This is a genomic window from Mycobacterium sp. 1423905.2, from assembly GCF_001673155.1.
Taxonomy (GTDB): domain Bacteria; phylum Actinomycetota; class Actinomycetes; order Mycobacteriales; family Mycobacteriaceae; genus Mycobacterium.
This window is the reverse complement of the sequence record NZ_LZLE01000244.1, coordinates 1-50,463: the sequence shown is the minus strand read 5'-3', so window position 1 is coordinate 50,463 and position 50,463 is coordinate 1. Positions and strand designations below refer to the sequence as shown.

Below are 50,463 nucleotides of genomic sequence, written 5' to 3'. Positions count from 1 at the left end.
CAGCAGTATCAAGAGCGTCAGCGCGACCACCGCCGAGCGGTTGCGCACGAAGCGCCGCAACACCAGCGTGCGGCGGGACGCGAAAGGCGTTGTCGCGCTGGTCATGTCACCCGCACCCGTGGATCCAGAGCGGCGTAGATGACATCGGAGAGGAGACCCGCCAGCAGGACCACAGCGCCGGAGAACACGGTGATGGCGGCGACGATGTTGGTGTCTTGGGTTGCGATGCCCCGCACCGCCCATTCGCCCATGCCGTGCCAGCCGAAAATCTTCTCGACGAACACCGCGCCCGTGACAAGGCCGGCCACGCTGTAGGCGAACAACGTGGCCATCGGTATCAGTGCGGTGCGTAAGCCGTGCTTGACCAGGGCGCGTCGGCGGGTCAGCCCTTTGGCGCGGGCGGTTCGGATGAAGTCTTGGCCCAAGACGTCGAGCATGGCGTTGCGCTGGTATCGGCTGAATCCGGCGGCGGCGGCCAGCGCCAAGGTGAGCGAGGGCAAGACCAGATGCTGCAGCCGGTCGCCGAGGTTGTCCCAGGTTCCGCCGGTCACGCCCGGCGAGGTCTCCCCGGTGTAGTCAAAGAGCTGTACTCCGAGCGCCCAGTTGACCCGCAGGGCACTCAGGATCAACAGGTTGGCGATGACGAACGTCGGGGTGCTGAGCAGAAGCAACGCCAACATGGTGACGACCCGGTCGCTGAGTCGGTATTGGCGGATGGCGCCCCAAGCTCCGAGCGCTACGCCCAGCAGCGTCCCCACCACCGAGCCGACCACCAGCAGGCGCAGGCTGACCCCGATGCGGCGGCCCAACTCGGTGCCTACCGGCTGGCCGGTGATCGTCTTACCGAAATCACCGCGCACCGCGTGCGACACCCAGTTGGCATACCGAGTCACCACGGGCTGGTCGAGGCCGAGGTCGTGTGCCTTGGCGTCGAGTACCGCCTGCGGCGGGCGGGGGCTGCGCTGCATCAAGGTTTCCAGCGGCGAGAAGGCCACCGACGTCAGCAGGTAAGTCAAAAACGAGGCCAGGGCCAGCAAGAAGAGATAATTGAGCAACCGGCGCGCCAGAAAGCGGGTCATGCCCGGCCACCACATCGCACGTGGACAGGGTAGCGAGGCGCAGCCAGCCGGCTACTCGACGGCCATTGCTATCCGGCTGATTTTCACCAGTGAATTCCGTTACCCCGATTGCTAGGATCCACCGCGACACCAGTCTGCCTGGCGAAATCCACACCCGAGGAGGCCTGCATGACGGTTACCGACGACTACCTGGCCAACAACGCCAAGTACGCCAGCGCCTTCACTGGCCCGCTGCCGCTGCCGCCCAGCAAGCACGTCGCAGTGGTGGCATGCATGGATGCTCGCATCGACGTTTATCGGGTGCTGGGCATCAACGAAGGGGAGGCCCACGTCATCCGCAACGCGGGCGGAGTGGTCACCGACGACGTCATCCGTTCGCTGGCCATCAGCCAGCGACTGCTCGGCACGCAGGAAGTCATCCTGATCCATCACACCGACTGCGGAATGCTCACCTTCACCGACGACGACTTCAAGCGCGACATTCAGCAGGAGACCGGCGTCAAGCCGCCCTGGGCGGCCGAAGCCTTTCCGGATCTCGAGGAAGACGTCCGACAATCGCTGCGGCGCATCGAGAACAGCCCGTTCGTCACCAAGCACGTGTCGTTGCGCGGCTTCGTCTTCGACGTCGCCAGCGGGAAATTGAACGAGGTCTCCGGCTAAGTCCGGCCCGCGGGGTCGCCTAGCTGCATCGAACGGCGCGAGCAGCGCCCCCGTTCGACCGCCCAATCAACATTGACAGCCCGCTTGGTGCCTGGTTTTATATTCGGTAATATTCATAAACCTGGTCAATCCTACCAACTTAACTAGGAAGCTGACTATGACGAGCGCAATCACCGCCGCTCCCGCCGCCGGCCAGTACGAATTGAGCCACCTCCGCTCGCTGGAGGCAGAGGCGATCCACATCATCCGCGAGGTCGCCGCCGAGTTCGAACGCCCGGTGCTGCTGTTCTCGGGCGGCAAGGACTCGATCGTGATGCTGCACTTGGCGCTGAAAGCGTTCCGCCCTGGACGGTTGCCGTTTCCGGTGATGCATGTGGACACCGGCCACAACTTCGAGGAGGTCATCGCGACTCGCGATCAGTTGGTCGCCGAGCACGGAGTGCGGTTGGTGGTGGCGTCGGTGCAAGATGATATCGACGCGGGCCGCGTGGTCGAGACCATCCCGTCGCGCAATCCCCTGCAGACGGTGACGCTGCTGCGCGCTATCCGGGAGAACAAATTCGACGCGGCATTCGGCGGAGCCCGACGGGACGAGGAAAAAGCGCGGGCCAAGGAACGCGTGTTCAGTTTCCGCGACGAGTTCGGCCAGTGGGATCCCAAGGCCCAGCGCCCCGAGCTGTGGAACCTGTACAACGGGCGACACCACAAGGGTGAACACATCCGGGTCTTCCCGCTTTCCAACTGGACCGAATTCGACATCTGGTCCTACATCGGCGCCGAGAAGATCACGTTGCCGTCCATCTACTTTGCGCACCGCCGCAAGGTCTTTCAGCGCGACGGCATGCTGCTCGCGGTGCACCGGTACCTGCAGCCGCGTCCCGAGGAGCGGGTGTTCGAGACCTCCGTGCGGTTCCGCACCGTCGGCGACGTCACCTGTACCGGCTGTGTCGAATCGCAAGCCGCCACCGTGTCGGAGGTCATCGCCGAAACCGCGGTATCCCGTCTGACCGAACGCGGCGCCACCCGCGCCGACGACCGCATCTCCGAAGCGGGCATGGAAGACCGCAAACGGCAGGGGTACTTCTGATGTCCACACCCACCACGCTGCTGCGCATAGCCACCGCCGGTTCCGTCGACGACGGCAAGTCCACCCTGATCGGGCGCCTGCTCTACGACTCCAAGGCAGTCATGGAAGACCAGTGGGCGTCGGTGGAGCGCACCTCCAAAGAACGCGGCCACGACTACACCGACCTGGCCTTGGTCACCGACGGCCTGCGCGCCGAACGCGAGCAGGGCATCACCATCGATGTCGCCTACCGCTATTTCGCCACGCCCAAACGGAAATTCATCATCGCCGACACGCCGGGCCACATCCAGTACACCCGCAACATGGTGACCGGGGCGTCCACCGCGCAACTGGTGATTGTGTTGGTCGACGCCCGGCACGGTCTACTCGAGCAGTCCCGTCGGCACGCCTTCCTCGCCTCTCTGCTGGGCATCCGCCATCTGGTGCTCGCGGTCAATAAGATGGACCTCATCGACTGGGATCAAGAGAAATTCGAATTGATCCGCGACGAGTTCCACGCCTTCGCCGCGCGTCTCGACGTGCAGGACGTGACGTCGATCCCGCTCTCGGCCTTACACGGCGACAACGTCGTCACCAAGTCCGACCAGGCGCCCTGGTACGAAGGGCCGGCGCTGTTGTCGCATCTGGAAGAGGTCTACATCGCCGGGGACCGCAACCTGGTCGACGTGCGCTTCCCGGTGCAGTACGTCATCAGGCCCCACACACTCGATCACCAAGACCACCGCTCTTATGCCGGCACCGTGGCCAGCGGCGTCATGCGCCCCGGTGACGAGGTGGTGGTGCTGCCGGTCGGCAAGACCACCCGCATTACCGCCATCGAAGGCCCGAATGGCCCTGTCGCAGAGGCTTTTCCGCCGATGGCGGTATCGGTCAGTCTGGCCGACCAAATCGACATCTCCCGCGGCGACATGATCGCCCGCGCCAACAACCAGCCCCGCATCGCGCAAGAATTCGACGCGACGGTGTGCTGGATGGCGGATGCCTCCGCCCTGGAGCCCGGGCGCGATTACGTCATCAAGCACACCACCAGGACCACCCGGGCCCGCGTCACCGCGCTGGATTACCGGCTCGACGTGAACACCCTGCACCGCGACAAGACGGCAACGGCGTTGAAGCTCAACGAGCTTGGCCGCATCTCGCTGCGAACCCAAGTGCCGCTGCTGCTCGACGAGTACACCCGCAACTCCAGCACCGGCTCCTTCATCCTGATCGATCCCAACACCAATGGCACGGTGGCCGCGGGCATGGTGTTACGTGACGTCTCCGCCCGGACGGCCAGTCCGAACACCGTGCGCCACAAGTCGTTGGTCACCGCGCAGGACAGGGCGTGCCGCGGGCGGACCGTGTGGCTGACCGGGCTTTCAGGCGCCGGCAAATCCTCGGTGGCCATGCTGGTCGAACAGAAGCTGCTGCAAAGCGGCACACCGGCTTACGTGCTGGACGGCGACAACTTGCGGCACGGCCTGAACGCCGACCTGGGTTTCAGCATGGCCGACCGCGCCGAGAATCTGCGCCGGCTGGCGCATGTGGCGACGCTGCTCGCCGACTCGGGGCAGATCGTGCTGGTGCCGGCAATCAGCCCGCTCGCCGAACACCGTGAGATGGCCCGAAAAGTTCATGCCGACGCGGGATTTGAGTTCTTCGAGGTGTTCTGCGATACCCCGCTCGTCGAGTGCGAACGGCGCGACCCCAAGGGGTTGTACGCCAAAGCGCGTGCCGGGGAGATCACCCACTTCACCGGAATCGACAGCCCGTATCAGCGGCCGAAGAACCCTGATCTGCGGCTCACGCCCGAGCGCACCCCGGACGAGCAGGCCCAGGCCATCATCGATCTGTTGGGCGAACGGCACTAGCGTCGAGCCCAGCGGGCCGGATCGGCGGAGGGGCGGGTGGCACAATCGGTGAACATGCGGATGTCGGCCAAGGCGGAGTATGCCGTGCGGGCCATGATCCAGCTCGCCGCTGTGGACAGCGGCACTTTGGTCAAGACCGACGACTTGGCCCAGGCTCAGGGGATACCGCCGCAGTTTCTGGTCGACATACTGAGTAACTTGCGCACCGATCGCCTGGTGCGCAGCCACCGCGGCCGCGACGGCGGATACGAATTGGCGCGTCCGGCCGACCAGATCAGCATCGCCGACGTCCTGCGCAGCATCGACGGGCCGCTGGCCAGCGTTCGCGACATCGGACTCGGCGACCTGCCCTACTCCGGGCCCACCGTGTCACTGACCGACGTGTGGCGGGCACTTCGGGCCAGTATGCGTTCGGTGTTAGAGGAAACCACCCTGGCGGATGTGGCCGCGGGCGCCCTGCCCGAGCACGTCGCGCGACTGGCGGACGACTATCGCGATCAAGAAAGCAAGCGGCACGGCGCCGCGCGCACTTAGCCGCCCGAACCGTAGGGCCGGGTCAAGATCTCCAGGTAATGGCCGGCCGGGTCTTGGAAGTACACGCCGCGCCCGCCGTCCCTGCGGTTGATCTCCCCGGGTCGCTGGCCGCTCGGGTCGGCCCAGTGCGGCAAAGCGCGCGACGAGATCTTGCCGTAGATGGCGTCGAAGTCGTCCTCGTCGACGAGGAACGCGTAGTGCTGGGGCCGGATCTCTTCACTCTCGGGCACTTCGGCGTAGTCCAGGGTGGCGCCGTGCTCGAGAGCGACGACCATGAACGGGCCGAACTCCGTCGGGCTGGGCAGACCGAGCAACTCGGTGACGAACTCGGCGGCCTGCCGCTTGTCGTGCGACGCAACGATGGTGTGGTTGAAGCTGATGGCCATGGCTTCCTTCAGTCAGGCTCTGGCCCCCCTACTTGGGAGCGGTGAGCTCCAGAGCGATGTTGTCGGGGTCGCGGAACTCCAGAATGTAAGACGGGCCAATGTCTTTCACCGGCTCGTGCCGAATCCCGAGTTCGTCGAGGTGGGCCGCGGCCTCGTCCAGCTCAGCCTTATTGCTCAAGCGGAACGCGATGTGATCAAGCCCGGTGCGGTTCTCATCGAATCTGTCGTTGGCGACCGGGCGTAAACCGAGTAACGCGCCGCCGAGGTCGTACACCACCCCGCCGTACAAGAAAGCCAATTGATTGCGCGTCGCCTCGTCGGCGTTCTCCGGGACTTCGAAGAGGACCGGCCAGCCGAACACGCTCTCGTAGAACTGTCGGGACCTCTCGATCTCGGTCACCGTCAACCGGACATGCGCAATGGACGTGTTGGTTAAGGCCACCTAGCCATGCTGCCAGAATCGCTGACGTGCAAATAGCGATGACGATGCCGGTGATGGAACCCGATCTGACCGCAGCGTTGCTGAAGGACTGGGCGCGGGGCATCGACGAAGGTCCGTTCAGTTCGCTGTGCTGGGGGGAACGGATCGCCTTCGACAACCCCGACAGCCTCACGCTGCTCGGGGCGCTGGCCGCGTGGACTGACCGGGTACGGCTGGTGACCACGGTGTTGGTGCCGCAATTGCACGATCCGGTCATGCTGGCAAAGGGCCTGGCTACCGGCGACGTGCTGTCTCATGGACGCCTCACGGTCGGTGTCGGGGTGGGCGGCAGGCACGAGGACTATCACGCCGTCGGCGCCGACCCCGCGACCCAGACGATCCGCGGCATGGCCGATCGGGTTGCGGTGATGAAGCGGGTTTGGGCGGGGGAGAACCTGACCGAATCGGTGCGGCCGGTCGGGCCGCCGCCGGTGCAGGACGGGGGACCGCCGCTGCTGGTCGGCACCATCGGTCCCAAAACGCTCCGCAACGCCGCCGGATGGGCCGACGGATTGGCCGGTACCACTCTGGACTTGGATGTGGCCAAGCAGAACGAGTTGTTCGACGTGGCGCGCGCGGCGTGGGCGCAGGCGGGCAAGCCCGCCCCCCGCCTGGTGACGTCGTTCTGGTTCGCGTTCGGGCCGCCGGAGGAGGCTCGGGCGCAAGTGCACCGACACCTGAGGCGCTATCTGAACTGGATTCCGGCCGAGTACGTCGACGCGATGGCACCGACGACCGGCTGGGCCGGCAGCGAAGAGGAGCTCGCGGCGGTGTTGCGGAAGTTCCAAGAAATCGGCGCCGACGAAGTACAGCTCATTCCCACGTCGTCGGATCTCGATCAGCTGCGTCGAGCCGCCGACGTCGCTGCCGACTTCTGAGTCGACTCCTCGCCGCTGGGCGGGACACGCTCGTCTCGGGAGGGTTGGCCCTTAGCGAGCGTCGCCAGCAGTTCGCGATAGGGGCCGACTAGGTAGACGGCGTCGCCGGCCTGTAGCCGCGCGTCTCGGCGCGGGTGTAGTTGGATCGGGGCGTCGGCCCTCGTGATGGCAATGACACGCGTTTGGGTGGACAGTTCTCGCATCGGCAGGCCGTCGAGTTCGCTGCCGGCCGCCACCTGCATGCTGCCGACCATGAAGGACCGTTGGCCGACCCAGAATGTGCCCAGCACCCGTAGACCCATCGCGGCGCCGATGAACCACGGCGCGGCCAACTCCACGGTCGATCGCACGTTGCGGAATCCGAACCGTTGGGCCACCGCGCTGCCCAGCGCGCGATCGTAGACACGCAAGACCAAGGGAACGTCGCGTCGATGTGCTCCGGGAGCCCCGCGCGTGCCCAACATCTCGCGCAGGACGATGCCGATCTCGATGTTGACCATGTCGTTTTGGGTCAGCACCGCCACCGCGCGGGCATGCTCGACGCGCGCCGATTCCAGCGTCTGACGCAGCGTCGCATCCCCGAAGATGACCGGCACGTCGAGTTCGGCCGCCGCGGACAGATACCGGTTGTTCTCGTCGCGCTCGATCACCGCGACGTCGTATCCGGCCGCGGTCAGATCGCTGATCACACGGATGCCGAATGATCCCAGCCCGACGACGATGACGTGGTTGCGCAGATGGCGAGCACGCCGGCGCCCGGCGGAGTAGGTGAAACGCCGCGACAGCAGCAGGTCCGCGACGAACGCGACCAGCACCGCAGTGGTGATCACCCCGGCGAACATCAACATCACGCTGAACAGTCGCAGCCAGGTGGGCTGGTGGACGAAGCTGAAGTCGCCGTAACCCACCGTCGCGATCGTCTCGGTGCTGAAGTACAGCGCGTCGAGCCACGTCATTCCCGGTGGCCGCCGGTAGCTGAAGCGCAGCAGGACCGTCGAGCCGATCAGCAGCACCACCGCGGCGGTGATCGCGCGCAGGAACATCGGGTTGAGGTCGTTGCGCAGGCTGCGGGCGACGTCGAGCGCGCGGCGCATCTTGGGCCGGCGGGTGCGGGTCGCGGTCGGGCGCGAGACCTTCAGCCCGCGCGCGACGAATTCCTCTGGAGTGCCGATCATTGCGGTCCAGTCACCGGCGTTGACCTTGAGATCCCTTCCCGGGCAGGCGATTACCTCACCGTCATCGGAGTGGATGACCGCCACTGGGGCCAGGTCGCCGTAGATCTCGCGCAGTGTGGCGGCTCGCGGCGCTGCAGTGCCCGAGACGACGAATTCGATGCCGGCCGCGGAAACGGGGTGCGCGGTGTGCGCGAGGCAAGCCTCCACGACCGAGGGAGCGGCCAGGTCGGCGACATCCAGGATGGCGCCCGGCCCGTTGCCCACGGCCATCGCTTCACGCAGTACGTCGTTGGCCAGCCGTGTGACAACACGCACTTCGGGGTCGGTTTTTCTTGCCAGCAGGGCGATTTCGAGGTTGCGGGCGTCGTCGTCACCGGCGCAGATGACGGCGGTGGCGCGAGTGAGGTCGGCGGTGGCGAGGTCGTCGGCCGAGAGCCCGATGACGCTGGCGCCGGCGCTGTTGAGCTCCTCGATGATCGTCGTCGCCAACGCGTTGTCGCCGCTGACGATGATGTGACGGCGCATGCTCACCTGTTTCTGCTTGGCCTTTGCTAGTTGCTATGACTATCGGGCACCGACCGGTTCCGTCAATGCCCGTGTGCAGCATGCGGTGTCGTCAATGCGTCGGTCTGGCGCCAGTGGGCTGTGCGGCCCCGGTGGGTCGGGGCGCACCGGTGGGTTGCGGAGCGCCGGTGGGGCGGGGTGCGGCGGTGGGTTGCGGCGCGCCGGTAGGTTGTGGAACGCCGGTCGGCCGCGGCGCGGCGGTCGGCTGTGGCGCCGCGGTGGGTTGCGGCACGCCAGTGGGTTCCGGATAGCCGGTGGGCTGTGGCACCCCGGTCGGTGCTGGTGCCCCGGTCGGTTCTGGCATGCCAGTCGGTTGCGGATAGCTGGTGGGCTGGGGAAGGCCGGTCGGTTCCGGAGTTCCGGTCGGCAGTGGCGTGCCGGTGGGTGCGGGTCTGCTGGGCCGCGTCCTACCGGTCGGCCACGGTTGATCCGTCGGTTGCGGCAACGCGGTCGGAGGTGGCGTTGCAGTCGGCAAGGGGCTGCCCGTCGGCAGCGACCGGCCAGTCGGTGGTGGGCTGCCCGTCGGTTGAAGCTGTGCCTTCGTCGGCAGCGGGCCGTTGGGCAGCGAACCGCTGGGCGGCGGGGGAGCCGTTCGGGTGGACTGAACGGGAACGGTCTGGCCGACGACGATGTCGGGCTGGAACGGGTCGGCCGCAGTTTGGCCCACCGGCACCACGGTCAACAGTTGCATTTGTTTGGCCGGTGTCGGTGCGGGTTGCACGGCGACCACCGATTCCTGCGAAAAGGTCTTCCACTTGTTGCCGGTGAACGTGGGGGCAACGTCGCGTTCCGGCTCGCTTAGCGGACTGCCGGACGTCCCCCGCACCCGGGGTACCCCTCGGTCGTCCACCAATACCGGCGTTCCGGCTTGCAGCACCGATTGGAACCTCGTCGCGGCGCCGTCCTGGTAATAGGAGTCGGTCACGCGGGTGTCGTGCAACAGCACCACCGGGGTCAGCGAGTGCACGTATCCGTTGACATCTGACGTCCCAGCGGCGCTGCGCCACGCCGCGGCCATCGGCGGGTCACTGTCGAGGTCGGATAGCAACCGGTCGCGATCCAGCACCTGGGTACCGGTCACACCGCCATAGAGATCCGGCTGGGTGCCGGTGACGTCGATCGGAGTCTCGTCGGCCGCAGCGGGAGTCACCGCACCGTTGGTCGCCTCTTCGATGGGCAGAGTGACCGATGTCAGGTCACTGGTCCACGGATGCTGCCCTGGCGCGTTCGCGGCCTGCAACACCACTTCGCGCTTCACCGCTTTCTTCTCGCTCGAGCAGCTAGCCGAACCGAACAGCAGCGCCGTTACTGCAAGCGCTAACAGCAGCGCTAGCGACGTTTGCTGAAAGTTTAGGCACGCGCGCCGTACAGTGTGCCGCGGTCGAGGCAGCCGGGCAGCCATCGGTATCAGGCGCGCAATTGTCATCGCCGCAGCCCGTTCCCCATGAGTTGCTCCCCGAGAGAAGTCGCGCGATTGCTGCGCAATAACCTAGCAAACTCAGATGTGCGCTGCCGGGTCAATGACTGGCGAAGAGACTGACCACGCGCCGCGGCCCGTCGGCGAAGCGGTCTACCACCCGTGCCGTCGGAAACCCGACCTCGCGGGCGCGCGCCGCCTCGGCGAGGCCGCCACAAGTCAGGACCGACCTACTGAAGAACAACGGGTCGCAGGTGACGATCAGGAACTCGGCCGTGGACGGCGGGGCGATCGATGCATGTTGCCGGCGGAGCGGGAATTCAATTGCGGCGCCTGACTTCTCGACACCAGTGACGGCTATCGAGTGAATGCCGGTGACGGAACGGATGCGCAGGGCCGTATCGACGGCTTGGGGCCAGCCTCCGTCTGCGGAGGCCAATGGCGGTAAGGAGGCCACGGTCAAGGCGACACAGCCGCCGACGAACGCGACACCGGTGGAACGGACCGCCAAAGCGGCTCTCATCGCCCAGAGACGTGCGCCGGCGACGCCCATGATCGCGAACAGCATCGGATCCAACCAGGTGTGGTACTGGTCGGTGGGCAGGCCGACGAACGGCGTGGCCAGGGTGGGCGCGATGACGCTCAACGCAACCACCGCCCACAGCGTCGTAACGATTGCCCACCAACCGAATTGCCGTGCGAGTCCGCGACCGACGGAGCACGTGACGGTCAGCGCCAGTAGCGCGAGAAGGGCTGCCGCCCAAGCGCGCACTGTTGCCTTCTCCGCGTATCCAGTCAGCGGCCACGCCAGCACGCGCACGCCAATGGTGCGCAGCCGAATGAGCATTGCCGGCCCGGCGGGGTGATCGGCGCTGAAAAAGTCGGTCACTTCGCTCAATTCGTACAGCAAGGTGGATAAGAACCCGGTCGCCGTGATCGCCGTCGCGGCCATGACCGGCACCAGCATCCGCAGCCGCTGGCTGCGGTCGCGCCGCACCACGTCGGTGATCATCAGCGCCGCGAACGGCCCAACCGCGACGGCCGCCAGCAGATGACCGCTGAGCATTACCACAGCTCCGAGCGCCGAGAGCAGCCACCAGCGGGCCCGCCGGGTCCGCCAGGCATGCCAGGCGGCGGCGGTTGCGAGCGCCGCTCCCGGCGCAACGATGTTGGCGTTCCACAGGAAGGTCGACGTGGTGATCGCCGATGGGCTGACCGCCATCAGCAGGGCTGCCAGGTGGCCGGCCAGCGGCCCGCCGACGGTTGCGCCGAGCCACCACACCGCGGCCACACCGGCGATGCCGAGGACCGTCATCGTGGCGACAGCGGCCACCGGGTGGGCGTCGGTGAGGAATGCCGCCGGGGCGAGCATCCAGTAGAAACCGGCGCCGTGATGCACGGTGAGCGTCGAGCTGATCGGCCCCAGCAGAGGTATTTGGCCGTCGCGAACCCACAACAGCATCGCCAACATCTCGGTGCCCTGATCGTCATCCCATTCGCCTCGTCCCGGGAGGTTGATCAGCCGCAGCGTTGCCGCGAGCGCCAGAAGGGCGGCCAGAACCAGCTTGTCGCGGCGGCCTGGCGTCATGCCCTAGTCCGCCGCCAGCACACAGAATTCGTTGCCTTCGGGGTCGGCCAGCACCACCCAGCTCTGCTCGCCCTGCCCGATGTCGACGTGGCGTGCGCCCAGCGCCAGCAGACGCTGTACCTCGGCGTCCTGGTCGTCGGGCCGGAAGTCGAAGTGGATGCGATTCTTGACTATTCGCTTGTCGTCGACCCCCAGGAACAGCCAGTTCGGGCCCGCGTTGACCGGGGTGGTCAGCCGGACGTCGCCGTCGGCGTCGACGTCCTGTGGCCAGCCCAACACCCGCGACCACCATTGGCCCAGGGCGGTCGGATCGGCGGCATCAATGCAGATCTCGTCGAACCTCAACGTCATGCCTGGCTCCTTTCTCAACCTCACGGTCACCTTGCGGGTCGCCACGTCAATACTGGCGGCGTGCCCTTCATCGAACCCGTCGCGTCCCGTGAGGTCTATCGAAACCCGTGGATGGTGCTCCGAGAAGACGACATCCGGCGTCCGGACGGCAGCCCCGGCATCTACGCCGTGGTGGACAAGCCGAACTATGCGCTGGTCATGCCCTATGACGGCGGGCGCTTCCGGCTGGTCGAGCAGTTCCGCTATCCCGTGGGCGCACGGCGATGGGAATTCCCGCAAGGCACCGCTCCCGACCTGGCGGACGCCGAACCGGTCGAGCTGGCCCGACGCGAGTTGCGCGAAGAAACCGGACTGCGAGCCACGACGTTCGAGGCGCTCGGTCAGCTCGATGTCGCGCCCGGCATGAGCAGCCAACGGGGATGGGTGTTCTTGGCCACCGGCATTTCCGAGGGCGACTCCGAGCACGAACACGAGGAGCAAGACATGCGCAGCAACTGGTTCTCCCGCGATGAGGTCGAGCAGATGATGCGCTCCGGTGTCATCGCCGACGCGCAGTCCATCGCCGCCTATGCGCTTTTCCTGCTGGGCGGGCGATGACTTTCGCGGCCGGGCACGGTCATTACTGGTATGCAACAGCGCAATCTCGATGGATATGGAGCTCCGCCGGTCGAGTGGGCCCGCGTCAAAGCCGTGCTGGATAGTCAGCTGACGCAAGCCCCCGGCACCGGCGGGCCGCACCGACACACCATGTGGCTCACCACAATCAACCCCGACGGCAGCCCGCACGTGACGCCGGTCGGGGTGATGTCGTCAGGTGGCAACTGGTATTTCACCTCCGGCCCGGCGACGCGCAAATCGCGAAACGTCGGCAGCGACCCCAGATGCGTGGTCAGCGTCGCGTCCGAAGACTTTGATCTGGTCGTCGAGGGGATGGCTGTTCGGGTTCACGACATAGACGAATTGCGAACGGTGGCAGCGGCTTACGCCAGTGGGGGCTGGCCTGCTGAGGTCGCGGGCGACGCGCTTACCGCGCCGTACAGCGCACCGTCGGCCGGGCCGCCGCCGTGGCATGTGTACCGGGTGGACCCGTCGGCGGTGTTTGCGTTCAGCACAACTGAACCCGGCGGAGCCGCCAAGTTCCAGTTGGCATGAGCGACTTTGTAATCGAGCCGAGACCGGTTCGCGTCATGAACCGCAGACCATGGAGGTGGTGCGACCGTATCCCGCCGTAGTCATAGCCGGGTTGGTCGTTGCTGCGGTATTCGCGGCGCCTGCGGCGAGCCACGCGGCGACGCCGGCGTGGAACGGGAAATACTCTCTGGTGAGGTACGCCGTCGACAAGGTGGGCACCAGTAAGGCCGCCAGCCAAGCCGAACCCACGTTCAGCGCCGACTACCTCTTCACCACGGCGTGCTCCGCGGGTCAATGCATCGCCACCGCCACCAACGGGCCGGCACCGAAGAACCCAACCCTGCCGCAGCCTTCCCACTATGTGTGGGACGGGTCAAAGTGGGTGGAGCATTTCGACTTCCAGTGGGACTGCTTTATGGGCGACGGGGTCCCGAAGGCGTGGGCGCCGGCCAAGTCTTGGGCGTTCTACATGCCACAGGCCGATGGGACGTTGCGCGGTACCTGGCACACCGACATCCTCAGCGGCCCGTGCCGCGGCAGCGTGGAGATGCCGGTGGCGGCGTTTGGTTCTATAACAACGGCAGCGTGAGCGGCAGGGTAATTCCCGGCAGCACCGCTAACAGCGGCGGAACTAGCGGTGGGGCGCCGATGGCCTGCGCCAACTGCTGCGGCAGGTAGAGCAGCAATCCCGGCAAGATCCCTCCGGTGGGCGTACCGCCGAGCGGAACAGCCATTAGCTGCGGGAAGACCTGCGCGCCGCCCAGGACCACGGGTCCGACATTGATGGTGGGCGTGGACAGCGGCGTGAGGATTCCACCGAACGGGACGTTGGCCGACAGCGGCACAGTGATGGACCCGACCCCGCCGACTACCGGCAAGGTGACCGGGGGCACGGACAATGCCAGCGTCACTTGCCCATTCAAGAAGCCGTTGGCGACGACGGCAGGCGCGGTGAGAGCTGCGACCGCCGCCCCGAACGCGTCCCCGTGCTGCACGGCGCTCATGAAGGCCGCCGCGCTGGAGGCCGCTGCGCTGGCAGTCGTGACCGGCGAGCCGAGCGCGTCGATGCCCACGCCGATCGGTAGGCCAAAGAATGCCGGCCCGATGCTCACCGCGTTGTTCACCGTACTGACGCCCACCGAGTAGGAGAAATCGGTCAGCGTCCGGAAGACATTCACCGCGTTCTGCCCGATCTGGGCGGGAATGGACAAGATGGGCAGAAGGTCGTTGACGGCGCCGGTCGCGGCGAAGTGGTTGAAGGACGAAGCGATCAACTGGCCGTAATTGCTCTGGTTGGTGATGAACTGATGCAAGAAGGGGAACGGATTGGCCGCCAAGCCGTTGCCCAGGCTCTGCAGGTTGGCGATCGTGTTGTTGAACAGCGCTTGATACGGTCCGGCGACCGCGGCGAAGAAGTCAGGCGGCGCGCCGGTGCCGAATATTCCGGGCAGCAAGCCCTGTAGCGCCGGCACCAGGTTGGTGCCCCCCAACAAGCCTTGCAAGCCCGCGCCGATCTGCCCGATTTGACTCGTCAGCCCGGACAGCGCACTGCCGTTTGTCAAGCCGCCCAGAACTCCGCCCAGGACGCCGGTGTCCAGCAATCCGCCGCCAGTGCCGCCTAACAGCGCGCCGGTGCCCAACGCGCCGCCACCCAATAGGCCGTCCACGACTGAGGCGGCGGGCGCGACACTGGCCGCCGGCGGCGCGATCGCGTTCGCGACGACCTGCCCGACATTCGCGATCTCGGTGCCCAGGTAAGCGCCCACGCTCGAGTTCAAGACTTTGACGAACTCCGCGTGGAAGGCCTGCGCTTGAGCGCTGAGCGCCTGGTACTCCTCGCCTAGCCCGCCGAACAGTGCGGCGATGGCGTGAGAGATCTCGTCGGCGGCCGCAGGCGCTACCGCTGTAGTAGACGCGGCGATGGACTCTGAGGCTTCGGCCAGAGTGGCTCGAAGTCCGGCTAATTGGCCCGCCGCAGCCCCGACCACATCCGGCGCAATGACAAGTGACATAGCCCATCTCCCTTTAACCGTGGCCAACGATCAAGCGGCATACGCCTCAAGGAAGATGGGCTAATTAGCCGAATATTAAACATGCGTGTAACGCGATATTTTCCGCGGTTCGGATACTGGACATTGCGTCCCCAAAACGACAAGTCACCGGGCCGGCTGGTTGCCCGAGCCGGCGTCGGCGACGACGCTCCCGCAGGCGGTCCTGCGGATGAGGTCGGCGGTGGCCCGTGGCTTTTCGACCATGACGAAATGGCCGACGGGAGCGATGGTCAGGTGCCGCGCATCGAGTGCTTCGGCCAGTCGGACCTGCTGCCTGAGCCAGCGTCGGCTGCGCCACCCGGTATGGGCGGTGGCCACCACGCGCGGCACCGGCGGAAGGGAGCGGTCGGCCCGCAGCGTGCACACCTCGGCCGCGAGCTCGTAATAGACGGCGTGCTCGGTGAGCAGTGCGGCTATGAAGCCGGGTTCGGCTGCGGCGCAGCGTATTTCGGCTAGGGTCCGGTCGTCGAGTCCACCGGGGCGCCTTCGCTGCACCAGCGCGAGGCCGGCACGGCTCAGCGGCGTCTGCAGGTGCAGCGTGGTCAGCAGCGTTGCGGTGATACCGGCACCGGCGAGCCTGGCCCGCACCGGCAGGGCGGGCAGCAGCCGGTGGTCGGACGCAATGCTGGAGTCGAGGAGCAACAACGCGCGGGTGCGCTCGGGATACCAGCGCGCGAACCCTTCGGCGTAGAAGCCGCCGACCGAATGGCCGACCACCACCGCCTTTTGGGCGCGGTGCACGGCATTGAGCGCGGCAGCGATCCGGTCGGCTTCTCCTCGAACCGTGCGACGCTCACCCGGCGTTGGCATGACCGGTGTGCCGGGCCGGTCGAAGCGCACGACGGTGTGGTCATCGGCGAGGTCAGCGACGGTGTCGTCCCAATGCAGCGCGCGGCCCCCGAGGCCGCTGCACAGCACCACGACCGGACCGGTGTTCCCGTCGACCAGGATCTGTACGCGGTATCCGCCGAAGTCGATGTCGAGGTGGTCAGTCATCGGCCCGGACGCGGGCGGTGCGCACGGCCACATAGATCAGCCAGCCGGCGAACGCGGTCAGCTCGGCCCGTTGCGCAATCCCGACCACGCCGATGTGGTCAGCGCTGTCGATGATGATCGCGATGCCGGTCGATATCGCTGTCACAGTCAGCGCCGCCAACATGAACACCCCGAGGCGACGCACCCGCGTTGAAGCACCCTCGCAGATATCGGCCTTGACGAAGGCGAACAGCGACAACATCGCGGCGGCCAGCACGATACCGCTGCTGAGCCAGTGCAGTTGGTGCCCGATGGGCACGGTGCCCGACGCTTCACGGGCTGCGCAGGGGGCCTCGGAACTGGGCGCACACACCAGCTTCCACACCGTGTTGTCCAGAACGGTCGCCCCGGTGAAGACAGCAACCGCCCACCAGCCCCGGATGCTCCACCGGCTGCCGCGCACGCCGATTAGGGCGGCGGCCGCCGCGACGAGCAAGACCGTCGCCGCCGCAAGATCACAGCCGCGAAACCACTCGCCGTACGGTTGATCCGCTGCGGCCAGTTCGCTGATGTACAAGTCCGGGTCGGGCAAGGTGCGGGTGAATGCCATCTCGAGCAGCCAGTTGGAATACAGGACGGCGCCCACGACGGCGCCGGTGATGGCGACCCGCCGCAGCGCCGGTGCCAGCGACCTGCGCTGTCGGATGGTTTCTGGTGCCAGGGCAGAGCCTTGCCGCACGGCCATTAACACATCATGCCGTGTGCATCGTCTCTCGTGAGGTCTTTGCCGCGCACTAAGCCAGGTCGCTGTCGACGGGCGCGTAGTCCGGGTATTGACGGACACCGGTCTGTAGGGCCTTGCGGACCACCTTCGGGTCCGACTCGTACGGTTGGGTCGAGTCGATGAATTCGTGGACGATTCGCACGAAGCGGTCCGGGTGATCGCCGTGCGGCATGTGGCCGGATTCCTCGAGGATCTCCAGGCGGGAACCGGGGATCTGCTTGTGAGCCAGCCGAGCGTGGCTCACCGGAATGATCAGGTCGTCTTCGCCCCAGATGATTTGCACCGGCAGTCCGTGCATCAGGTAGCTGCGGTCCAGCATCGTCACGTACTGGCCTTGCGTGTCGACCACTCCGCGCAACGTGCGTCCGAACGCCGCCGCGGCGCCCGGCTTGCTCAATCCGCCGACCAGACGCGGCAGGCTGGTCACGTCGCGAGTGAACCGGGTGGAACCGATGACGTTTCCGACGGCGCGGCTGAGCAGTCCCATGGCCGGCACCGCACCCGGCAGCCGCAGCATGGAGAGCGCCTCGGCGCCCAGCGGCATCGCCGCCAAGCGCAAGGCGATGCTCACGTCTTTGGTCACCCCGCCGGCGCTGACCAGCACGACACGCTCGACGAACTCCGGGTATTGGTAGGCGAACTGCGCGGCCACGCCGCCGCCCAGCGAGTGTCCGACCAAGGTGACGCGGTCGATCTCGAGCACGGTCAGCAGGTCGCGCAGGCCGTTGGCGAACGACGCCAGCGAGTAGTCGGCGCGAGGCTTGTCCGACTCGCCGTGGCCCAGCAGGTCGGGGGCGATGACGGTGAATCGCTGAGCGAGCTTGGCGTGCACCGGCTCCCACGTCGTCGAGCTGTCTCCGACGCCGTGCAGCAGCACGATGACCGGGCCGGAGCCGGCGATGCGGAACGCCCGGCGGTGGCCGTGGATGGTGCGGAACTGCAGCTTGGGTGCGGTGACGTCGCGCACGGGACGCAGGTGGCGGCGTGAGTGGTTCGTCATGGCGTTCCCTCCCTGGTGTGGGTCTCAACCCGCCGTAGCGGGGTGTTGCTGAGAAGCTTCCAGGGCGGCGCTTGGAGAATTCTTGAGAAATGCTCGACGGAATCTGCAGATCAGTTGGCGAACCGCCGCTGCAGTTCCTTGGTGATGTCGAGTTGATGTTGCACGGTGGCCAGGTCGGCCTCGAGAGCGGTCGTGTCCGGGCCGGTCGCGGCGGTCGCGTACCGCGCGACCGCGGCTTCGATGGCGTCGACCGTTGCCGTGATCGATCCGAGCAATTCGCCTTTGTGAACCGGCGATAGTTGGGAAACGGCGACCAGGTGGTCGTCGAGTTCCAGCGCGGTCTGTTCCAGATCGGCCCGAAGCACCACGGTCGAGCCCGTATCGAGGGCGTCGACGGCGTGCAGAGCGGTCAACGCATCCCGCAATCGGCGGTGCAAGCGGGCTTCCGGGTCATGCGATCGGGCCCACGAGCGCGGAGCGCGGGTCGGGCGGCCGGGGATCAGCTGATTGTCACGGGTGATGGCCCGCTGCTGATTGTGATGGACGAGCGAGACGACAGCGACCGTCAAGCCCACGATGAAGGCGAGCACGAGGATGATCCCGACGACGATGTCCACGGCTACTTCCGGTGAATGTTGCGGTGCGGCGATCTGGTCGAGTGATGGCCGTGGGAATGGAAGTAAAAGTAGATCGCGATGACAGCGATGACGACCAAGACCGCAACGACGATCGCGATTCCCAGCTTGACTTTGCTCCACGGCCGCTCGCCGGCCACTTCACCGGTGAGACCGTTGATGCACACCTGAAACGGCCGGTTGCTGTACATCACCGTCAGCAACCAGATGGGTAGCAGCAGGTGCTTGAAGCCCAAGTAGTTCCAGGTGGTCCGCAGGCTGTGCACCCGTTGCCGGTCCCCGCCGATGTCGGAGCGCACCGTTCGTTCGACGGCTTGCTCCATCTCCTGTTTCGCTTCTGGCAGCGCTTGTTCGGCGTCTTTGTCGTAGGTGCGACATAGGTGCCCGGCAACGAACTCCGGCGAGTACGAGCGGGCCTGCTCGATGGGCCACGGCTCGAGGGTTTTGATGCGCTTGCGGTTGAGGTTCTCGCCGTCATTGGCCAGCACCGGCAAGTCGGCGAAGACGTTGCTCACCTGGCCGCAGACGCGATACCAGCGCGTCTGAGTTTCGTAGATCGCGTTGCCGTCGCTGTCGGTACCGACCCTGACCCGGTGATCCTCACCGCGTTCCCCGTCGTACTGGGTGTGGGTGTTCGCGTCGTAGGTGAAGTAGGCCGTGTACAGGCTGGAGAAGGCGCCGATTTCTCGGTATTTCTTGAAGTCGGTCGGCGCGAACCAGCGCTTGGTGACCCACTTCTCGATGAGCTGACGAGCTTGTTTTTCGTCGACGCGGAAGGGCACCAGTCCGTCCACCGGCAGCCGCGCCGGAGCGTTGTGCACGTCGTCGCGTTGGATAGGGGTGGCGCAGTAGGGGCATTTGGTGGCGGTCAGGCTGCCGACGAATTCGGTTGTGCCCCCACAGTTTTGGCAAGCGACTTCACGCATGCCGGTGATGTTGGGGGCGTCCTGGCGTTGTTGTAGCGCTCTGAGTTGCTGCATGGCGCTGTGCAATTCGCGCGAGCGGACGGGGTTGTTAGGTGCGGTGATGTCGTAATAGTTGCCACAGCTTGGGCAGCGCAACTTCTGGCTGGCTATGTCGAAGTTGAGTTGTCCGCCGCATGCGGCGCACGGATAGGTACGGGTGCGCTCGGTCTGGTGAAACATCGCCGGCGCGGACGGTGGTTCGGCGAACGGACGCATCGGAGGTGGCGCGGTCGCCGGTGGGGCGCGGCGGCAACGGCGGTGGCTGCGGACGCGACGGGCCCCGTGGGAATTCGCCCGGCGGGTAGCTCATTGCTGCGGTGGAAGCGGCGGCGGCGTGCCGGGCAGCGGGGGCGGAGCGCTGAACAGTGACTGCAGCGCGGGCACGCTCGACGCGGGCGCCCAGTTGGGCATCCCTTCGGTCCAGACCACGGTGTCGCGGTTCAGCTGGCCGCTGGCCACGAATTGCCGCAGCGCGTTGACCGGGTAGGGGCCGGCGGGCTGACCAGCCTGCTCGAAATGGAACAGTTGCTGCGGCGGCAACGGCGGCGGCGCCCCTTGCATCGGCGGCTGTTGCGCTCCGTATTGCTGCGGTGGGGCGTAACCCCCTTGGGCCGCATTGGCCATCTGGCTGCCCAGTGCTACGCCGAGGCCGGCCTGGATGGCCGATCCGGCGGCGCCTCCGCCCTCGTTTTGCGCCGCCGCCAACATCGCGTCGGCTCGTCGCGCTTGGGTGTAGCGGTCGAGATCGCCGACGTTGTTGAGGAAGCTGCTCTCCTCCAGGCCGCGCGCCACGCCGCGGGTCATCGCCTGCTGGATCTCCTCGGGAAGCGAGATGGTCATGGTGACCGCGTCGATGCCAAGGCCGAAGGCCTGCACCCGCTGGGCGACGAATTCCCGCAGTCGGTCGGACAGCTCCACCTGCCGGCCCTGCAGGTCGATCGCGCCCAGCCCGCTGCCCATGACCATGTCGTTGAACGCAAGCGCGATGTTGCGCCGGATCAACTCGGTGATCTGATCCATGTCGACCACGCTCTGGGTGCCGAGCACCTGGCGCAGAAAGACGGTGGGATCGGTGACCCGGACCACCGTGGTGCCGTTGGCCCGTACCTGCACCATCTTGAAGTCGGGATCGCGAACGGTTACCGGTTGAGGTGTGCCCCAACGCAAGTCAGGATAGGGGCGGGTGTTGACGTAGTACACCTCCGACCGGAACGGGCTGTTGAAGCCGTACTTCCAACCCTGCAGGGTGCCCAGGATCGGCATGTTCTCACTGGTCAGCGTGTAGTGGCCGGGGTTGAACTGATCAGCCAACTGGCCGCGGTAGACGAACATGGCGCGTTGACCCTCGCGCACGATCAGTTGCGCGCCGTTCTTGATCTCGTTGTCGTAGCGCGGGAACCGCCACGCCAACGTCGTGTTGGTGTCGTCGAGCCACTCGATGATGTCGACGAACTCGCCCCGGATCATGTCCCGCATGCCCATGGTGTGCAGTCCCCTCCTCGGCGGTGCGGCGCAGTGCCACAGCGTCGTCGCTCAGCAAAGACCGATCTTGCCGATTTTCGGCGAATCTTACGCGGCATTTGCTGCTATTGAGAGGGTTCGTGCTGGCGAAGCCGGCAACTCTTTTCAACGCCGACGACCCCGCTCCGGGGTTGTCATGGCGCGTCGAAAGTGGCGTTGCTAGCCGATCCGGGAAAGCGTGAAGCTGTCATGCAGGTCGGCGATGCTGCACGGTGCTGAGCTCTGCAGATAGTTGACGTCCCCGGTGAGCGTCTGGGGACTCCACGATTGATCGATGGTGGCCGGATAGGTGCCGCCGCCCCATAGCGAGTCAGCGAACGCGTACAGCGGGCACTTCACGCCTTGAGGAACCGTTCGGGTGACCGTGTGACGGCCATTGACCAGGGGAGCGGAGAAACTCTGACCCGGCCCTGTCGTCACTTGGGCGACGCACTGGGGTGCACACGTCGTTCGGATGGTCCATGTCGCCTGCACGCCGTTGTCGTCTGTGTAGGTGAACACTCCGTCCGCGGGGCGGACTTCAGCGCTGGCCAGCGGCGCCGCAGCGAGAAAAGCTGCACAATATAGCGCAAAAATCGTGAAGAGTGCGTACGGCTTCATGGCTCCCCCTCAAGGGACGGAATTAGTTGCGTATCCGCAACAGCGCCTAGCCTAACTCGCGTATTCCCAGTTCAATGCCGTTTTCCAGCGCACTCATACTTAACTCTCAGAACCTGGGACACGAAGTCGCGGCGGTGGCCGTCGTTTCAACTCACATTGCGTCTAATTCACGGGCGACAGGGGCGTTGCGTTCAACGGGTCGGAGGAGACGTCAGCCACAGCACGATTCGCACCGGATGAGGTGCCGATTCATGCGGTGTAGACAAGTGAATGGAGGAGATAACGAGAGAAGTGAACAGTTACGTTCAAGAAAGTGCCCCCGGCAGGATTCGAACCTGCGGCCTTCTGCTCCGGAGGCAGACGCTCTATCCCCTGAGCTACGGGGGCGCACCGACTTGGCGCCGTGGGGCTTGAACAAGCACGGACAGACTAACGCATCACAGTGAGTCCGTTGTCACCGCGATGGATTCGGGGCGCATGGACCTTAGCCAATAGGATGGACGTTCGTGACCCCCGCCGACCTGGCCGACCTGCTCAGGACCACCGCCGCCGCGGTGCTCGCCGAGCATGGCCTTGACGCGTCTGCGTTGCCGCAGACCGTCGTCGTCGAACGGCCACGAAACCCCGAGCATGGCGACTACGCCAGCAACCTGGCGTTGCAACTGGGCAAGAAAGTCGGAACGAACCCGCGTGAGTTGGCGGGATGGCTCGCTGACGCGTTGGCCCACGCCGACGGTATCGCCTCGGCGGAGGTGGCCGGCCCGGGCTTCATCAACCTGCGCCTCGAAGCCTCAGCGCAGGCCAAGATCGTCAACAACGTCCTCGACGCCGGCGACAGCTACGGCCACTCACAACTGCTGGGCGGTCAGAAGATCAACTTGGAATTCGTCTCGGCCAACCCGACTGGCCCCATCCACATCGGCGGCACCCGCTGGGCGGCCGTCGGCGACGCCCTCGGGCGGCTGCTGTCCACCCAGGGCGCCGACGTGGTGCGCGAATACTATTTCAACGACCACGGCGCCCAGATCGACCGATTCGCCAGTTCACTGATCGCCGCGGCGAAAGGCGAGCCCACTCCGCCCGACGGTTATGCGGGCACCTATATCACCGACATCGCCGCTCAGGTCCTGCAGAAGGCGCCCGACGCGCTGAGCCTGCCGGACGCCGAAATGCAGGAAACCTTCCGCGAGATCGGTGTGGACCTGATGTTCAGCCACATCAAGGAGTCGTTGCACGAGTTCGGCACCGACTTCGACGTGTACACCCACGAAGACTCGATGCACACCAGCGGCCGTGTCGACGAGGCGATCGACCGGTTGCGGGAGAGTGGCAACATCTACGAAAAGGACGGCGCAACCTGGTTGCGGTCCAGCGCATTCGGCGACGACAAGGACCGCGTCGTGGTCAAGAGCGACGGCAAGCCGGCCTACATCGCCGGTGACCTCGCCTACTACCTGGACAAGCGGCAGCGCGGCTTCGACCTTTGCATCTATATGCTCGGTGCCGACCACCACGGCTACATCGCCAGGCTCAAGGCCGCAGCTGCGGCGTTCGGCGAGGACCCGGCCACCATCGAGGTTCTGATCGGTCAAATGGTGCACCTGGTTCGCGACGGCCAGCCGATGAAGATGAGCAAGCGGGCGGGCACCGTTATCACCCTGGACGACCTGGTCGAGGCGATCGGCGTCGACGCGGCGCGCTACAGCCTCATTCGTTCCTCGGTGGACACCGCCATCGACATCGACCTGGCGCTCTGGTCGTCGGCGTCGAATGAAAACCCGGTCTACTACGTGCAATACGCCCATGCCCGGCTGTCGGCGCTGGCCCGAAACGCGGCCGAACTGGGACTGATCGCCGACACCAGCCACCTCGAGCTGCTCACCCACGACAAAGAAGGCACCTTGCTGCGTAGCATCGGGGAGTTCCCCCGGGTGCTCAAGACGGCGGCAACCCTGCGGGAGCCACACCGCGTCTGCCGCTACCTGGAGGACCTGGCCGGTGACTACCACCGGTTCTACGACTCCTGCCGGGTCCTGCCCCAAGGTGACGAGCAGCCGACCGACCTGCACACCGCGCGCCTGGCGTTATGCCAGGCCGCCCGCCAAGTGATCGCCAATGGGCTGGCAATACTCGGCGTCACCGCCCCGGAGAGAATGTGAACGTCCACCCCGCCGGTCCCCGGCACACCGAAGAGACCCGGCACCCCAGTAGTCCGCCGCGGCCGCAATCCGCCGAGGAACTGTTGCGGTTGGCGCCAAACGTCTGGCCCCGCAACGCCCTTCGCGACGAAACCGGCGTCGCGGCCATTGCCGGGGTTCCGTTGACCTACCTGGCTCAGGAATACGGCACACCGCTGTTCGTCGTCGACGAAGACGACTTCCGCTCCCGCTGCCAAGAGACCGCGGCGGCGTTCGGCGGCGGTGCCAATGTGCACTACGCGGCAAAAGCGTTCCTGTGCAGCGAAATCGCGCGCTGGATCGACGAAGAAGGCCTTTCGCTGGATGTGTGCAGCGGCGGCGAACTCGCAGTTGCGCTACACGCCAAGTTTCCGCCTGAGCGAATCGCGTTGCACGGCAACAACAAATCGGTGTCCGAACTCACCGCGGCGGTGAAAGCCGGTATCAGTCATATCGTCGTGGACTCGATGACCGAGATCGAGCGACTCGACACCATCGCCGGCGAGGCCGGAGTGGTTCAGGACGTGTATGTACGCCTGACGGTCGGCGTCGAGGCGCACACCCACGAGTTCATCTCTACCGCACACGAGGACCAGAAATTCGGGCTGTCGGTGGCCAGCGGTGCCGCAATGGCGGCGGTACGGCGCGTTTTCGCCACCGATAACCTGCGCCTCGTCGGGTTGCACAGCCATATCGGCTCACAGATCTTCGACGTCGCCGGCTTCGAGATCGCCGCACACCGCGTCATCGGTCTCCTGCAGCAGATCGTCGAGGAATTCGGTGTCGACAAGACGGCACAGATTTCGACGGTTGACCTCGGCGGCGGGTTGGGCATCTCATACCTGGCCGCCGACGACCCGCCGCCGCTGGACGAATTGGCCGCCAAGCTGAGTGCCATCGTGCACAACGAATCGGCCGCCGTGGGACTGCCTACGCCCAGGCTGGTGGTCGAACCCGGCCGCGCCATCGCGGGCCCCGGCACCATCACCTTGTACGAAGTGGGCACCGTCAAAGATGTCGACGTCAGCGCGTCGGCGAATCGGCGTTACGTCAGCGTCGACGGTGGTATGAGTGACAACATCCGCACCGCCCTTTATGGCGCGCAATACGATGTGCGGCTGGTTTCACGACTCAGCGATGCCCCGGCGACTCAAGCGCGGCTGGTCGGAAAGCATTGCGAGAGCGGCGATGTCATTGTCCGCGACGCCTGGGTGCCCGACGACATCGCACCCGGCGACCTGGTCGCCGTGGCGGCGACCGGTGCGTATTGCTATTCGCTTTCCAGCCGTTACAACATGATTGGCCGTCCCGCGGTGGTAGCGGTGCGCGACGGCAAGGCCCGCCTGGTGCTGCGCCGCGAGACGGTCGATGACCTGTTGAGTTTGGAGGTGAGGTGACCCATGTCCGATGACGTCAAGCCCATCGGCGTTGCAGTACTCGGCTTGGGCAACGTCGGCAGCGAAGTTGTCCGGATCATCAACGAAAGCGCCGATGATCTCGCCGGCCGCATCGGTGCCCCGTTGGTGCTGCGCGGCGTCGGGGTGCGCCGGGTCGCCGCCGACCGGGGCGTGCCGCTCGAGCTGCTCACCGACAACGTCGAGGAACTGGTCTCGCGCGACGATGTCGACATCGTCGTCGAGCTGATGGGGCCGGTCGAACCGGCCCGCAGGGCCATCCTGGCCGCCATCGAGCACGGCAAGTCCGTCGTCACCGCCAACAAGGCGCTGTTGTCGATCTCCACCGGCGAACTGGCCCAGGCCGCCGAAAAGGCCGTCGTAGACCTGTACTTCGAGGCTGCGGTCGCCGGCGCTATCCCGGTGATCCGTCCGCTTACTCAATCGCTGGCAGGGGACACGGTGCTGCGGGTCGCCGGGATCGTCAACGGCACCACCAACTACATCCTCTCCGAAATGGACAGCACCGGCGCGGACTATCACAGCGCCCTGGCCGACGCCAGCGCGCTCGGCTATGCCGAAGCCGACCCCACCGCCGACGTCGAGGGTTATGACGCCGCAGCGAAGGCCGCGATTCTGGCGTCCATCGCCTTCCATACCCGGGTCACCGCCGACGACGTATATCGCGAGGGCATCACCAAGATCACTCCGGCCGACTTCGAGTCAGCCCGCGCGCTGGGCTGCACCATCAAACTGCTGTCCATCTGTGAACGCATCACCACCGACGAAGGCCAGCAACGCGTTTCCGCGCGCGTCTATCCCGCCCTGGTTCCGCTGACCCACCCCCTGGCGACGGTCAACGGGGCATTCAACGCGGTGGTGGTCGAAGCCCAGGCCGCCGGCCGGCTGATGTTCTACGGCCAAGGCGCCGGCGGTGCGCCCACCGCCTCGGCGGTGACCGGAGACCTCGTGATGGCCGCGCGTAACCGGGTTCTCGGCAGCCGCGGCCCACGCGAGTCCAAGTATGCGCAACTTCCCATCGCCTCAATGGGTTTCATCGCCACCCGCTACTACGTGAGCATGAACGTTGCCGACAAACCGGGTGTCTTGTCTGCCGTGGCAGCCGAATTCGGCAAACGGGAGGTGAGCATCGCCGAGGTCCGCCAAGAAGGTGTGGCCGACGAGGGGGGACGGCGGATCGGTGCGCGCATCGTCGTCGTCACGCACCTGGCCACCGATGCCGCGCTCTCCGAAACTGTTGACGCACTTGCTGATCTGGACGTCGTCCAAGGTGTCACCAGCGTGCTGCGACTGGAAGGAACCGGTTTATGACCACCTCGCGTACGGCCATCCACCAGCCGTGGCCGGGTTTGATCGCGGCATACCGGGACCGGCTGCCGGTCGGCGACGATTGGACCCCGGTGACGTTGTTCGAAGGCGGGACCCCTCTTATCCCCGCGCCGAGGCTGTCCGAACAGACCGGCTGCACAATCCATCTCAAGGTGGAAGGACTCAATCCCACCGGCTCCTTCAAGGACCGGGGCATGACCATGGCGGTCACCGACGCGGTGGCGCGCGGCCAGCAGGTGGTGCTGTGTGCGTCGACCGGAAATACCTCGGCGTCGGCGGCGGCCTACGCGGCCCGCGCCGGGATCACCTGCGCGGTGCTCATCCCGCAAGGCAAGATCGCGATGGGCAAGCTGGCCCAGGCGGTGATGCACGGTGCCAAGATCATCCAGATCGACGGCAACTTCGACGACTGCCTGGAACTGGCCCGCAAGATGAGCGCCGACTTCCCGACCATCTCGCTGGTCAATTCAGTCAACCCGGTGCGTATCGAAGGGCAGAAGACGGCGGCCTTCGAGATCGTCGACGCGCTGGGGACCGCGCCGGACGTGCACTCCTTGCCGGTCGGCAATGCAGGCAACATCACTGCTTACTGGAAGGGCTACACGGAATACCGCGACGACGGCGTGATCGACAGGCTGCCCCGGATGCTGGGCACCCAAGCGGCCGGCGCGGCGCCCCTGGTTCACGGTGAACCGGTCCGCAACCCGGAGACCATCGCCACCGCAATCCGCATTGGCGCCCCGGCCTCGTGGACCGCAGCCGTCGCGGCGCAACAGCAGTCCAACGGGCGCTTCCTGGCGGCGACCGACGAGGAAATTCTGGCGGCATACCACTTGGTGGCCAGCGCCGAAGGCGTCTTCGTCGAGCCGGCATCGGCGGCCAGCATCGCGGGGCTGCTCAAGGCTGTCGACGACGGCTGGGTGGCGCGCGGCTCGACCGTGGTGTGCACGGTCACGGGCAACGGTCTGAAGGATCCCGACACCGCGCTCAGGGACATGCCGACGGTGTCGCCGGTGCCGGTCGACCCCGTCCTGGTTGTGGAGAAGTTGGGACTGGCGTAATGGTCGCCAGCGCGGCGGAGCCGGGCGCGGTGACCAGCCGGTCATCGGTTCCCGTCCTGCCGGCCGGGCTGGTCGCCCACGCCGTCGTCGAGGCGTCCAGCGCCAACCTCGGCCCGGGCTTCGACAGCATTGGTCTGGCATTCCATCTATGCGATGAAATCGTCGTCGAGACAATCGATTCCGGCCTCGTGGTGGTAGTCGACGGGGAGGGCGCCGACGAAGTGTCGCTAGGCCCCGAGCACCTGGTGGTGCGTGCGGTCCAGCGCGGTTTGCAGGCGGCCGGCGTCAGCGCCGCGGGGTTGGCCGTGCGCTGCCGCAACGCCATTCCCCACTCCCGCGGTCTGGGCTCCTCGGCGGCGGCCGTCGTCGGCGGTATCGCGGTCGTCAACGGCCTTGTCCCACAAGCGGATATCCCGCCATTGAGCACGTCCGCGCTGATTCAGCTGTCCTCGGAATTCGAGGGACATCCGGACAACGCCGCGGCCGCCGTGCTGGGCGGTGCAGTCGTTTCCTGGACGGACCACCGCACCCGGCCTCCCGGCTATTTCGCGGCGCCGTTGCGCTTGCACCCTGATATCCGGTTGTTTTCCGCGATCCCCGAGCAACGATCGTCGACCGCGGAGACCCGAGTGCTGTTGCCCGCCCAGGTCAGCCATGAAGACGCCCGGTTCAATCTGTCCCGGGCCGCCTTGCTGGTGGTCGCCCTCACCGAGCGACCCGACTTGCTGATGGCGGCCACCGAAGACGTGCTTCATCAGCCGCAACGCGCCCCGGCGATGCCGGCGTCGGCGGAATATTTGCGGCTATTACGGCGTCATAACATTGCAGCAACGCTTTCCGGGGCAGGTCCCTCTCTCATCGCACTGACGACAGAGCCGGAATTGCCCCCTGAAGTGCTGCAGTACGGGGCCGCACAAGGATTCACCGTCACTGCGATGACCGCAGGCGAAGGAGTTCGCTGGGGCCCCGGAGTCACACCCAACAGTTGATGCACGTCGCCGCGGGGCGTTGCTTGCTTCCAGCCAGGAAGCGGGCTATCCTCGGACCCGTCCAGCAATTGCAGCATCTGCATCTGCATCCATACTGCCTTGCCGCTAGGACAACCACCAATTCTTCTCGTGGACGAGGTTCCCCGTCTCCGCTGACGATCCGGGCGATCACCGTCGCAGAGTCGACTATTGGGTGCACTCGGCAATTTCGCTGAATGCAACGAACCCCCGCATCACTGATCAGCAGGGGAAGAAAGGAAATCCGTGACTGATACGGACCTCATCACGGCTGGCGAAAGCACCGACGCAGACAAGCAGTCGGAATCCGTGATCACAGACACCCCAGTCGTCAAAACCGGTGCGCCGACAGGATCCCTGGCGACCATGGTGCTGCCCGAACTGCGGGCGCTGGCCAACCAAGCCGGCGTAAAAGGCACCTCCGGTATGCGTAAGAACGAACTCATCGCCGCGATTAAGGAAATCAGGGGACAGGCCAACGGCACCTCTGCCTCCCAGTCCGCGGCTGCCCAACCCCAAGACGGCCCGGCCGCCGGTAACGGGACCCAAACTCCCGACAACGGCGTAGCTCCGGACACCGGTAACGCCGCCGCGCCGGCGACCGCCGAGGCGCCGGCCAAGACGGACTCTCAGACCGAGTCAACGTCCGAACCCCGCCGCCGGGAACGCCGCGGCGCCTCCCGCGAGGTGGGAGCAGCGAGCCCCGCCACTGGCGACGGTGCCCCATCGAACGAAGCCGAGGACGGCGCAAAGGCCAAGTCGGACACCAAGACGGAGGAACGCCCGGCAGAAGCCGGCGGCGACCAGAACGGTGAGCAACAAGGCGGCGGTCAGCAGAACCGTGGCGGCGGTGACGACGACGGTGACGGACGTCAAGGCCGCCGGGGCCGCCGCTTCCGCGACCGGCGCCGGCGCGGGGAACGCACCGGTGAAGGCGGCGGTGAAGCCGAACTGCGCGAAGACGACGTCGTCCAGCCGGTAGCCGGCATCCTCGACGTCCTGGACAACTACGCGTTCGTGCGCACCTCCGGCTACCTGGCCGGCCCGCACGACGTCTACGTGTCGATGAACATGGTGCGCAAGAACGGCCTGCGCCGCGGCGACGCGGTGACCGGCGCGGTCCGCGTCCCCAAAGAGGGCGAACAGCCCAACCAGCGCCAGAAGTTCAACCCGCTGGTGCGTCTGGACAGCATCAACGGCGGCTCGATCGAAGACGCCAAAAAGCGGCCCGAATTCGGCAAGCTGACCCCGCTCTATCCCAACCAGCGGCTGCGCCTGGAGACCACCCCAGACCGGCTGACCACCCGGGTCATCGACCTGATCATGCCGATCGGTAAGGGCCAGCGGGCGTTGATCGTGTCGCCGCCCAAGGCCGGTAAGACCACGATCCTGCAGGACATCGCCAACGCGATCACCCGCAACAACCCCGAATGCCACCTCATGGTCGTCCTCGTCGACGAGCGGCCCGAAGAGGTCACCGACATGCAGCGCTCGGTCAAGGGCGAGGTCATTTCGTCCACCTTCGACCGGCCGCCCTCAGACCACACCCAGGCCGCCGAGCTGGCCATCGAGCGCGCCAAGCGGCTCGTGGAGCAGGGCAAGGACGTCGTGGTGCTGCTGGACTCGATCACCCGACTGGGCCGCGCCTACAACAACGCCTCGCCGGCGTCGGGCCGCATTCTGTCCGGTGGTGTCGACTCGACGGCGCTGTACCCGCCCAAGCGCTTCCTGGGTGCCGCCCGCAACATCGAAGAAGGCGGCTCGCTGACCATCATTGCGACCGCCATGGTGGAGACCGGTTCGACCGGTGACACGGTGATCTTCGAGGAGTTCAAGGGCACCGGTAACGCCGAGCTCAAACTGGACCGCAAGATCGCCGAGCGCCGCGTATTCCCGGCCGTGGACGTGAACCCCTCGGGCACCCGCAAGGACGAGCTGTTGCTCTCGCCCGACGAATTCGGCATCGTGCACAAGCTGCGCCGTGTGCTGTCCGGCCTGGACTCGCATCAAGCCATCGACCTGCTCATGTCGCAGCTGCGTAAGACGAAGACCAACTATGAGTTCCTCGTGCAGGTGTCCAAGACGACGCCGGGATCGATGGACAACGACTGACCGTCGTCACATCCGCCACAGCGGTCTCTGCCTGGGCATGTGCGCTTGTGCCCACCTCTCAGCGACAACTGCGGTTGTCGCGCGGGGGTGGGCAAAAAGCGAGGTGGGTTCGAGCAGAGCCGCCTGTGACAGCTGAGACCTATGGCCGCCGGGAATGCCAGCGCGCTTGACGGTGTTTGGGTAGACGGTGGTTGACCTGGCATAATCGACGCTCGACCACCCCAGAACCCACACAGGTTCTCGGCTCAGGCCTGACCGCCGCATCGCATACCGGGGGCACGAGCGGCCAACGATCGAAGAGGACAGCATGAAATCTGACATTCATCCCACCTACGAGGAGACCACCGTGGTCTGTGGGTGCGGCAACTCCTTCCAGACGCGCAGCACCAAGCCGGGCGGTCGCATTGTGGTCGAGGTTTGCTCACAGTGCCACCCCTTCTACACCGGCAAGCAGAAGATCCTGGACAGCGGCGGCCGCGTCGCCCGTTTCGAGAAGCGTTACGGCAAGCGCAAGGTCGGCGCCGACAAGGCTGAATCGGCCGACAAGTAGTTGGCTCACCGACGCCCGAACCTGTGCGACACAACGCGCAGGCCGGGCGTCGGTTCATGTTTGCGGTAGGACTTCGCGGCAGGTGGCAGGAGGTGTGAGATGACGCAGCCGGTGCAGACGATTGACGTCCTGCTCGCCGAACACGCCGCGCTCGAGCGTGCGTTGGCCGACCCGGAACTGCACAGCAAGCCCGACGAGGCCCGCAAAGCCGGCCGCCGGTTCGCCCGACTGGCACCCATTGTCGCCACGTATCGCAAATTGGTGTCCGCCCGCGAGGATCTGGAAACCGCCCGCGAGCTGGTCGACGACGACGATTCGTTCGCCGAAGAGGTGACCGAGCTGGAGGGTCGGGTCGCCGAACTCGACACCCAACTCACCGACATGCTGGCCCCGCGCGACCCGCACGACGCCGACGACATCGTGCTCGAAGTCAAATCTGGCGAGGGCGGTGAGGAGTCGGCGTTGTTCGCCGCCGATCTGGCGCGGATGTACATCCGCTACGCCGAGCGCCATGGCTGGACGGTGACCGTCCTCGACGAAACCACCTCGGATCTCGGCGGATACAAGGATGCGACCTTGACGATCGCCAGTAAGGGCGACTCTGCCGAGGGTGTGTGGTCGCGGATGAAATTCGAAGGCGGGGTCCACCGCGTCCAACGGGTTCCGGTGACCGAATCCCAAGGGCGCGTGCACACTTCGGCCGCCGGCGTCCTCGTCTATCCCGAGCCGGAGGAAGTCGGCGAGGTGCAGATCGACGAATCGGATCTGCGCATCGACGTCTACCGGTCCTCCGGCAAGGGCGGCCAGGGCGTCAACACCACCGACTCCGCGGTGCGGATCACTCACCTGCCCACGGGAATCGTCGTCACCTGCCAAAACGAACGGTCGCAGCTGCAGAACAAGACGCGGGCACTGCAGGTTCTGGCCGCTCGATTGCAGGCCTTGGCCGAAGAGCAGGCGTCGGCCGACGCGTCAGCGGATCGAGCCAACCAGATCCGCACGGTTGACCGCAGCGAACGCATTCGCACCTACAACTTCCCCGAGAACCGCATCACCGACCACCGGATCGGTTTCAAGGCGCACAACCTCGATCAGGTTCTCGACGGCGATCTCGACGCGCTGTTCGACGCACTCAGCGCCGCTGACAGGCAGTCCCGGCTGCAGCACTCATGAGCACACTGCGGGGCGCGATCGACAGCGCAACCACGGTGCTGGCCCAGGCCGGCATCGTTTCCGCCCGCTTTGATGCCGAGGAGTTGGCCGCTCATCTGACCGGCACCGACCGCGGCCGGCTGGCCTTGGTCGAATCGCCTGACCATGCGTTTTTCGCGCAGTACCACGAGGTGGTCGCCGCGCGCTCACGTCGGGTGCCGTTGCAACACCTGCTCGGCACCGCGGCGTTCGGGCCGGTGGTGCTGCAGGTCGGCCCGGGTGTGTTCGTGCCACGCCCCGAAACGGAGTCGATGCTGGAGTGGGCAACCACCCAGCGGCTACCGGCCCAGCCCGTCATCGTTGACCTGTGCACCGGCTCAGGTGCGCTGGCCATCGCTTTGGCCGAGCACTATCCCACGGCGCGCATCCTGGGCGTCGACAACTCGGAGACAGCGCTGCGCTACGCACGGCGCAACGCCGAGGCGACCACCGTCGAGTTGGTGCGCGCCGACGTCACCGGTCCCGAAGCGCTCACCGACCTGACGGGCAGCGTCGACCTCGTCGTCGCCAACCCGCCCTACGTTCCCGACGGCGCCAACCTGGAAGCCGAAGTGGCACAACATGATCCGCCTCAGGCCGTGTTCGGCGGGCCGGACGGCATGACGGTGGTGACCGCGGTCGTCGCTCTGGCGGGACGTCTGCTGCGTCCCGGCGGTCTGTTTGCCGTCGAACATGACGACTCCACCTCGGCGGCGACGGTCGAATGCGTGGCCGGCACAGGGGTTTTCGCTGAGATCGCCGCGCGCAAGGATCTCACCGGTCGACCGCGGTTCGTCACCGCGCGTAGGAGTAGCGATGACTGAAACGTTCGACTGCGGTGACCCCGAGCAGCGTGCGCGCGGCCTCGCCGCTGCGACGGGGGCGCTCAAAAGCGGCCGATTGGTCGTCATGCCGACGGACACGGTCTACGGCATCGGCGCCGACGCGTTCGACAACACGGCGGTGGGGGAACTGCTCGCGGCCAAGGGCCGCGGACGCGACATGCCGGTCGGCGTGCTGGTGGGTTCCTGGCACACCATCGAAGGGTTGGTCTACGCGATGCCCGACGGAGCGCGCGACTTGATCCGCGCCTTCTGGCCCGGCGCACTGAGCTTGGTCGTGGCCCAAGCGCCGTCCCTGCAGTGGGACCTCGGCAATGCGAATGGGACGGTGATGCTGCGGATGCCGTTGCACCCGGTCGCCATCGAACTACTGCGCGAGGTCGGCCCCATGGCCGTCTCCAGCGCCAACGTCTCCGGCCAGCCGCCCGCGGTCGATGCCGGCGACGCCCGACGCCAACTCGGCGATCGCGTCGAGGTCTACCTCGATGCGGGACCGTCCGCCCAGCAGGCCGCATCCACCATCGTCGACCTCACCGGAGCCGCCCCTCGCATCCTTCGCGAAGGTCCCGTCCCGGCCGACCGGATCGCGGCCGTCCTCGGCGTGGACCCCGCGAGCTTGAGCGCCTGAACGCGCTGCACCACAACTCCACGCCGCTCACCAACTCGGCACTCCCCAACCCGAACGGCCCCGCACACCGCCATCGAACGCGCCGAACACCACCTCGCCATCACCAGCGCAACCAGCACCAGCCGCGACCAAGCCATCGAACTCCTACGACAGCGCACCCGAGTCGTCGACCGTCTATGCGACATCGCCGACGCCGCCGCCCACATCGGCAACCTCACCACCCCAGACCGCCACATCGACCGCGGCTACGGCATCGACCTCTGACAGCAACGAAGGCTCTCGCGGAGACGGTGAACAGCTACTACGCGCCAGAACTATTGTGTTTCAGCGTATTTCGTTGCCGCGCCTAAGTTGTCGGTTCCCCGGGGAAGTTGGCTCCGGCGTTGTTGATCAGTACGTCGAGGCGGTCGAATGAGCCGGCGATAGCGCATGCCGGTCAGGTCAGTGCTGTATTCCGACGGATCTGCTTTGGTGCCGGTGATGGTGACGGTTGCGCCCGCATCGCGGAACAGGGTGGCAGTGGCATGGCCGAACCCACTCGTTCCGCCGGTGACGAGTACGGCAGTGTCGGTGAAGTCGAACGTCACCCGGGCGGTCATGATCAGGTTCCGATCTCTCGGGTAGGCAAGGTTGCTCCTATACTGCCCTCGCGGCGAAGAGATCCCCAGCGTTGCCGCAGAACTCGGGCCGCGCTAGGGAGTCCCCGGGGTCCCGTCTTGGCCGCCGGGCCCGTCGACGCCGACCGGGGGTACGCCCTTGCCGCCGGCGCCACCGCTTCCTGGATCACCGCCGCTGCCGGTGAGCGTGGAGTTGCCACCATTGCCGCCGTTTCCGCCTCGGCCGCCGATTGTGGTGCCCGGCCCACCGGCACCGCCATCACCGCCAGCGCCACCGTCGCCTCGAGCCGCTTGGCCACCATTGCCCCCGGCGCCGCCCACGCCACCCGCGCCGTTGCCCAAACCAGCGGTGCTCGGGTTGCCCCGGCCGCCGGCACCGCCGTCGCCGCCGGCACCGCCGTCGCCGGAGAAGGTCGAGTCTCCGCCGCGACCGCCGATGCCGCCGTCGCCCCCATTGTTGCCGCCACTTTCGGCGCCGTCGCCGCCCGAGCCGCCATGCCCACCGTTGCCCGTCGAGGAATTTGTGACGATGCCGCCGTTGCCGCCGGCACCGCCGCCACCACCGATTCCATTAAGAGAGCCGGTCGCGTAGCCGGCCTTTCCGCCCTGACCACCGGCTCCGCCGTCGCCAGTGTCTTGCAGGCCAGTGACGTTGCCCCCGGCGCCACCGGCGCCACCGTTACCCCCAACGCCGAAGTTAGAGGGGTTCGTCACGCCGCCGTCGCCGCCGGCGCCGCCGGTGCCGCCCTTCCCGGTCACATGAGCCCCGGTGATGTTTCCGCCGGCGCCACCTGCGCCCCCGTCACCGCCGGAGCCGTATCCACCGCCGAAGGTCTGGCCGAGGCCACCGGCACCACCCTTGCCGCCGGCACCGGCATTGCCGATCGCAAAATCGCTGGTCACGTTGCCGCCGGCACCGCCGCCGCCACCACCCCCGCCGAAGCTGTAGGCCCCCTGACCGCCGGCACCACCCGCACCGCCGTTGCCGGCGTTACCCGATGCTCCCGCCATGTCACCACCGGCGCCGCCTTGACCACCGGCTCCGCCCCTGCCCGTGCCGCTGTTATTCGTGCCGCCGGTACCGCCGTCGCCTCCGTCGCCGGCGTTGCCGGATGCGGAATGCCCGGTGACGCTGCCGCCCTTCCCGCCGGCACCACCGGCGCTGGTGTAGATGCTCGAGCCGCTACCACCGTCGCCGCCGTCGCCGGCCCGCCCGACGCCATCGACGCCAGTGAGGTCACCACCGTTACCGCCGGCACCACCGGTGCCGTTGACCCCGCCGGCGCCACCGCCGTTACCGCCCGTGCCGGCGTGCCCCGACGCCGTCGAGCCGCCACTACCCCCGGCGCCACCGGAACCGAGGAAACTGTTGGCGCCACCTTTACCGCCGGCACCGCCGGCGCCGCCGTTACCCAGGACCGCGGCGCCGCCATCGCCGCCCCGACCGCCGTTGCCGTTGCCGTTGTTGGCGCCGCCGGCGCCTCCGTTTCCACCGTTGCCACCGTCACCGCCGTTGCCCACGGGGCCGCCGCTGCCGCCGTTGCCACCGTTCCCGCCGCGTTGAACGGTGCCGCTTCCGCTGCCGGCATCCCCGCCATTGCCACCCTTGCCGCCCGCGTTCGGCGCGCCGTTGCTGCCGGCCTGACCACCTGGGCCGCCGGAGGCGCCACCGTGGCCGGCGGTGGCGGTGTTCGCGGCGCCGTTGCCGCCGTCACCCCCGCTACCGCCAGGACCGGACGGGTTGCTCCAACCTTCGCCGCCGTCGCCACCGCTACCTGCCGTTCCGGCGTGGCCGCCGTCGCCGCCGCTTCCGGCCACGCCACCAAGGGCCAAGCCATTGGTGCCGCCGCGACCGCCGTCGCCGCCGTTGCCGCCGAGTCCGCCATCACCACCTCGACCTCCGTCGGGGGTCGTAGAAGTGCCCACCGACCCAGCGGCGCCGTCCAACCCCGCGCCGCCGGCGCCGCCGACACCGCCATGTCCGCCGTGCCCGCCCAACAGCGCCTGGTTGGCACCGCCGGCCCCACCCACCCCGCCGTTGCCTGCAGCTTGACCGGGTGCGAGGGGCCCATCAGTGCCGGATCCCCCGTGGCCGCCGGCGCCGCCGGCCCCGCCGGACCCGTCGAGGGAGAGCAACTGTCGGTTGGCTCCACCGGCCCCGCCGGCTCCGCCCATGCCGGTGCCGAAGCCGCTGCCCCCGGCACCGCCCGCGCCGCCGTTGCCGCCACCGATCAGTCCATTCGCGCCGCCGGCACCACCGATGCCACCGATGCCCCCGGCGGCCGTCGCGTTGCCACCGGCTCCGCCGGCACCGCCGCGCCCCCACAACCCGGCCGATCCACCGGCACCACCGCTGCCGCCGTTCGGGCCATCGGAGCCCGATCCACCGTTGCCACCGTTGCCGATCAGCCATCCGCCGCTTCCGCCGGCTTGACCGCTGCCGGGTGCGCCATCGGCGCCGTTGCCGATCAACGGGCGTCCGGTGAGATCTTTCACCGGGGTGAACGGACTGGCCGCTAAAGCTTGCAGATCCTGTTGTAACACCTGAAGGGGCGACGCGCTCGCGACCTCCGCCGCTGCGTATGCGGTCCCACTTGAAGTCAGAGCCGCGACAATTCGCTCATGGGCTAAAGCCGATTCGGCGCTGAGCGCCTGGAATTCCTTACCCAGGCCGCCGAACAAACGTGATATGGCTGCTGAGACTTCGTCGGCAGCCGCCGGTGCGATGGCAGTCGTCGAAGACGCCGCTGCCGACGTGGCTTGGGCGACCGAATCACCAATTCCTCGTAAATTCGCCGCCGCACTATTCAGTGCTTCCGGCGCTACGACGAGGAAAGACGTCATGTGGGCTCCCTTGATGCCGGACCTTGAACCGGTTGTACGCCAGATGCGTAGTTGCCGACGGACTCTGGCCTTCCCAAAGGCCATGAAGTAACGGTGAGACGGTACAGCGGAAATGCCGACAGCAACGTCGTGTTCACAAACAATTCTCAAATGTGTGTTCAGGGGTGGCGGGCCATGCCGGTGGCCGACGACGGCGGTGCCGCTGGCAGTGGCGCCACCGCCGCAGCGATTGCCTGGGGTGGGCGCAGGAGTGGGCGTGTAGCTGGCCTCGCGGAGGCGGTGTCGACTGTTCGCCGGCCCGAAAAATCCTCCGGTCCCTCCGGGAGCGCTGCTGTTCGAACTGGTTCCGATCCCTGTGGCTGACCTCGACCGCTCGCTGGCGTTCTACCGCGACTGCGTCGGATTCCGCCTGGATGTGGACGTGTCGCCGGCACCGGGAGTGCGCATCGTGCAACTAACCCCACCGGGATCGGCTTGCTCGATCCTCCTTGCCGAACGCATTCCTACAGCAGAGACGCCCGTGGGCTCGGTGCGGGGTCTGCACTTGGTGACCTCCGACGTCTCGGCGGCGCGTGCGAGCTGGCCGCTCGTGGGGTTGCGGTCGGAGAGATCGAAGATGCCGAACGCCGGCTCAGGTTGGTGCAGTACGGTCTCGTGGTGTCCAGCGACATGACCAGCCTTGCCGGTGGTTTGCTCGCGCTTTCCTATCGCAGCGCCGGTGTCCCACTGCGGGAACTCGCCTTGGTCGGGCTGACCGCCGCCATCATCACCTACTTCGCCACCGGTCCGGTGCGCGTTCTGGCGACTCGGTTGGGGGCTGTGGCGTATCCCCGAGAACGCGACGTGCACATCACGCCGACTCCCAGGATGGGTGGTCTGGCGATGTTTCTCGGTGTGGTGGCTGCGGTGTTCCTGGCTTCTCAACTCCCGGCTCTCAACCGCGGATTCGTCTACTCCACCGGTATGCCCGCCGTCTTGGTGGCCGGCGCGGTCATCATGGGCATCGGTCTGATCGACGACCGGTGGGGTCTTGATGCGCTGACGAAGTTCGCCGGGCAGATCACCGCGGCCAGCGTGCTGGTCACCATGGGTGTTGCTTGGAGCGTCCTCTACATTCCCGTCGGTGGGGTCGGCACCATCGTGTTGGACCAGGCATCGTCGATCCTGCTGACGCTGGCGCTGACGGTCTCGATTGTCAACGCCATGAACTTCGTCGACGGCCTCGACGGTCTGGCCGCCGGGCTGGGGCTGATCACGGCGCTGGCCATCTGCATGTTCTCGGTCGGTCTGTTGCGCGACCACGGCGGTGACGTCTTGTACTACCCGCCGGCGGTCATCTCGGTGGTGCTCGCGGGCGCCTGCTTGGGCTTCCTGCCGCACAATTTCCACCGGGCCAAAATCTTCATGGGTGACTCGGGCTCGATGCTGATCGGATTGATGCTGGCCGCCGCGTCGACCACCGCTGCGGGTCCCATCTCGCAGAACGCCTACGGCGCGCGCGACGTGTTTGCTCTGTTGTCACCGTTCCTGCTCGTGGTCGCGGTCATGTTTGTGCCGATGCTGGATTTGCTGCTGGCAATCGTGCGACGCACTCGCGCGGGGCGCAGCGCGTTTAGCCCCGACAAAATGCATCTGCATCATCGGTTGCTGCAAATCGGCCACTCGCACCGCCGAGTTGTTCTGATCATCTATCTGTGGGTCGGCATCGTCGCCTTCGGCGCGGCGAGCACCATCTTTTTCGACCCTCGCCACACTGCGGCCGTCATGCTGGCGGCGATCTTGGTCGCGGGCGTCACGACGGTGATCCCGCTGCTGCGCCGCCGCGACGACTACTTCGATCCGGACTAGGAAGCATCTACGACAACCAGTAGTAGTGGCGCTGACCTTGTGGTACGGTGCTGGTAGAACCCCGAAAAGAACCACGCGGGTTGCCGGCCAGCCGGCCCGTCGGGAGGCTTTCCGACCGAGCCGATAGACGACCGACACAGGGAGCTACCCCTTGGGTAAGTCCATCGCGACCTTGCGATACGCTCGGCGAACCACCGATCGGTCGCTCGGGTGGTTCCCGCTCCATCAACCTGGGATTGAGGTGCTGCAGTGACGACACCAGCGCAGGACGCGCCGTTGGTGTTTCCCTCTGTTGCTTTCCGCCCGGTTCGCCTCTTCGTCATCTGCCTCGCGGTCACCGCGGTGGCGATGCTCGTCGCCGGCTTCGCCGGCCATGTGATGGTCGGGGTGTTCTTCGGTATCGGAATGCTTTTAGGTTTGCTAAATGCCCTCTTGGTGCGGCGGTCGGTGGAGTCGATAACCGCAAAAGAGCACCCGCTGAAGAGGTCGATGGCGATTAACTCCGCGTCGCGGGTCGCGATGATCACCATCATCGCGCTGATCATCGCCTTCATATTTCGACCTGCAGGTTTGGGCGTCGTGTTTGGGTTGGCGATCTTTCAGGTATTGCTCGTTGCATCGACCGCATTGCCGGTGTGGAAGAAGCTGCGCACTGGAGAGGGTGCCGGCTCGGGGGACAGCGCAGTACTGACGGGATCTGAGGGGACGGAAGGTAGGACCACCAGCGATGACTGAGTCATTCCTGGCAGCCCAGATCGAGGTTGGCCAACACAACACCGCCAAATGGCTCGGTCTGACCGTCAACACCGACACGGTGCTGTCCACCGCGATCGCCGGTTTGATCGTCATTGCGATGGCCTTCTACTTGCGCTCGAAGGTCACCTCCAAGGATGTGCCCGGCGGTGTCCAGCTGTTCTTCGAGGCGATCACCATTCAGATGCGCAACCAGGTCGAGAGTGCCATCGGAATGCGGATCGCGCCGTTCGTGCTGCCGCTCGCGGTCACCATCTTCGTGTTCATCCTGATCTCGAACTGGCTGTCGGTCCTGCCCCTGCAGTACACCGACAAAAAAGGCCAGACGACCGAACTGCTGAAATCAGCGGCGGCCGATATCAATTACGTGCTCGCGCTCGCCCTGTTCGTGTTCGTCTGCTACCACCTGGCCGGGATCTGGCGCCGCGGCATTCTCGGACACCCGTTCCGGGTCCTCAAGGGCCACGTCGCAATATTGGCGCCGATCAACGTCGTCGAAGAGCTAGCCAAGCCGATCTCGTTGTCGCTGCGGCTTTTCGGCAACATCTTCGCCGGCGGCATCCTGGTCGCCCTGATCGCGCTGTTCCCGCCGTACATCATGTGGCTGCCCAACGCGATCTGGAAATCGTTCGACTTGTTCGTCGGCGCCATCCAAGCCTTTATCTTCGCGCTGCTGACGGTTCTGTACTTCAGCCAGTCCATGGAGATAGAGGACGAACACCACTAAGACCCACCCGTACCGCGACCGAATCCTGGTAAACCGTTACCAGAGTTATCAAGGAGGATAAGGAAAATGGACCCCACTATCGCAGCCGGCGCCCTCATCGGCGGTGGACTGATCATGGCGGGTGGCGCGATCGGCGCTGGTATCGGTGACGGTGTCGCCGGTAACGCGCTTATTTCCGGTGTCGCACGGCAGCCTGAGGCGCAGGGACGGCTGTTCACCCCGTTCTTCATTACCGTCGGTCTGGTCGAGGCGGCCTACTTCATCAACTTGGCGTTTATGGCGCTGTTCGTATTCGCCACGCCGGTCAAGTAATTCGCCGTGATGGGTGACGCGAGCTCGCTTGTTCTGGCCGCCAATCAGGCGGCGGGGGAAGGCGGCGGCAACAACTTCCTCATTCCGAACGGAACGTTCTTCTTCGTGCTGGCCATCTTCCTGGTGGTCCTTGGCGTCATCGGCACGTGGGTGGTGCCGCCGATCATGCGGGTGTTGCGGGAACGCGACAACATGGTCGCCAAGACGCAGTCCGACAACAAGAAGTCGGCCGAGCAGTTCGCCGCCGCCCAGGCAGATTACGAAGCAGCGATGAAGGAAGCCCGGGCCGAAGCGGGATCGTTCCGCGACAACGCCCGGACCGAGGGCCGCAAGGCGATCGAGGAAGCGCGCGCACAGGCTGAGCGGCAGGTGGCGGCAACATTGCAGACGGTCAGCGAGCAATTGAAGCGGGAGCGCGACGCCGTGGAGATGGATTTGCGCGCCAACGTCGGAAAACTGTCGTCAACGCTGGCCAGTCGCATCCTGGGCGTGGACGTGACCACTTCGGCCGCGACAAGGTAACGAGCAATGTCGACGTTTATCGGACAGTTGGTGGGCTTCGCGGTCATCGTGCTGCTGGTGTGGCGTTATGTCGTGCCGCCGGTGCGCCGGTTGATGACTGATCGGCAAGAGACCGTCCGCAAGGAACTGGAAGAGTCCGACAAGGCTGCCAAGCGCTTGGAGCAGTCGACTACCGCTCACAGCCAGGCGGTGGAAGAGGCCAAGAAGGAAGCCGAGCGGGTGGTCGAAGAGGCCAAGGCCGACGCGGCACGCATCGCCGAACAGATGCAGACGCAGGCGCAAGCCGACGCACAGCGCATCCAGCAGCAGGGGTCCCGCCAAGCCGAGCTCCTGCGGGTGCAGCTGATCCGTCAGCTCCGGCTGGAGCTGGGCCATGAATCGGTCCGTCAGGCAAGGGAATTGATTACCAATTACGTGGCAGACGAGGGACAGCGGTCCGCCACGGTGGATCGGTTCCTCGACGAGCTTGACGAGATGGCGCCCGAGCCGACTGACGTTCAGTACCCGGTATTGGCCAAGATGCGCTCCGGGAGCCAGCGTGCGTTGGGCGACCTGGTCGACCGATTCGACTCCATTGCCAAGGATCTCGATGACGACGGCCTGACCAAGCTCGCCGACGAATTGGTGTCGGTGGCCAAGATCCTGGACCGCGAACTGGTCGTTACGCGTTATTTGACTGTGCCTGCGGAAGATTCAGGACCCCGGGTCAAGCTGCTGGAGCGGCTGGTGTCCGGCAAGGTCGAAGACGCCACGCTCGAGGTGCTGCGGGCAGCGGTCTCGCAGCGCTGGTCGGCCAATGCAGACCTGGTCGACGCCATCGAACACGTGTCGCGACAAGCCCTGCTGGAAGTCGCCGATCGTGACGGCAAGGTTGACGAGGTCGAAGACCAGCTCTTCCGCTTCTCGCGGATCGTCGACTCGCAACCGCGGCTGGCCATCCTGTTGGGCGACCACACGGCTCCGGCCGAGGGTCGAGTTGGCCTGCTGCGCAACGTGCTTGACAACGGCGGCGATGTCAACCCGGTCACGCGGTCGCTGTTGTCTCACACCATCGAGCTGTTGAGAGGTCACCAGCCCGCCGATGAAGCCGTGCAGTTCCTCGCCGAAGTGGCAGTGGCACGGCGTGGTGAGGTCGTCGCGCAAGTCACTGCTGCCGGCGACCTCAGCGATGAGCAGCGCAACCGAGTGAGTGAAGTGCTGAGCCGGATATACGGACACCCCGTTGCGGTCCAACTCGAAATCAATCCCGACCTGCTCGGTGGGTTGCTGATTTCGGTCGGCGACGAGGTGATCGACGGCTCACTGTCCTCTCGGTTGGCCGCTGCCGAGGCTCAACTGCCCGACTAACCCACAAACTGATCAGCACAACCCGAAGTAGGAAGACGAAAAGCCATGGCCGAGTTGACAATCTCCGCTGATGACATCCAGAGCGCGATCGAGGAGTACGTAGACTCCTTCACCTCCGACAACACCCGCGAGGAGGTCGGAACCATCGTCGACGCCGGTGACGGCATCGCGCACGTCGAGGGTCTGCCGTCGGTCATGACGCAGGAGCTGCTCGAGTTCACCGGGGGAGTGCTCGGCGTCGCCCTCAACCTCGACGAGCACAGCATCGGTGCCGTGATCCTCGGTAACTTCGAGCAACTCGAAGAAGGCCAGCAGGTCAAGCGCACCGGTGAGGTGTTGTCGGTACCGGTGGGTGACGGCTACCTGGGTCGGGTCATCGACCCGCTGGGCCACCCGATCGACGGGGGCGGCGACATCGAGACCGACACCCGTCGCGCCTTGGAGCTGCAGGCGCCCTCCGTCGTTCAGCGGCAGGGCGTCAAGGAGCCGCTGCAAACCGGTATCAAGGCCGTCGACGCGATGACTCCCATCGGCCGCGGACAGCGCCAGCTGATCATCGGTGACCGCAAGACCGGCAAGACCGCGGTGTGCGTCGACACGATCCTCAACCAGCGCCAGAACTGGGAGAGCGGCGACGAGAAGAAGCAGGTTCGCTGCGTCTACGTGGCCATCGGGCAAAAGGGGACCACCATCGCCGCGGTGCGCCAGGCGCTCGAAGAAGGCGGCGCGATGGACTACACCACCATCGTCGCGGCGCCCGCCTCGGAGTCGGCCGGTTTCAAATGGCTTGCGCCCTACACCGGTTCGGCGATCGCCCAGCACTGGATGTACGAGGGCAAGCACGTCCTGATCATCTTCGACGACCTGACCAAGCACGCCGACGCCTACCGCGCGATCTCGCTGCTGCTGCGCCGGCCGCCGGGCCGTGAGGCATTCCCCGGCGACGTGTTCTACCTGCACTCGCGGCTGCTGGAGCGCTGCGCGAAGCTGTCCGACGACCTCGGCGGCGGCTCCCTGACCGGCCTGCCGGTCATCGAGACCAAGGCCAACGACATCTCGGCCTACATTCCGACCAACGTCATCTCGATCACCGACGGGCAGTGCTTCCTGGAGTCCGACCTGTTCAACCAGGGCGTCCGGCCGGCCATCAACGTCGGCGCCTCGGTGTCCCGAGTCGGTGGTGCGGCCCAGATCAAGGCCATGAAGGAAGTGGCCGGCTCGCTGCGACTGGATCTGTCGCAATACCGCGAGTTGGAATCCTTCGCCGCATTCGCCTCCGACCTGGACGAGACGTCGAAGAAGCAGTTGGCCCGCGGTGAGCGTCTGGTCGAGTTGCTCAAGCAGCCGCAGTATCAGCCGATGCCCGTCGAGGAGCAGGTGGTCTCGATCTTCCTCGGCACCGGTGGACACTTGGACTCGGTGCCCGTCGACGACGTCCGTCGCTTCGAATCCGAACTGCTGGACCACATTCGAGCATCCAAAGAAAGCCTGCTCGAAGAGATCCGCAAGAGCGGAAAGCTCAGCGAGGAAAACGAAGAACAACTCGTCGATACCATCAACCACTTCAAGGAGGGCTTCTCCACCTCGAGCGGTGAGTCGGTGGTGCCCGACGAGCACGTCGAGGCCATGGACGAAGAGGATCTCGAGAAAGAGTCGGTGCAGGTCAAGAAAGACAGGCCAAAGGACGAGTCCAGCGACAAGAAGGACGCCAAGAAAGACAACAAGAACAAGGACAACAAGAAGGACAAGAAGTAGCTAAAAATGGCTGCCACACTTCGTGAACTGCGCGGTCGGATCCGATCGGCCGGGTCGATCAAGAAGATCACCAAGGCGCAGGAACTCATTGCGACGTCGCGGATCGGGAAGGCGCAAGCGCGGCTACAAGCCGCGCGGCCGTACGCCTTCCAGATCACCGCGATGCTCACCACGTTGTCCGCCGAAGCCGCATTGGACCACCCGCTACTGGTCGAGCGGTCGAATCCGAAACGGGCCGGGGTCCTAGTAATTTCGTCAGATCGTGGCCTGTGCGGCGCCTACAACTCCAGCATCTTCCGGCGCTCCGAAGAGCTGTTCTCCCTGTTGCGGGAGGAAGGCAAAGAGCCGGTGTTGTTCACGGTAGGCCGCAAAGCGCAGAACTACTTCACGTTCCGTAACTGGGACATCGTCGAGTCGTGGTCCGGCTTCTCCGAGCAACCGCAATACGAGAACGCCTCGGAAATCGGATCGACGTTGGTCGACGCCTTCATGCAGGGCACCGGCGAGGACGACGACGAGGAATCGGACAGCGATGTGCAGGGCGTCGACGAACTGCACATCGTCTACTCGGAGTTCAAGTCGATGATGTCGCAGTCGGCGGTGGCACACCGTATCGCGCCACTGGTGGTCGAGTACGTCGAAGAAGAAGAGACCGACGTGCACACCCTGTACTCGTTCGAGCCGGGTGCGACCGAGCTGTTCGAGGCGCTGCTGCCGCGGTACCTGACCACCCGCGTCTACGCGGCGATGCTGGAATCGGCCGCCTCAGAGTTGGCCTCGCGCCAACGCGCGATGAAGTCGGCCACCGACAACGCCGATGACCTCATCAAGGACCTGACCCTGCAGGCGAACCGGGAGCGGCAGGCCCAAATCACCCAAGAGATCAGCGAGATCGTAGGCGGCGCAAACGCTCTCGCCGACGCCGCTCAGTAATCCCACCAGGAAGCGAAAGACATGACTGCAACAGACGAAAAGACGGAAAACTCGACTAAGAACTCCGAGACCTCCGGCCGCGTGGTTCGCATCACCGGTCCAGTCGTGGACGTCGAGTTCCCCCGGGGTTCGATCCCAGAACTCTTCAACGCCTGCCACGCCAAGATCGGCTTCGAGTCGCTGGCCAAGACCCTGACCTTGGAGGTGGCTCAGCACCTTGGTGACAACCTGGTGCGGACCATCTCCATGCAGCCCACCGACGGTCTGGTGCGCGGTGTCGAGGTCACCGACACCGGTGAATCGATCTCGGTGCCGGTCGGCGAGGGCGTCAAGGGCCACGTGTTCAACGCGCTGGGTGTGTGCCTGGACAAAGAAGGCTACGGCGAGGACTTCGACCACTGGTCGATTCACCGTAAGCCGCCGTCCTTCGAAGACCTGGAGCCGCGCACCGAGATGCTCGAGACCGGGCTCAAGGTCGTCGACTTGCTGACCCCCTACGTGCGTGGCGGAAAGATCGCACTGTTCGGCGGTGCCGGCGTGGGTAAGACCGTGTTGATTCAGGAGATGATCAACCGCATCGCCCGAAACTTCGGTGGTACGTCGGTTTTCGCCGGCGTGGGCGAGCGCACCCGTGAGGGCAACGACCTCTGGGTCGAGCTGCAGGAAGCCGACGTGCTCAAGGACACCGCGCTGGTGTTCGGTCAGATGGATGAGCCGCCGGGCACCCGTATGCGGGTGGCATTGTCCGCGCTGACCATGGCCGAGTGGTTCCGCGACGAGGCCGGTCAAGACGTGTTGTTGTTCATCGACAACATCTTCCGGTTCACCCAAGCCGGCTCGGAAGTGTCGACGCTGCTTGGCCGGATGCCCTCGGCCGTGGGCTACCAGCCCACCCTGGCCGACGAGATGGGCGAGTTGCAGGAGCGCATCACCTCCACTCGTGGCCGGTCGATTACCTCCATGCAGGCGGTGTACGTGCCTGCCGACGACTACACCGACCCGGCGCCGGCCACCACCTTCGCGCACCTCGACGCCACCACTGAACTGTCCCGAAACGTGTTCTCCAAGGGCATCTTCCCGGCCGTGGACCCGCTGGCGTCCAGCTCGACCATCCTCGACCCCGGTGTCGTCGGTGACGAGCACTACGCAGTGGCGCAGGAAGTCATCCGAATTCTGCAGCGTTACAAGGACCTTCAGGACATCATCGCCATTCTGGGTATCGATGAGCTGTCCGAAGAGGACAAGCAGCTCGTGCAGCGCGCCCGCCGCATCGAGCGATTCCTGTCGCAGAACATGATGGCGGCCGAGCAGTTCACCGGTCAGCCGGGTTCGACCGTGCCGGTGAAGGAAACCATCGAGGCCTTCGACCGCTTGACCAAGGGCGAGTTCGACCACGTTCCCGAGCAGGCGTTCTTCCTGATCGGCGGTTTGGACGACTTGGCCAAGAAGGCCGAGAGCCTCGGCGCAAAGCTTTAGCGGTGCTGCGCAGTCGAAAGGTGATGTGGCATGGCTGATTTGAATGTGCAGATCGTCGCTGTCGACCGTGAGATCTGGTCGGGCGAGGCCACGTTCCTCTTCACCCGCACCACCGCTGGAGAGATCGGCATTCTGCCTCACCACATTCCGTTGGTTGCGCAGTTGGTCGACGATGCCATGGTGCGGGTGGAACGGGAAGGCGAAGACGACCTGCGGGTTGCGGTAGAGGGCGGCTTCCTGACGGTGACCGAAGAGGGCGTCAGCGTCCTCGCCGAGTCCGCTGAGTTCGAGAAGGACATCGACGAGAGCGCCGCCCGGCAGGACGCCGAGTCGGACGACCCGAAGATTGCCGCCCGGGGGCGCGGAAGACTGCGCGCCGTCGGCGCGATCGACTGACTGAGTCGATGAGCGCGCCCATGGTCGGCATGGCCGTGCTCATCGTCGTGTTGGGGATGGCCGTCCTCGCTTTGAGTTACCGGTTGTGGAAACTGCGCCAGGGCGGAACGGCAGCGATCATGCGCGACATGCCTGCCGTCGGCGGGCACGGTTGGCGCCATGGCGTCATCCGGTATCGCGGCGGTGAGGCGGCCTTCTACCGGCTGTCGAGTCTGCGGTTATGGCCGGATCGACGGCTCAGTAGACGTGGCGCCGAAGTGGTCGGCAGACGCGCGCCCCGCGGTGACGAGTTCGACATCATGACCGAAGAAATAGTCGTCCTGGAACTACGTGACTCCGGCCAGGAACGCCGGTCCGGCTATGAAATAGCCCTGGACAGAGGAGCTTTGACGGCGTTTCAGTCCTGGCTGGAATCACGTCCGTCGCCGCGTGCTCGTCGTCGCAGCGTCTAGCCGCCACCCGGTCGCCACAGCACATCCCCGGTCGGATTGGCGACCCGGGACAGGATGAACAGCAGATCGGACAACCGGTTCAAGTACTTCGCCGGCAATACGCTGACGTCGTCCGGGTGACTTTCCACCGCCACCCACGCTGATCGCTCGGCGCGCCGAACCACGGTGCGGGCGACATGCAGCAACGCTGAGAGCGGTGAACCGCCTGGCAGCACAAAAGAATTCAGGGCGGGAAGATCCGCATTGAAGGCGTCACACCAGCCTTCGAGCCGATCGATATAGGGCTGGGTGATCCGCAGGGGCGGATGCGGTGGGTTATCCACCAGCGGCGTGGAGAGATCGGCACCGGCGTCGAACAAGTCGTTCTGGATCTGTCGCAGCACATCGGCCACGTTCTCGGCGGGATTGCCAACGGCGATGGCCACCCCGATAGCGGCGTTGGCCTCGTCGCAGTCGGCGTAGGCGACCAGGCGCGCGTCGTGCTTCGAAACCCGTGAGAAATCGCTCAATCCCGTCGTGCCGTCGTCGCCCGTGCGGGTATAAATGCGGGTCAAGTGGACTGCCATGCACAAACGGTACCTACGCGGTTGATCGCGTTGGGCGTTGGCTGACTGACAAGCCGATACCGCTTCACTAGACTGGCCCGGGTGGCGGAGCGTTTCGTGGTGACCGGTGGCAACCGGTTGTCAGGCGAAGTCGCTGTTGGGGGCGCCAAGAACAGCGTGTTGAAACTCATGGCCGCGACCCTGTTGGCCGAAGGCACCAGCACCATCACCAACTGCCCGGACATCCTGGACGTGCCACTGATGGCGGAGGTCCTTCGCGGTCTGGGCGCCACGGTCGAACTCGATGGAGACGTCGCACGCATCACCTCTCCCGACGAACCCAAATACGACGCTGACTTCGCCGCGGTCCGACAGTTCCGCGCCTCGGTCTGCGTGCTGGGCCCGTTGGTCGGCCGGTGCAAACGGGCCAAGGTCGCGCTTCCCGGTGGGGACGCGATCGGTTCCCGGCCGCTGGACATGCACCAGGCGGGCCTTCGGCAACTCGGTGCCCAGTGCAACATCGAGCACGGGTGTGTGGTGGCCCAGGCAGAGACGCTGCGCGGCGCGGAGATTCAGCTGGAATTCCCCTCGGTCGGCGCCACGGAGAACATCTTGATGGCCGCCGTGGTGGCCGAGGGCGTCACCACCATTCACAACGCGGCCCGGGAACCCGACGTGGTGGACCTGTGCACCATGCTCAACCAGATGGGCGCCCAGGTAGAAGGCGCGGGTTCACCGACGATGACCATCACCGGTGTCCCACGGCTGTACCCGACCGAGCACCGCGTCATCGGAGACCGGATCGTGGCCGCGACGTGGGGCATCGCCGCCGCGATGACCCGCGGTGACATCACCGTGACCGGCGTCGATCCGGCGCACCTGCAACTGGTCCTGCACAAATTGCACGACGCGGGCGCCACCGTGACCCAGACCGACACCAGCTTCCGGGTGGCGCAATACGAACGGCCCAAAGCCGTCAACGTGGCGACACTGCCCTTCCCCGGATTCCCGACCGATCTACAGCCGATGGCGATCGCCTTGGCATCCATCGCCGACGGGATGTCGATGATCACCGAGAACGTGTTCGAAGCACGCTTCCGGTTCGTCGAAGAAATGATTCGTCTCGGCGCGGATGCCCGCACCGACGGCCACCATGCCGTGGTTCGAGGCCTTCCGCAGCTGTCCAGCGCCCCTGTGTGGTGCTCGGACATTCGGGCCGGCGCGGGCTTGGTGCTCGCCGGCCTGGTCGCCGACGGCGACACTGAAGTTCACGACGTCTTCCACATCGATCGCGGATATCCGTTGTTCGTGGAAAACCTGGCCAGCCTGGGCGCCGAGATCGAACGCGTCAGCTAGCCGCTAGCGGCGGAACAAAGCCGGCGCGCGTGCCGTTGAGCAATGCGTCGCTACGGTGGCCGGCGACGCGCCCGACGTGCTAAGCACGGGCTCGGCGAATCGACGTTCGGCCCTCCTACCTGGACGCTTCCCGCAGAGCCGGATCAAGTTGGGCCACAAGGGTTTGAGAGTGTATGTTGGTACCAACGCCCGACAGGCGCGGCCGCCCGCGAGGGAGACCGAAAACCGGGGCTTGACTCCCACGCCGGTTTCATATTAAGCTGGCAGGGTTGCCCCAAAGCGGGGCGAGACAAAAGCAAGCGTGTTGTTTGAGAACTCAATAGTGTGTTTGGTGTTTTTGTTTGTTGTTGTTTTTTTGACTACACCTCACACTCCCCGTGTGTGGGTGTGGTCGCAATTATCAAGATGCCAGTTAATGGCGTCTTTTGTTAGGTCAGATTATCTCTGATAGTAAATTCACCTCGTTATCGAGGGGTTTTTGTTTGGAGAGTTTGATCCTGGCTCAGGACGAACGCTGGCGGCGTGCTTAACACATGCAAGTCGAACGGAAAGG

General features: G+C 65.8%; 48 protein-coding genes, 1 tRNA gene, 1 rRNA gene and 1 pseudogene. 32 read left to right on the top strand and 19 right to left on the bottom strand.

Features of this window, described 5'->3' with window-relative positions:
• Positions 1 to 101 precede the first annotated feature (101 nt).
• Entirely contained in the window at positions 102 to 1,079 is a 978-nt protein-coding gene (locus tag A9W95_RS15715) for an ABC transporter permease (RefSeq protein ID WP_067414423.1), read from the bottom strand.
• Positions 1,080 to 1,247: 168 nt separating this feature from the next.
• Between A9W95_RS15715 and A9W95_RS15710 the strand changes: the two genes are divergently transcribed.
• From A9W95_RS15710 to A9W95_RS15695, 4 genes are all read left to right on the top strand, one after another.
• A complete protein-coding gene (locus tag A9W95_RS15710) occupies positions 1,248 to 1,739 on the top strand; it encodes a carbonic anhydrase (protein ID WP_067414420.1) in 492 nt (163 codons plus the stop codon).
• Between the two features lie 157 nt (positions 1,740 to 1,896).
• Positions 1,897 to 2,826, top strand: coding sequence for a sulfate adenylyltransferase subunit CysD (cysD, locus tag A9W95_RS15705; RefSeq protein ID WP_067414418.1), 930 nt, complete (start codon positions 1,897 to 1,899; stop codon positions 2,824 to 2,826).
• A complete protein-coding gene (cysC, locus tag A9W95_RS15700) occupies positions 2,826 to 4,679 on the top strand; it encodes an adenylyl-sulfate kinase (RefSeq protein ID WP_067414415.1) in 1,854 nt (617 codons plus the stop codon). The genes cysD and cysC overlap by 1 nt, the downstream gene beginning before the upstream one ends.
• 54 nt (positions 4,680 to 4,733) lie before the next feature.
• Positions 4,734 to 5,213: an RrF2 family transcriptional regulator gene (locus tag A9W95_RS15695; RefSeq protein WP_067414440.1), complete on the top strand. Its 480-nt coding sequence runs from the start codon at positions 4,734 to 4,736 to the stop codon at positions 5,211 to 5,213.
• Here A9W95_RS15695 and A9W95_RS15690 read toward each other — a convergent pair.
• On the bottom strand, positions 5,210 to 5,599 hold the full coding sequence (locus A9W95_RS15690; protein ID WP_067414412.1) for a VOC family protein: 390 nt from the start codon (positions 5,597 to 5,599) through the stop codon (positions 5,210 to 5,212). The two genes, A9W95_RS15695 and A9W95_RS15690, sit on opposite strands and share 4 nt — an antisense overlap.
• Positions 5,600 to 5,627: 28 nt before the next feature.
• Positions 5,628 to 6,041, bottom strand: coding sequence for a VOC family protein (locus A9W95_RS15685; RefSeq protein WP_067414410.1), 414 nt, complete (start codon positions 6,039 to 6,041; stop codon positions 5,628 to 5,630).
• A gap of 38 nt (positions 6,042 to 6,079) precedes the next feature.
• Between A9W95_RS15685 and A9W95_RS15680 the strand changes: the two genes are divergently transcribed.
• On the top strand, positions 6,080 to 6,958 hold the full coding sequence (locus A9W95_RS15680) for an LLM class flavin-dependent oxidoreductase (RefSeq protein WP_067414407.1): 879 nt from the start codon (positions 6,080 to 6,082) through the stop codon (positions 6,956 to 6,958).
• On the opposite strand, the gene A9W95_RS15675 is transcribed toward A9W95_RS15680, so the two are convergent.
• From A9W95_RS15675 to A9W95_RS15660, 4 genes are all read right to left on the bottom strand, one after another.
• Entirely contained in the window at positions 6,919 to 8,658 is a 1,740-nt protein-coding gene (locus A9W95_RS15675; RefSeq protein ID WP_067414436.1) for an NAD-binding protein, read from the bottom strand. The two genes, A9W95_RS15680 and A9W95_RS15675, sit on opposite strands and share 40 nt — an antisense overlap.
• Before the next feature lie 91 nt (positions 8,659 to 8,749).
• Positions 8,750 to 9,955 carry a DUF6777 domain-containing protein gene (locus A9W95_RS15670; protein ID WP_067414404.1) on the bottom strand — a complete coding sequence of 402 codons (1,206 nt, stop codon included), beginning with the start codon at positions 9,953 to 9,955 and terminating at the stop codon, positions 8,750 to 8,752.
• Positions 9,956 to 10,214: 259 nt separating this feature from the next.
• Positions 10,215 to 11,702, bottom strand: a complete 1,488-nt coding sequence (locus A9W95_RS15665) for a glycosyltransferase family 39 protein (RefSeq protein WP_067414400.1) — start codon at positions 11,700 to 11,702, stop codon at positions 10,215 to 10,217.
• A gap of 3 nt (positions 11,703 to 11,705) precedes the next feature.
• On the bottom strand, positions 11,706 to 12,053 hold the full coding sequence (locus A9W95_RS15660; protein ID WP_067414431.1) for a VOC family protein: 348 nt from the start codon (positions 12,051 to 12,053) through the stop codon (positions 11,706 to 11,708).
• A gap of 111 nt (positions 12,054 to 12,164) precedes the next feature.
• Here A9W95_RS15660 and A9W95_RS15655 point away from each other — a divergent pair, with 111 nt between their 5' ends.
• Genes A9W95_RS15655 through A9W95_RS15645 form a run of 3 tightly spaced genes read left to right on the top strand, consistent with a single transcriptional unit; the run spans position 12,165 to position 13,773 of the window.
• The gene (locus tag A9W95_RS15655; protein WP_172826629.1) at positions 12,165 to 12,650 is read left to right on the top strand and encodes an NUDIX hydrolase; all 486 of its coding nucleotides are present in this window, start codon (positions 12,165 to 12,167) and stop codon (positions 12,648 to 12,650) included.
• Positions 12,651 to 12,680: 30 nt separating this feature from the next.
• Positions 12,681 to 13,205: a pyridoxamine 5'-phosphate oxidase family protein gene (locus A9W95_RS15650; RefSeq protein WP_067414394.1), complete on the top strand. Its 525-nt coding sequence runs from the start codon at positions 12,681 to 12,683 to the stop codon at positions 13,203 to 13,205.
• A 49-nt stretch (positions 13,206 to 13,254) separates the two neighbouring features.
• Positions 13,255 to 13,773: a hypothetical protein gene (locus tag A9W95_RS15645; protein ID WP_067414391.1), complete on the top strand. Its 519-nt coding sequence runs from the start codon at positions 13,255 to 13,257 to the stop codon at positions 13,771 to 13,773.
• Here A9W95_RS15645 and A9W95_RS15640 read toward each other — a convergent pair.
• The 9 genes from A9W95_RS15640 to A9W95_RS15600 all read right to left on the bottom strand — a co-directional run bounded on the left by A9W95_RS15640 (position 13,754) and on the right by A9W95_RS15600 (position 22,102).
• Positions 13,754 to 15,196: a PE family protein gene (locus tag A9W95_RS15640; RefSeq protein WP_067414388.1), complete on the bottom strand. Its 1,443-nt coding sequence runs from the start codon at positions 15,194 to 15,196 to the stop codon at positions 13,754 to 13,756. The two genes, A9W95_RS15645 and A9W95_RS15640, sit on opposite strands and share 20 nt — an antisense overlap.
• Positions 15,197 to 15,340: 144 nt before the next feature.
• Positions 15,341 to 16,231, bottom strand: a complete 891-nt coding sequence (locus A9W95_RS15635) for an alpha/beta fold hydrolase (RefSeq protein ID WP_067414428.1) — start codon at positions 16,229 to 16,231, stop codon at positions 15,341 to 15,343.
• On the bottom strand, positions 16,224 to 16,955 hold the full coding sequence (locus A9W95_RS15630; RefSeq protein ID WP_067414385.1) for a DUF998 domain-containing protein: 732 nt from the start codon (positions 16,953 to 16,955) through the stop codon (positions 16,224 to 16,226). The genes A9W95_RS15635 and A9W95_RS15630 overlap by 8 nt, the downstream gene beginning before the upstream one ends.
• Positions 16,956 to 17,004: 49 nt before the next feature.
• Positions 17,005 to 17,994: an alpha/beta fold hydrolase gene (locus A9W95_RS15625; protein WP_067414381.1), complete on the bottom strand. Its 990-nt coding sequence runs from the start codon at positions 17,992 to 17,994 to the stop codon at positions 17,005 to 17,007.
• A gap of 110 nt (positions 17,995 to 18,104) precedes the next feature.
• Complete coding sequence (locus tag A9W95_RS15620) at positions 18,105 to 18,611, bottom strand: hypothetical protein (RefSeq protein ID WP_067414378.1); 507 nt, start codon at positions 18,609 to 18,611, stop codon at positions 18,105 to 18,107.
• 2 nt (positions 18,612 to 18,613) lie between these two features.
• Positions 18,614 to 19,810, bottom strand: a complete 1,197-nt coding sequence (locus tag A9W95_RS15615) for a hypothetical protein (protein WP_067414375.1) — start codon at positions 19,808 to 19,810, stop codon at positions 18,614 to 18,616.
• A gap of 90 nt (positions 19,811 to 19,900) precedes the next feature.
• A complete protein-coding gene (locus tag A9W95_RS15610; protein WP_253851670.1) occupies positions 19,901 to 21,070 on the bottom strand; it encodes an SPFH domain-containing protein in 1,170 nt (389 codons plus the stop codon).
• A 204-nt stretch (positions 21,071 to 21,274) separates the two neighbouring features.
• Entirely contained in the window at positions 21,275 to 21,715 is a 441-nt protein-coding gene (locus A9W95_RS15605; RefSeq protein ID WP_067414369.1) for a hypothetical protein, read from the bottom strand.
• Between the two features lie 314 nt (positions 21,716 to 22,029).
• Positions 22,030 to 22,102, bottom strand: a tRNA-Arg gene (locus A9W95_RS15600).
• 119 nt (positions 22,103 to 22,221) lie between these two features.
• Here A9W95_RS15600 and argS point away from each other — a divergent pair.
• The 10 genes from argS (at position 22,222) to A9W95_RS15550 (ending at position 34,027) form a co-directional block, all read left to right on the top strand.
• Positions 22,222 to 23,874, top strand: coding sequence for an arginine--tRNA ligase (gene argS, locus A9W95_RS15595; protein WP_067414367.1), 1,653 nt, complete (start codon positions 22,222 to 22,224; stop codon positions 23,872 to 23,874).
• Positions 23,871 to 25,289, top strand: a complete 1,419-nt coding sequence (gene lysA / locus A9W95_RS15590) for a diaminopimelate decarboxylase (RefSeq protein WP_067414364.1) — start codon at positions 23,871 to 23,873, stop codon at positions 25,287 to 25,289. Before argS ends, lysA begins: the two co-directional genes overlap by 4 nt.
• A gap of 3 nt (positions 25,290 to 25,292) precedes the next feature.
• Positions 25,293 to 26,618, top strand: a complete 1,326-nt coding sequence (locus A9W95_RS15585; protein WP_067414361.1) for a homoserine dehydrogenase — start codon at positions 25,293 to 25,295, stop codon at positions 26,616 to 26,618.
• Positions 26,615 to 27,697, top strand: coding sequence for a threonine synthase (gene thrC / locus A9W95_RS15580; protein WP_067414359.1), 1,083 nt, complete (start codon positions 26,615 to 26,617; stop codon positions 27,695 to 27,697). The genes A9W95_RS15585 and thrC overlap by 4 nt, the downstream gene beginning before the upstream one ends.
• A complete protein-coding gene (gene thrB / locus A9W95_RS15575; RefSeq protein WP_067414356.1) occupies positions 27,697 to 28,686 on the top strand; it encodes a homoserine kinase in 990 nt (329 codons plus the stop codon). Before thrC ends, thrB begins: the two co-directional genes overlap by 1 nt.
• A gap of 264 nt (positions 28,687 to 28,950) precedes the next feature.
• Positions 28,951 to 30,816: a transcription termination factor Rho gene (rho, locus tag A9W95_RS15570; RefSeq protein WP_067414353.1), complete on the top strand. Its 1,866-nt coding sequence runs from the start codon at positions 28,951 to 28,953 to the stop codon at positions 30,814 to 30,816.
• Positions 30,817 to 31,123: 307 nt separating this feature from the next.
• On the top strand, positions 31,124 to 31,366 hold the full coding sequence (gene rpmE / locus A9W95_RS15565) for a 50S ribosomal protein L31 (protein WP_067414350.1): 243 nt from the start codon (positions 31,124 to 31,126) through the stop codon (positions 31,364 to 31,366).
• A gap of 99 nt (positions 31,367 to 31,465) precedes the next feature.
• On the top strand, positions 31,466 to 32,539 hold the full coding sequence (gene prfA, locus A9W95_RS15560; RefSeq protein ID WP_067414347.1) for a peptide chain release factor 1: 1,074 nt from the start codon (positions 31,466 to 31,468) through the stop codon (positions 32,537 to 32,539).
• Positions 32,536 to 33,381: a peptide chain release factor N(5)-glutamine methyltransferase gene (prmC, locus tag A9W95_RS15555; RefSeq protein ID WP_067414344.1), complete on the top strand. Its 846-nt coding sequence runs from the start codon at positions 32,536 to 32,538 to the stop codon at positions 33,379 to 33,381. The genes prfA and prmC overlap by 4 nt, the downstream gene beginning before the upstream one ends.
• The gene (locus A9W95_RS15550; RefSeq protein WP_067414341.1) at positions 33,374 to 34,027 is read left to right on the top strand and encodes an L-threonylcarbamoyladenylate synthase; all 654 of its coding nucleotides are present in this window, start codon (positions 33,374 to 33,376) and stop codon (positions 34,025 to 34,027) included. Before prmC ends, A9W95_RS15550 begins: the two co-directional genes overlap by 8 nt.
• A gap of 361 nt (positions 34,028 to 34,388) precedes the next feature.
• Here A9W95_RS15550 and A9W95_RS15545 read toward each other — a convergent pair.
• Together A9W95_RS15545 and A9W95_RS15540 are read right to left on the bottom strand one after the other, a co-directional pair.
• A pseudogene (locus A9W95_RS15545) lies at positions 34,389 to 34,626 on the bottom strand (SDR family NAD(P)-dependent oxidoreductase); the annotation flags it as partial.
• Positions 34,627 to 34,719: 93 nt separating this feature from the next.
• Positions 34,720 to 37,488 carry a PE family protein gene (locus A9W95_RS15540; protein ID WP_082983121.1) on the bottom strand — a complete coding sequence of 923 codons (2,769 nt, stop codon included), beginning with the start codon at positions 37,486 to 37,488 and terminating at the stop codon, positions 34,720 to 34,722.
• Between the two features lie 355 nt (positions 37,489 to 37,843).
• On the opposite strand from A9W95_RS15540, the gene A9W95_RS27520 reads away from it, so the two are divergent.
• The 12 genes from A9W95_RS27520 to A9W95_RS15485 all read left to right on the top strand — a co-directional run bounded on the left by A9W95_RS27520 (position 37,844) and on the right by A9W95_RS15485 (position 48,009).
• The gene (locus A9W95_RS27520; RefSeq protein ID WP_253851669.1) at positions 37,844 to 38,161 is read left to right on the top strand and encodes a VOC family protein; all 318 of its coding nucleotides are present in this window, start codon (positions 37,844 to 37,846) and stop codon (positions 38,159 to 38,161) included.
• Positions 38,128 to 39,336 carry a UDP-N-acetylglucosamine--decaprenyl-phosphate N-acetylglucosaminephosphotransferase gene (gene rfe, locus A9W95_RS15535; RefSeq protein ID WP_156746227.1) on the top strand — a complete coding sequence of 403 codons (1,209 nt, stop codon included), beginning with the start codon at positions 38,128 to 38,130 and terminating at the stop codon, positions 39,334 to 39,336. The genes A9W95_RS27520 and rfe overlap by 34 nt, the downstream gene beginning before the upstream one ends.
• A 249-nt stretch (positions 39,337 to 39,585) precedes the next feature.
• Entirely contained in the window at positions 39,586 to 40,071 is a 486-nt protein-coding gene (locus A9W95_RS15530; protein WP_067414333.1) for an ATP synthase subunit I, read from the top strand.
• Positions 40,064 to 40,816: a F0F1 ATP synthase subunit A gene (gene atpB, locus A9W95_RS15525; protein ID WP_067414330.1), complete on the top strand. Its 753-nt coding sequence runs from the start codon at positions 40,064 to 40,066 to the stop codon at positions 40,814 to 40,816. Before A9W95_RS15530 ends, atpB begins: the two co-directional genes overlap by 8 nt.
• A 66-nt stretch (positions 40,817 to 40,882) precedes the next feature.
• Positions 40,883 to 41,128 carry a F0F1 ATP synthase subunit C gene (locus tag A9W95_RS15520; protein ID WP_003406686.1) on the top strand — a complete coding sequence of 82 codons (246 nt, stop codon included), beginning with the start codon at positions 40,883 to 40,885 and terminating at the stop codon, positions 41,126 to 41,128.
• A 9-nt stretch (positions 41,129 to 41,137) separates the two neighbouring features.
• Positions 41,138 to 41,650 (top strand): F0F1 ATP synthase subunit B, encoded by a 513-nt coding sequence (locus A9W95_RS15515; RefSeq protein WP_067414327.1) that lies wholly within the window; start codon positions 41,138 to 41,140, stop codon positions 41,648 to 41,650.
• 6 nt (positions 41,651 to 41,656) lie between these two features.
• The gene (locus A9W95_RS15510) at positions 41,657 to 42,997 is read left to right on the top strand and encodes a F0F1 ATP synthase subunit B/delta (protein WP_067414324.1); all 1,341 of its coding nucleotides are present in this window, start codon (positions 41,657 to 41,659) and stop codon (positions 42,995 to 42,997) included.
• Positions 42,998 to 43,042: 45 nt separating this feature from the next.
• The gene (gene atpA / locus A9W95_RS15505; RefSeq protein ID WP_067414321.1) at positions 43,043 to 44,752 is read left to right on the top strand and encodes a F0F1 ATP synthase subunit alpha; all 1,710 of its coding nucleotides are present in this window, start codon (positions 43,043 to 43,045) and stop codon (positions 44,750 to 44,752) included.
• A gap of 6 nt (positions 44,753 to 44,758) precedes the next feature.
• Positions 44,759 to 45,685: a F0F1 ATP synthase subunit gamma gene (locus tag A9W95_RS15500; RefSeq protein WP_067414319.1), complete on the top strand. Its 927-nt coding sequence runs from the start codon at positions 44,759 to 44,761 to the stop codon at positions 45,683 to 45,685.
• A 21-nt stretch (positions 45,686 to 45,706) separates the two neighbouring features.
• Complete coding sequence (gene atpD / locus A9W95_RS15495; protein WP_067414316.1) at positions 45,707 to 47,161, top strand: F0F1 ATP synthase subunit beta; 1,455 nt, start codon at positions 45,707 to 45,709, stop codon at positions 47,159 to 47,161.
• A 30-nt stretch (positions 47,162 to 47,191) separates the two neighbouring features.
• Entirely contained in the window at positions 47,192 to 47,557 is a 366-nt protein-coding gene (locus A9W95_RS15490) for a F0F1 ATP synthase subunit epsilon (RefSeq protein WP_067414313.1), read from the top strand.
• A gap of 8 nt (positions 47,558 to 47,565) precedes the next feature.
• Entirely contained in the window at positions 47,566 to 48,009 is a 444-nt protein-coding gene (locus A9W95_RS15485) for a DUF2550 domain-containing protein (protein WP_067414310.1), read from the top strand.
• Here A9W95_RS15485 and A9W95_RS15480 read toward each other — a convergent pair.
• Positions 48,006 to 48,575 carry a cob(I)yrinic acid a,c-diamide adenosyltransferase gene (locus tag A9W95_RS15480; RefSeq protein WP_067414307.1) on the bottom strand — a complete coding sequence of 190 codons (570 nt, stop codon included), beginning with the start codon at positions 48,573 to 48,575 and terminating at the stop codon, positions 48,006 to 48,008. The genes A9W95_RS15485 and A9W95_RS15480 overlap by 4 nt on opposite strands.
• A gap of 81 nt (positions 48,576 to 48,656) precedes the next feature.
• On the opposite strand from A9W95_RS15480, the gene murA reads away from it, so the two are divergent.
• Together murA and A9W95_RS15470 are read left to right on the top strand one after the other, a co-directional pair.
• A complete protein-coding gene (gene murA, locus A9W95_RS15475; RefSeq protein ID WP_067414304.1) occupies positions 48,657 to 49,910 on the top strand; it encodes a UDP-N-acetylglucosamine 1-carboxyvinyltransferase in 1,254 nt (417 codons plus the stop codon).
• A gap of 479 nt (positions 49,911 to 50,389) precedes the next feature.
• Positions 50,390 to 50,463 (top strand): 16S ribosomal RNA (locus tag A9W95_RS15470); the annotation flags it as partial.

Coding starts and splice junctions, on each gene's coding strand:
- A9W95_RS15715 (WP_067414423.1), bottom strand. CDS start 1,079: ATGACCCGCTTTCTGGCGCGCCGGTTGCTCAATTATCTCTTCTTGCTG.
- A9W95_RS15710 (WP_067414420.1), top strand. CDS start 1,248: ATGACGGTTACCGACGACTACCTGGCCAACAACGCCAAGTACGCCAGC.
- cysD (WP_067414418.1), top strand. CDS start 1,897: ATGACGAGCGCAATCACCGCCGCTCCCGCCGCCGGCCAGTACGAATTG.
- cysC (WP_067414415.1), top strand. CDS start 2,826: ATGTCCACACCCACCACGCTGCTGCGCATAGCCACCGCCGGTTCCGTC.
- A9W95_RS15695 (WP_067414440.1), top strand. CDS start 4,734: ATGCGGATGTCGGCCAAGGCGGAGTATGCCGTGCGGGCCATGATCCAG.
- A9W95_RS15690 (WP_067414412.1), bottom strand. CDS start 5,599: ATGGCCATCAGCTTCAACCACACCATCGTTGCGTCGCACGACAAGCGG.
- A9W95_RS15680 (WP_067414407.1), top strand. CDS start 6,080: ATGACGATGCCGGTGATGGAACCCGATCTGACCGCAGCGTTGCTGAAG.
- A9W95_RS15675 (WP_067414436.1), bottom strand. CDS start 8,658: ATGCGCCGTCACATCATCGTCAGCGGCGACAACGCGTTGGCGACGACG.
- A9W95_RS15665 (WP_067414400.1), bottom strand. CDS start 11,702: ATGACGCCAGGCCGCCGCGACAAGCTGGTTCTGGCCGCCCTTCTGGCG.
- A9W95_RS15660 (WP_067414431.1), bottom strand. CDS start 12,053: ATGACGTTGAGGTTCGACGAGATCTGCATTGATGCCGCCGATCCGACC.
- A9W95_RS15655 (WP_172826629.1), top strand. CDS start 12,165: ATGGTGCTCCGAGAAGACGACATCCGGCGTCCGGACGGCAGCCCCGGC.
- A9W95_RS15650 (WP_067414394.1), top strand. CDS start 12,681: ATGCAACAGCGCAATCTCGATGGATATGGAGCTCCGCCGGTCGAGTGG.
- A9W95_RS15645 (WP_067414391.1), top strand. CDS start 13,255: ATGGAGGTGGTGCGACCGTATCCCGCCGTAGTCATAGCCGGGTTGGTC.
- A9W95_RS15640 (WP_067414388.1), bottom strand. CDS start 15,196: ATGTCACTTGTCATTGCGCCGGATGTGGTCGGGGCTGCGGCGGGCCAA.
- A9W95_RS15635 (WP_067414428.1), bottom strand. CDS start 16,231: ATGACTGACCACCTCGACATCGACTTCGGCGGATACCGCGTACAGATC.
- A9W95_RS15630 (WP_067414385.1), bottom strand. CDS start 16,955: ATGGCCGTGCGGCAAGGCTCTGCCCTGGCACCAGAAACCATCCGACAG.
- A9W95_RS15625 (WP_067414381.1), bottom strand. CDS start 17,994: ATGACGAACCACTCACGCCGCCACCTGCGTCCCGTGCGCGACGTCACC.
- A9W95_RS15615 (WP_067414375.1), bottom strand. CDS start 19,810: ATGCGTCCGTTCGCCGAACCACCGTCCGCGCCGGCGATGTTTCACCAG.
- A9W95_RS15610 (WP_253851670.1), bottom strand. CDS start 21,070: ATGCGGGACATGATCCGGGGCGAGTTCGTCGACATCATCGAGTGGCTC.
- A9W95_RS15605 (WP_067414369.1), bottom strand. CDS start 21,715: ATGAAGCCGTACGCACTCTTCACGATTTTTGCGCTATATTGTGCAGCT.
- A9W95_RS15585 (WP_067414361.1), top strand. CDS start 25,293: ATGTCCGATGACGTCAAGCCCATCGGCGTTGCAGTACTCGGCTTGGGC.
- thrC (WP_067414359.1), top strand. CDS start 26,615: ATGACCACCTCGCGTACGGCCATCCACCAGCCGTGGCCGGGTTTGATC.
- thrB (WP_067414356.1), top strand. CDS start 27,697: ATGGTCGCCAGCGCGGCGGAGCCGGGCGCGGTGACCAGCCGGTCATCG.
- rpmE (WP_067414350.1), top strand. CDS start 31,124: ATGAAATCTGACATTCATCCCACCTACGAGGAGACCACCGTGGTCTGT.
- prfA (WP_067414347.1), top strand. CDS start 31,466: ATGACGCAGCCGGTGCAGACGATTGACGTCCTGCTCGCCGAACACGCC.
- prmC (WP_067414344.1), top strand. CDS start 32,536: ATGAGCACACTGCGGGGCGCGATCGACAGCGCAACCACGGTGCTGGCC.
- A9W95_RS15550 (WP_067414341.1), top strand. CDS start 33,374: ATGACTGAAACGTTCGACTGCGGTGACCCCGAGCAGCGTGCGCGCGGC.
- A9W95_RS15540 (WP_082983121.1), bottom strand. CDS start 37,488: ATGACGTCTTTCCTCGTCGTAGCGCCGGAAGCACTGAATAGTGCGGCG.
- atpB (WP_067414330.1), top strand. CDS start 40,064: ATGACTGAGTCATTCCTGGCAGCCCAGATCGAGGTTGGCCAACACAAC.
- A9W95_RS15520 (WP_003406686.1), top strand. CDS start 40,883: ATGGACCCCACTATCGCAGCCGGCGCCCTCATCGGCGGTGGACTGATC.
- A9W95_RS15515 (WP_067414327.1), top strand. CDS start 41,138: ATGGGTGACGCGAGCTCGCTTGTTCTGGCCGCCAATCAGGCGGCGGGG.
- A9W95_RS15510 (WP_067414324.1), top strand. CDS start 41,657: ATGTCGACGTTTATCGGACAGTTGGTGGGCTTCGCGGTCATCGTGCTG.
- atpA (WP_067414321.1), top strand. CDS start 43,043: ATGGCCGAGTTGACAATCTCCGCTGATGACATCCAGAGCGCGATCGAG.
- A9W95_RS15500 (WP_067414319.1), top strand. CDS start 44,759: ATGGCTGCCACACTTCGTGAACTGCGCGGTCGGATCCGATCGGCCGGG.
- atpD (WP_067414316.1), top strand. CDS start 45,707: ATGACTGCAACAGACGAAAAGACGGAAAACTCGACTAAGAACTCCGAG.
- A9W95_RS15490 (WP_067414313.1), top strand. CDS start 47,192: ATGGCTGATTTGAATGTGCAGATCGTCGCTGTCGACCGTGAGATCTGG.
- A9W95_RS15485 (WP_067414310.1), top strand. CDS start 47,566: ATGAGCGCGCCCATGGTCGGCATGGCCGTGCTCATCGTCGTGTTGGGG.
- A9W95_RS15480 (WP_067414307.1), bottom strand. CDS start 48,575: ATGGCAGTCCACTTGACCCGCATTTATACCCGCACGGGCGACGACGGC.